Origin of the sequence: Cellvibrio sp. PSBB006 (assembly GCF_002162135.1) — a bacterium.
In the GTDB taxonomy this organism is placed as follows: Bacteria; Pseudomonadota; Gammaproteobacteria; order Pseudomonadales; family Cellvibrionaceae; genus Cellvibrio.
In genome coordinates this window covers 1,153,429-1,211,099 of the sequence record NZ_CP021382.1, presented here as the reverse complement: position 1 = coordinate 1,211,099, position 57,671 = coordinate 1,153,429, and the positions used below count along the sequence as shown (strand labels likewise).

The window sequence follows — 57,671 nt, the reverse complement described above, 5'->3', positions numbered from 1 at the left end:
GTTGTTATTAAAGGCATCGATTATTGAAAATCATGTCGCTGAACCAACGTGACACAACGACGTAAAGCGCAATAATCAATAAGTGCAGGAATCCCTGAACGCGTTGAAAATGTTTACGTTAACGCAAACTGTTTTTCAGAAGTGCTTTGAAACGACACAACTACGCGCCTGAACTTTCCCGTCCGTAGCATGGAAAAATCCCACGCAAAACTCCTGTCGTTTTGTGGAAAAGGTATTAATTGGGAAAGTTTTTTTAAGAAGATTTACCTGAACGCGCCATGTCAGATTTTCATTGTGACAGGCATCATATTTTTGCGGAGTAGCAGAATCTATTTTTAGCGGGATTGAATGTAAATCAGGTCATGTTGGCACATACGAGTTTGGCGTTAGGCCTTGTGTTTCGAAACCCTCAAGTCAGGGACGACTTGAGGGAGCTACAGGGATGTATGCATGCGTTTTCGAAACACAAGGCCTAATGACAAACGACCTACGAAGTACATCAGCACTTAAACAATAAATCGAGTAAAGCGCCATAGAAATTACTGCATCAACCGATCGCACATCTGCGCCTCATACAACGACTCCGGCACCAACCGCTGCCCACTACGAATATCCACATGCCCCGTCGCCCCAGGGAACGGATAATTAGTCGATAAACTCCCCATACCCGAAATCCCATAATTCTGCGCCGTCGGCGGCTTTTGAATAAAAAACGTAGCCTGACTATTCCACGCTGTCGAATGCGCCGCCGCCCAGCCATGCTGCGTACCCCAATCCCCACGATTGAACAACTTCAGATTAGAGCCAGTGCCAGTGATACTGTCGAACAACATACCGGTCGACCAATAACGATGGCCTTCACTGTCGTTAGTGCCGCTGGTCGTGCAGCGATGCCACACCACGCCCGACGCACTCATGGTGCCGTTGCTGATGAAGTTGTGACGGCCGTTTTCCGCATGGCAACCGGTAAATAAAATCAACTGACTGTAACCATCCACATCAAAATTATAAAAGCGGCTGCCAGTGCGAATGCCTACCGGATTTGTCGCGCTTGCGTCTTTGATCGTCACACGAATTGCACCGGCCGTTTTTACGCCCGCGTAACCGAAATAGCGGGTAGCGACATTGCTAACCCATGAATCTTCCGCGCCGATAACACCGATTGCACTCCATGCGTGGTTTTCATCTTCGCCACCAGCGGTTTCAATATCCACCCGCAGGTTTTCAATACCGGATTCGCGAATCAGGTTACGCCCGCTGACGGCGGCGACACGTGCTTGCGTTAGCGAACGATCCAGATGATTGTAAATCGGTGCATCAAGGGTAATTCGCGAACCGCTAATGCTGGTGATGCGGCGAATATACGGAATATCTTTGGTTCCGGCTGGCCAGGAACCGCTGGTGACGCCACCGCCACCGAGCGCATTGATCCAGGCTTGCGATGATGGATGGGTAATCACAACTTCCTGACCCACACTGAAAATCGCCGCGTTTTGCACATTGAACGATTGCGAGCCTACGGCCACAAAATTGTCGGTCACATTGGTGCTCGCACCGACATCCCAAGGCGAGGAATCATTGGTGCCGACGACCAGTGGCGTGCGTTGGTGCGGATTGTTACCGCGCGCATAAATAATCGTATCAACTGCCGTGTTAGTGCCGCGACCGGAACCGCGCAATACCACGCCACTTTTATTGATGCGCACAATGCCATACACCTCGTAGCGCCCCGGCAATAATTGCAGCGCGCCGCGATGACCATTCGCGTCCAGTGCGCGATTACCGATGGCATCAAGTGCTGCCTGAATACGCGCCGTGTTGTCACCGGATGCCGGGCCGAGCGTGGTGACCACCGGAATTGTGGGCAAGGGATCTTCACCATAGTGATAACCGGCGTAGCTGTAATCCGGGATACGGTTACCTTGCGCGTCGGACGCGTAAGTTAATTGACCGTTGCTGTACCACACGCGCGACGATTGCCAGCCATCGGTTTGAGGATAGCGAGCGCAAAACGCGGGCAGGGCATTAGTCGCGCGCGTGATGGCGTAAGACACCGTCAGGTCATTGAAGCTGACGCTGGCAAGATTCGCCGTGTCATTGTTGAGCGTTACACTGCTGCCGGTTTGATTTGCCTGCGAGCGCAGGGTTACCGAATAGCCGTTAATCACACGCACGGAAGAGATACGATTAGTCCAACCGCTCGGCACATTTTGCGCTTCTGCACTGCGACAAAAACTCGCGCCACCAAAGTTAGCATTTTCGTAAAAACACACCGGACCCGATTGCACCGTTACCTCGTCAAATTGTGCGGTGCCGGTCAGGTTGGCGTCATGGCTGGTGTGAGCTAAACCGGCAAACACATTATCAGCCATGCTGACATTGTCAGCACCGACCTGCACCCAGTCGCTGCCATTGCCTGAGCTGAAGCCAGTCAGTGTATTGCCATTGCGCGTGAGTTTAACCCAGTAAGGTGTAAACACACCGCCTTGGGAATTACTGGTGCTGGTAGCGTCTGCCAGTGTGCGGCGCTGGAAGAGAGAACCATTACTGCTGGTCATTGCCATCATCGCGTTTTTGGAACCACCGGTTAAATTCTCGCGAAACATCACACCGGCTTTGGCCCACGCATGCGTCGGGTCCAGCGAGGTGACTTGCGCGATGATCGCGCCGTCGCCATTAAAAGGCTGGTAAACAAAATGGAAATTATCGGCGGTATTCCAGATGTCATCGCCGCTGGCGCTGGTAATAAAACTGCTGCCGGAATAATTCACACTGCCGGGCAGCGGTGAACCGACATCTGTGTTGCTCCAGATACTGCCAGTCTGCAAATTAACATTACCGATTTGTGCAGTGCCGATCAGTGCCGCATCGTGACTGGTTTGCGCCAGGCCGACCAACACAGTGCTGGTCATAGCGACCGTATCACTGCCAAGCAAGGTCCAGTTGCTACCATCGGGAGAAATATAGCCCGTCAAAGTATTGCCGTTGCGTGCCAGACGCACCCAGTAAGGTGAAGTGATACTGGCTTGCTTGGTGCTCACGGTAATATCACCCGCTGCGTTGCGCCGCTGAAAAGTTGCGCCGTTAGCAACAGTGATCGCGGTATAGGCATTTTTTGCGCCGGCGGCAAGGCTTTCGCGAATCATCACCCCGGCTTTGGCCCAGGGATTAACCGGGCTCAACGCATTGATGCGCGCGGTGATAACACCATCACCATTTAAGGGTTGATAAACGAAGTGAAAATTATCAGCGGTGCTCCAGATATCATTACCGCTGGCGGTGGTATTGAATACGCCACTGTTGTAGCTGGCCGAGCCCGGCAAGGGTGAACCCACATCGCCATTATTCCAGGGTGCGGGCAGGTTACTGTTGGAGGAGCCGTAAACTTCCATCTCCCAAATCGAATAGCCCCAATCATTACCCACACTGCGCGCCGTGCCGTTCATGCGCACATAGCGATAACTGCCAGAGACGTTCACGGTGTCGGTACGCTCACCAAAGGTACCGTTAGTGAGCGTCGCCAGGGTTGTCCAATCACCGTTATTGTTGGAGCCCTCAATAGTGTAGTTAGCCGCGTTGGCCGCCTCCCAATCAATGACAATCTGCGACAAGTTGTAGGCCTGCCCCAAATCAATGGTCAGAAACGCCGGGTCCACCGCGTGGGTCGATTCCCAGCGTGTTGCCGGATCGCCATCCACTGCAAAAGATGCTGGCTGGAATTGTGAGCTGGCGAGGGTTGTTGCGCCGTCAGACAGTTTAATGGCTGTTTGTGCGAAGAGTGGAGCTGATACCAGAGATGTGACGAATAGCAGCTGTGCAATTAATGCGGCCAGTCGTACTTGGCCTCGCCGAGAGAATCGGCGCAATGTTGTTATGGTTTTCATTAAATACTCCGAATGGTTTGACCGTTGTTATAAGTAAAGCCGGAGCCTGCATACACGATAGCGCTTGAGTTACCAGACGCAGCGAATATCTATCGCAGACTGCGGCCTGATCATTCACGAGATGGTTCATGGCTTCCTACTAACTTGCTTGCCTAGACAAAAGTGGGAAGTTTCACCTTCGGTATTTTGTGGGAGTTGAGTGAGGCTCGGGATTTCGGCATCTTGATCACAGGCGGCTCTATGGATAAATGCTATGGTAATAGCGGCTGCCCCATCGCTTGCATCGAGGAAGAATAATAATGAAAGTGAGTTACCTGAATCTGCATGACCTGTTATGGGCGATTACCTGTGTCGAATGCCTCTTGCTGGTCGCTGTCCTGAAAGTCCTTCCGACACGACGTGCCCAGTCGCGCAATCTTTTGTCGCTATTTTTGATACAGGTGGCGGGTGTCCTGGGTACCAATATTTTTATCTGGAATCTGAACTTCCACGCAGCAGGTGTCAACGACTCAATCATCGCTCCGATGATCCTGGCTATTTGCATGTTGTTGCAGGGGCCAACCTTGTATTTCTATCTGCGATCATTAACCGAAGATGTGCAGCTCTTACAGATAAAACATGCCGTTCATTTGATTCCGGCCTTTTTTGTGTCCCTGGTGATTGTGGCTTTCGATATTGACAGCGAAGCCTGGCTGCCCTGGATTGAATTACCTTCTGCCAAAGCGGCGGCCGTCGGCTTTGTGTGGGCAGTGGTGAGATGTTTTCCTTTCTTGTATGTCCTGGCTTGTTTTGTGACGGAGTACCGGGTTCGCCGCAACATCAAGCAACGTTATTCGACGTTTTCACATCTGGATTTGAATTTGTCCTATCTGATTCTGGGCGGTTACTTTATCCATTGGTTCTGGTCGTTCGTCGGCTACTTTATCGGCGATTACATCAGTGGAAATGCAAACGACATGATGGGCATTATTGATAACTACTTGTCAGTATTATTGGTGAATGCGCTCTTTGTCTTCGGGTTGTTGAATTCCCGCCAGGTTATGGCATCGAGTACACCTGAGTCATCGTCCGAAGGCGAACGCCTGGCGGATATTGCTCAGCTCGGGCAAAAAATCCAGGCGGTGGAGCAGGGCATCGAGAAGCACAGGTTATATCTCGACAGCCACATCAACCTTGAACGTTTTGCCGAACAAATTGGTGTGCGTGCCCGCGAAGTATCGGAAATTCTGAATACCCATTATCAGCAGAATTTTTTCGAATTTATTAACTATTACCGCATAGAAGAGGCCAAGCGCTTATTGCGTAGACCTGAAGCGCAGGAATCTATTCTCGATATCGTTTTTCAATCCGGTTTCAACAGCCAGTCGGCATTTCATCGATTCTTCAAACGGCTGGAAGGTATGACGCCAACTGAATATCGCAAACGGGCCGCAGTGCAAAAACAAACGGCTAGACCCGCATGAGATTTCCAAAAACGGCTGCTCCATAAGGAGCAGCCAAAGCCATAAGGCTAACAAGAATTAATTCAGACGGGTGATGCGCAACCAGTTCAGGTTCCAGCCACCGTTGTTAACGTAAATACCAAAGCGATGCGTGCCGGCATTGAGGGTCACCTGATGCGAGATGGTGGTCCAGTTCTGCCAGCCACCGGTAGACGGAATGGTGAGGCTGCCATAAGACGGTGAGCCGCCCGCTTCTTCAAAGATTAATTGACCTCCACCGGTCGGACTGGCTACCCGATACTCAATACGATACAGGCCGGTTTGTGCGACATTGATGGTGTGATTGGTGTAAGACAACCAATCTCCCGCATCAAGCCAGCCTACATTGGCACCGCCGCCAGTATCGCTGGTCATTTCTGTCTGCACACCGCTCATGACCGCAAAGTCTTCGGCCTGAATGGTAGTTGCACCTGCGCTGCTGCTCGATGAGGAAGAGCTGCTGCTGGCGGCGCTTTCGATGCGAAGCCAATTGACGTTGAAACCGCCGCTTCTGGCGCTCAGTGCAATGCGCTGCGTTCCTGCCGACAGTTGCACCACATGTGAAATGGTTTGCCAGTTTTGCCAGCCTCCTGTCGAGGCAATCGCAATGTCACCAAATGTCGGTGTGCCGCCGGCCTGTTCGAGTCCTATCACACCACCCCCATTCAAACTGGCAACACGATAGCTCACCCGATAACTGCCAGTGGCCGGCACAGTAACGGCGTAGGTCATCCAATCACCATTATCGATGTAACCCACATTCTGCCCACCATTGGTATCACTGGTGTTTTCCAGCTGAATGCCCGACATCTCACAGAAGTTTTCCGCCTGGATCGTCGCTGGCACTGCCTGACTGTTACAGGTGGGCGGTGTGGGACCCTGCCAGTTCTGAATGATCGATTTGCTCAGAGCGCCGGAAGCGGTGAGTTGTGAGCTGACCCATCCGCCAGTACCGCTGGCGCCCGGCACCAACGCCGATGCGCCTTCCGCTTTGTCGTTGATCGACCAGTTCGCATGGCTGATATGGTTATTGCGCAAAAACTCCATCCAGGCATTGGTTTCGCTCAAGGCCACACCGCCGTCGCCATTGGCATTGACGGAGCCCCACTCGGTCACGAACAACGCAATACCGCTATTCAGGGCGGACTGCGCTTTGTCACGTAGGTATTGCCCATGAGTACCGGCGTAAAAGTGCAAGGTATAGGCGATGTTATTGCCGTTGATACGGTCGTTGGCCGCCTGGTCTACATCCTGCGACCAGGTGGGTGTACCGACGATAATCAGGTTGTCTGGGTCCACGGCGCGAATGGCATTGATCACGGCAGTGGCGTACGGCTTGATCACACCACTCCAGGAAACCTGCAACGGCTCGTTATAGACTTCATAGATCACGTGATTGTGATGGCCATAGGTTTGTGCCATCTCACGAAAAAAGGCGACGGCCTGATCGCGATACTGTTCCGCATGATGGGAATGCCAGTCGATGATGACGTACATATCATTGGCAATAGCCGCGTCTACCACTGCGCGAACCTTGGCTTTGTTACCCACCGGATCTTCGATATAACCACCGGGATCTTCCACACCCATGGCGGCCCGGACAAGTCGCGAATTCCAGTCATTCTTCAGCCAACTGACAGCACTGGCGTTGTAATACTTTTCGCCGCCCCAGCCGTTGTTACTCCAGAAGAGGCTATTACCAGCGAGACTGCCCGGCTGGCCGCCGATCAGGATGCGATTGCCCTCGACCGATAAGGGCTGCACATCGGCATAGGTTGGCGTTGCGATAAAAAACAGAACAGCGGTGAAGAGGGCAGAAACGAGCGTCAACGAACGGCAAAAAAGAGTTGGAACGCTGACCGATACGTTTGTGATGACGTTTTTATTCATATTGTGATTACCTGTTGTGATGACCTAAAAGGCTTGAGATAACACTCACACCGCCTTTGAATTATCAGAGGTTAGCGGCGCGGACCTGCACAGCCACCCTTCGGTTTTTTATAACAGCATCTGAGTGGGTGTGGCTGCTGGAACCAGTATTCCGACCCCCGCAATTGCCGCCACCTACTTTCAGCACAAGCAGAAAATGGGAATGTATTAATTCATGCATGACTGGATTTGGTCAGCTTTCCAAGCCCATATCGCCAATAATGCAGCGCATCGTTGACACAGGTAGAATGATCGTTCTACCATGCGACCCATGAATGCAGCTTCTACTAATCCGACTATCGAACACTTGCTGGCAGTGACTGAATCGCTCGTCTATAGCGGCGGTATTTGTGCCACCGGCATGGATTTAATTGTCACGACCTCAGGCGTATCACGAAAAACCATCTACAAACACTTCGGTAGCAAAGACGGGTTGATCGCCGAGGCCCTGCGGCGCCGGGATGAGCGATGGATGAAGTGGTTCAGTGAAAACACGCAGCAGGTTTCCGAACCCAAAGAGCGGTTGCTGCACATGTTCACAGTAATGAGCCAATGGTTTCTGACACCGGGCTTTCGCGGCTGTGCCTTTATCAATGCGGCGGGGGAGATTGGCGATCCAGACGACCCCATTCGCCAGGTTGCCCGTGAGCACAAGTTGAAACTGTTGCAGTTCGTCGAGCAACTGGTGCAGGGCTACACCCCAAAAAATGTCCGTGAGCTGGCGGAACAATTACTGATATTAATTGACGGCGCCATCACCCTGGCGCTGGTCGTGGGCGACACCCAGTCGGCGGTGCGTGCAAGCCAGATAGCTCGAACACTGCTTGAGAAATAATGGTTTTATAAATGCGTTGAGGAGAATGCTATGTCCGTTACCGAAACTCGCCCACCTTTGCCTCCCTTTACTCGCGAGAGTGCTATTGAAAAAATCCGCTTGGCGGAAGATGGTTGGAATAGTCGCGATGCAGAGCGAGTGGCCAAGGCATACAGCCTGGATACCCGCTGGCGCAATCGCGCGGAGTTTGTCAGCAATCGCGAAGAAGCACGTCAGTTTCTGGAGCGCAAATGGCGCAAGGAACTGGACTATCGTTTGATCAAAGAGTTGTGGGCATTTACCGATAATCGGATTGCGGTGCGTTATGCCTATGAATGGCATGATGATTCAGGTAACTGGTTTCGCTCTTATGGGAACGAGAATTGGGAGTTCAATGAGGAAGGGTTGATGACGAATCGTTTTTCATCGATCAATGATCTGCCGATTGCAGAGTCGGAGCGCAAGTTTCATTGGCCGCTGGGAAGGCGTCCTGATGAGCATCCAGGGTTGTCGGAATTGGGATTGTAGAATCAGTAGATGGATTGGCGCTTCGAAGACGTTTGCTTTCAGGGCCAGGTTTTGAAAACGCATGCTACGTCCTTGTAGCTCCCTGACCCCTTGGGAATGTTTGTGGGGGTCAGGTGACAGAAGTCTGCTGTTTACGGGGGTTACCAGTTAGTCAATGGGTGTGAGTTCAGTGAATAAATCCTTACCCAATCATATTGTGTCTTCATGGGGTATACATTACCCGCCTTATTACCACCAAATACATTCTGAATGCCGTCGTTAGGAATCCAGAAATTCATCATCAGTTCGGTTAAATCATTGGGGACGGGGGTGTACATGACTTGCGGCGCAACACACGAGGGGTTGCAGTCCAGCCAATCCTGATTGAGTGTTTTTACCAGCGTGCCATCGACAAACCACTTAATGCCAGTTGGCGTCCACTCGATGGCGTACACGCGCCATTGATCAGCAGGGGCGATGTCAATCTTATGCTCCCAAGCGCCCCATTGGCGGGTGCCATTCCAGTCGGCGACATTCACACCATAAATCAGGTTGGCCTGGAATTTATCGGGGCGGCCGCCCTCAAGCTCAACATCAATCTCTTCCCACTCGCGGGGTGAGCCTTCATGCTTGTAAGTAAAGAGTGAGGAGACATAACCCGTAGCAACCGTTCTGGAAGGCGCCTTCATGCGGGTTTCTATACGGCCGTATTTGATGCGCTTACTGGTCACGGTGCGTAATTCACCGCAAGAGTAGTTGTAAGGGGCTTTCTCTGCCTGGTGGTCGTAAGAATAGCTGCCAGGCACATACTCGTTACGCACAACCAGTTCCAGATTGCCGTTAACCACTTGCACGCCCTGAGGCTGGAAGCGGCATATGGATTCGTTACCAACGGCACCATCGCCTTTTTTCCAGATAGCGGCATTGAAATAATCAAAACGCTCATCCAATTTCAAGGTGTAGCCAGGGTAAACGCCGGTGTAACCACTGTATGCCGTGGGTAAATTAGAGTTGGCTGCCACTTCAATCCAGTTAAAGTTCCAATTCGATGATTTTGAAAAAACGCCAAGGTTGTAGGTGCCCGCATTGAGGGTCACAGTTTTGGTGACCGTCGTCCACTGAGTCCAATTGCCCGCAGCAGGTATCACCATATCGCCCAACTGAATGGCTCCGCCGTTCAGGTCAACTGATGCCGTTGCCCCAGTGGGGCTGACGACACGCATTTTGATGGTGTAGCTGCCATTAGAAGGAATCACTAGATTGGGATAAACCAACCATTCATTTGTATCAATCCAGCCAACGTTGTAAGTGCCACCGGCAGGGTCGTTGGTATATTCAATATCGACATTATCGGAGCGATATTGACCGCCCGCGTTGCCTGTCGTTGTGTCGTAGTAATAACTGTAATCTTCCGCTTGAAATACAACGGCGTAGGATTGCAAAGCAAATAGCCCTGCAAACCCTGAGACAAAAAGCTGATGCCAAAACCGTTTGGTAAAGGATGAGAATATGTTGAGCATAATTATTATCCTGTCTGATGTAGTAGTGATCTTCTCAGGCTCATGAACCGCAGCCCTCGAAACAGGCCACGTAACATCATCATAGGTTGATTTTGACGAACACATCGTCGCACTTTTCTTCCTTTTGGAAACTGGGACTAAGTGTTTTGGCTTGAAATGGCTAACTAGTGGTGAGATTCGTTATAAGAGGGCGGTTTCGGCTATAAAAATAGTGTTTTAGTGCGAGGGCTATTTCACTTTTCAACATCGGTACGCTTTTTGCGATAGAGCCCCCAAAGGCCCTTAACCGTCAAGAATCCGTACACTATGGCATTTCCTTCTCTCACTCAACTGCGTAACACCGACCGTAAAGCGGCATGGGGTCAATTGCGTGGGTTGGGGCGTGGCAGCTTGGGTGTTCCTATCCTGCTGCTGATGTTGCTGGCCATGATCATCCTGCCCATGCCGGCCTTCCTGCTGGATTCTTTCTTCACTTTCAACATCGCGCTGTCCATTGTCGTGTTGATGGTGACCATCTATGCCTTGCGCCCGCTGGATTTTGCGGCGTTTCCCACGATTTTGCTGGTGGCGACCTTGTTGCGTCTGTCATTGAACGTGGCATCTACCCGGGTGATTCTGTTGAAGGGGCAGGAGGGTGGTGATGCGGCGGGGAAGGTGATTCAGGCGTTTGGCGAGGTAGTGATCGGCGGTAATTACGCCGTGGGTATTGTGGTGTTCCTGATCCTGATGATCATCAACTTTGTGGTGGTGACCAAGGGCGCCGGGCGGATTTCCGAGGTGAGTGCACGGTTTACCCTGGATGCGATGCCCGGTAAGCAGATGGCGATTGACGCGGATTTGAATGCGGGCCTGATTGATCAGGATGAGGCGCGCACGCGCCGTAAGGACGTCGCGTCAGAGGCGGATTTTTATGGCGCAATGGACGGTGCGAGCAAGTTTGTGCGCGGTGATGCCATCGCGGGTATTTTGATCATGGTGATCACCATCATCGGTGGTTTGGCAATCGGCATGATTCAGCATGATCTGGAGTTCAGCCGGGCGATGGAGATTTATGTGCTGCTGACCATTGGTGATGGTCTGGTGGCTCAAATTCCGTCGCTGTTGTTATCGGTTGCGGCGGCAATTCTGGTTACCCGCGTTAACACCGCCGAAGACATGGGCGCACAGATTACCGGCCAGATGTTCGCGTCACCCAAGGCGTTGGCCATCGCCGCCGCGATCCTGTTTTTGATGGGGTCTATCCCCGGTATGCCGCACATTGCCTTTATGGGGTTAGGGTTGCTGGCGGGGGGCTTGGCGTATTTCATCCATTGGAAGCGCCAGCAACCGACACCGGTAGAAGATAACGCTTTTATTCCCTCCGGCGCCCGTTTGGCCGGGGATGCTGGTAAAGCGCCAGCGACTGGCGGTGCGGCTCCGGCATCGGCACCGCGTCCGGTGGCCTCTCTGCCATCCTCGGCAGAACCGGCAGAAGTAGGTTGGGACGATGTACAGCCGGTGGATGTAATCGGCCTCGAAGTCGGCTATCGCCTGATTCCCATGGTGGATAAAAACCAGGGTGGCGAGTTGCTGGGCCGTATTAAAGGTGTCCGCAAAAAGCTCTCCCAGGAGATGGGTTTCCTGATTCCTACCGTCCATATCCGCGACAACCTGGACCTCTTGCCCAATGGCTACCGCATCAGTTTGATGGGCGTGGCAGTGGCGGAATCCGAGGTCTATCCCGACCGCGATCTGGCGATCAATCCCGGCCAGGTATTTGGCACCCTCGACGGTATCAAAACCAAAGATCCGGCCTTTGGTCTGGAAGCGGTATGGATCAGCGCCGGCCAGAAAGAGCAGGCCCAGACGCTGGGTTACACCGTGGTGGATGCCAGCACGGTGGTGGCGACACACCTCAATCAAATCCTGCAACAACACACTCATGAATTGCTCGGCCACGAAGATGTTCAAAAATTGCTGGACATGCTGGCCAAATCGTCGCCCAAGTTGGTGGAGGAGCTGGTACCCAACACCATCAGCCTGAACGTGCTGCTCAAGGTTCTGCAAAACCTGCTGCGCGAGCGCGTACCGATTCGCGACATCCGTTCCATCGCCGAAGCCTTGGCGGCGGGTGCGGGCAAGAGTCAAGATCCCGCCGCTTTGACGGCCCTGGCGCGCGTGGCACTCGCCCGTCAAATTGTGCAAAACATCGTGGGAGCCGAGCAAAACATACCCGTTGTCACGCTGGAGCCCGCTTTGGAACAGTTATTGCTGAGTACCGTTCAGCAGGCACAAAAAGCCGGCGCCGATGACAGTGCGTTTATCGAGCCGGGGCTGGCAGATCGCTTACAACAGTCGCTGGTAAAAGCAGCGCAGAAGCAGGAAATGGCAGGCAAACCGCTGGTGTTACTGGTTGCTGCGCCCTTGCGGATGATGTTGTCGCGCTTTGTTCGCCATAGTGTGCCGGATATGCGGGTTCTGGCTTACACCGAGATTCCCGACAACAAGCAAATCACCATCGACGCCACCGTCGGTGCTGACAAAAGGTAAGTATTAACGCTCGTTGCGAGCGAGGAGAAGAGTTATGCAAGTCAAACGTTTCGTTGCTGCTGATATGCGCCGTGCGTTAGAGCTGGTCCGCCAGGCCATGGGCCCGGATGCCATTATTCTCTCCAGTAACCGCACCGCTGAGGGCGTGGAAATCCTGACGACCCTGGCCGACGATAGCGGATTGCAACAATTGCAGCAGCCGGCGGCACCCAGCCGCATGGCGCAACAAGAACCCTCACCGGCAATAGCCGAAGATGTCCTTGGTGCGTTTAAAAGTCTCAGCAGCACAGCGCGCGGCCCGGCGTCCGGCAAGACTGGCAAAGAGCTGGCCGATGAAATCGAGCGTGCGCGTCTGCGTATGCTGGCCAGCCGTAATGTCGAAGAATCTGCAAAAGAATTTCTGACCGCCAAACAACCCAAGGTGAATGCAGCCATTCCCCGGCGTGCGCCGGAGGCATCTGCTGTGAATGAAGCGCCTGTGCCAGGCAAACCACGCATGACGGCAGCTGAGCGTTATCCGCTGATTGATGACGAGCCTGTTTATAAAGAGTCTGTCTATAAAGAATCTGTCCATAAAGAGCCTGTGCCCGCCCGCGCACCGAAACTCCAGTCCAATGAGTTATTCACCAAACCTGAGCCGGCGATTAACCAGGAGCAGATCCAACTCTCTGAGTTACAGGCCGAACTGGCCGATATGCGGTTTTTATTGGAACAACAACTGGATCGCATCACTGGTGGAACGCCTGCGCCTCAGGGGTCGCCGGTGTTATCCAGCATTGGTCGTCGGCTGGAGCGCATTGGTTTACCTGCCGAAGCGATTGCCAAGGTGCTGAGTACCTGTAAGCCAACCCGTAAATTAGCTGATGCCTGGTCTGATGCCTTGGCCACTCTGGCTCATCAGATGCCGGTGCTCGGCAAAGACATTGTGGAGCAGGGCGGTGTATTTGCTTTTGTCGGCCCGACCGGGGTGGGCAAGACCACCACCATCGGCAAACTCGCTGCCCGTTATGTTTTGCAACACGGCGCGGATAAAGTCGCACTGGTTACTACCGATACCTACCGCATTGCTGCCCATGATCAACTGCGCTCATTCGGCCGTATCCTGCGGGTGCCCGTGAAAGTGGTGGACGAAAACAATACTCTGGAGCAAGTGCTTCATAGCCTGCGCCATTATTCGCTGGTGCTTATTGATACCGCTGGTTTCCGTCATGGTGACCCGCATTTGAAGGCGCAATTGAAATTATTGGCCGCACAGCCCCAGGTTAAAAGTTATCTGGTGTTGTCCACCAACAGTCAGCAGCAAATGCTCAAGGCGTCTATCCACGCTTACGGCGCGGTCGGTCTGAAAGGTTGCGTGCTGACCAAGCTGGATGAAACTGCAAGTATGGGCGAGGCCTTGGGTGTAATTATGCAGAGCCGCTTACCGGTGGCCTATACTACCGATGGTCAGGATATTCCTCGTGATATCCAGGTCGCTCGCGGGCATCAACTGGTGTCAAAAGCCGCGTCAATGCTGCGTCAGCAGGTGGGCCAAAGAGCGATCCGTCATTAAAAGCCAGTGGCTTTGTGAAAATAAGTAATTAATGCGCCAGATTGAATATTAGTAACTATACTGATGGTCACCTTTACTAATGGCCACCCGTCAAAACAGAGATAGAAGCCTGGAGTTAGTCGACCCATGAGTCAAATGCGACCCGTACAAGTCATCGCGGTATCCGGCGGAAAGGGCGGGGTTGGCAAGAGCAACATTTCTGTCAATCTGGGTATCGCCTTGGCTGAACTGCGTCGCCGGGTCGTCTTGCTAGACGCAGATTTGGGGTTGGCCAACGTCGATGTGCTACTCGGCTTGAAAGCCACCCATACATTGGCCGATGTACTGGCCGGTACTCACAGCCTGCGCGATGTCCTGGTCAGCGGCCCGCATGGGCTCAAGATCGTACCGGCATCATCGGGCGTGCAACATATGGCATCGCTCAGTCCGCGCGAGCACGCGGGATTAATCAACGCCTTTAACGAATTAAGTGATCAGGTGGATGTGTTGGTGATTGATACAGCCGCCGGTATTTCCGATACGGTGGTCAGTTTCGTGCGCGCCGCCAATGAAGTCATCATCGTTGTGTGCGACGAACCTTCCTCTATTACTGATGCCTACGCGCTGATCAAACTGCTGAACAAAGAATATGACATGCAACGCTTCCGGGTCGTCGCTAATATGACGCGCACACCCCAGGAAGGCCAACACATGTTTACCAAACTCAATACGGTGTGCGAAAAATTTCTCGATGTGACCTTGCAGTATCTCGGGAATGTTCCTTTTGATGAAAACGTACGCAAGGCGGTGCAGAAACAAAAAGCCCTGCTGGAATTTGCCCCGACCAGCAAAGCCGCGCTCGCCATTCGCAGCCTGGCCAAAGCGGTGGATCAATGGCCCTTGCCCAGTGCACCTACGGGCAGGCTTGAATTTTTTGTTGAACGTTTGCTGCTTGCTGCCAATGCCCGCAGTGCTTAATCCCGCGATGGGCAGTGATCGAAGGTAATCAGTATGGCCGCAGTCGATGGATTAGCCATGTACGATAAAACGAAGCAACACGCTAATCAGATTTGTGTTGAAGATTATGCGCCCCTGGTCAAGCGAATTGCCTATCACATGATGGTGCGCATGCCGGCCTGTGTGCAGGTTGATGATTTAATTCAGGCGGGCATGATCGGTTTGCTGGAAGCCGCACAAAAATATGATGCGTCGCGCGGTGCGAGTTTTGAAACCTATGCCGGCATCCGAATTCGCGGTGCCATCGTCGATGAGATGCGTCGCGGTGATTGGGCGCCGCGCTCGGTTCACCGCAATTCACGCCTTATTGCCCAAGCTATTCGCACGGTAGAAGCGCGTACCGGTCGCGATGCACGGGACACCGAAGTGGCGGGTGAACTGGGTATTCCTGTCGAAGAGTATTTCGCCATGCTGCAAGACTCCAGTTGCAGCCGCCTGTTCAGCTACGAAGAAACCTTTGGCGAAGAAGACAGCAACATTGATGCGAGTGAATCCAGTAGTGCTTTCGCCAGTCCCCTCGAAGGTATTCAGCGCGATGCGCTAAAGCGCTCGTTGGCGCAGGCGATAACGCAACTGCCTGAGCGCGAACGTCTGGTGTTGGCGCTGTATTACGATGAAGAATTGAATCTGAAAGAAATCGGGCAGGTGTTGGGCGTGAGTGAATCGCGTATCAGCCAGATCCACAGCCAAGCTGCTTTACGCCTGCGCGCGCGCATGGCGGAGTGGCGCAGCAGTGATTGACCGACCGGTGTTTTGCCGGTACTTTGGCGCGCCGTTGTAACGGGGTCGTTGGAGTCATCAATTCGGCTAACAGAAAACCTGTGAAAAACTGGCTACTGCAATAACAGCGACTAGACTAAAAGTAAATGAAATTCCCGCCATGGGTAGACGGAGGTTGCATTGGATAAGAACATGAAAATCCTGATAGTCGATGATTTTTCGACCATGCGACGGATTATCAAAAATCTGCTCAGAGATCTGGGGTTTTCCAACACCCATGAAGCTGATGATGGGGTGACTGCGCTGCCGATGTTGCGGAGTGGCGATTTCGATTTTCTGGTCACCGACTGGAATATGCCCGGTATGACCGGTATCGATTTGCTGCGTGCTGTGCGCGCGGATGAAAAACTGTCTGCGCTGCCGGTATTGATGGTGACGGCCGAGGCCAAACGCGACCAGATCATTGAAGCTGCCCAGGCGGGCGTCAATGGTTATGTGGTCAAACCATTCACTGCCCAGGCACTGAAAGAAAAAATAGAAAAGATCTTCGAGCGTGTCGGGTAATTGACACAACGCAACAGGATTCGAATGACAATGCGAAATAGACAATAAGGCGTTGTAATGGCATCAGAACTTCAGCTGCACCAAAACGAAGAATTCATTTCTGAGTTGAAAGAGTGCGCGAAATTATTGACCGAAAAATTGCAAGGTGATCAATTTGAAGATGCCTCGCAGTTAATCCACGCCATGCTTGAGTCCCGGGACCGACATATTTTTCAATCCGTCGGTCATTTAACCCGCGCATTGCACAATGCAATTGTGAATTTTCATGTGGACGCCGATCTGACGAAAGAGCCGCCGAAGGTGGAATCCTCAGAGATTCGCGATGCCTCTAATCGCCTGAATTACGTTATCGAACTGACCCAGAAAGCGGCCGAAAAAACCATGGATATGGTCGATGAAGCGGCGCCGATTGCGATGAACCTCGGTCAGGAAGCCAGCGTGTTACGCGATCAATGGGCGCGGCTCAAACGACGTGAAATGTCACCGGATGAGTTTCGCACGCTCTATGGCCGGATGGATGATTTCCTGGCGCAGATGGCTATTGGTACCGAGCAATTGGGGCGTAATCTGCAAGAAATTATTCTGGAACAGGGTTTTCAGGATCTTACCGGGCAAGTGCTAAAACGTGTGATCGGTTTGATCAATGAAGTAGAACAGGATCTGGTCAGCCTGGTGCGGATTGCCGGGCAAGTCGAAGAAATTACAGGTTTGGCCGCCGGTGCCGATAACACTGCCCAAGAAGCCTTGATTCAAAAACGTAAAACAGAAGCCGAGGGGCCGCAAATTAATCCGACGCGTGCGGATGTGGTTTCCGGGCAAGATGAAGTTGATGACTTGTTGTCGAGTCTGGGTTTTTAACTTGGGGTACGCAACTCAAGTTGCAGAGGGTTGATGAATGAGTTTTGGTGACGACGAGGACATTCTTCAGGACTTCCTGGTGGAAGCCGGCGAGATTTTAGAGCGCCTCTCGCAACAATTGGTCGACCTGGAACAACGCCCGGACGATAACAATCTATTGAACGCGATCTTTCGCGGTTTTCATACCGTCAAAGGCGGCGCGGGCTTTTTGCAATTAACGCCCATGGTGGATTGCTGCCATGTGACTGAAAATCTTTTCGATATTTTGCGCAACGGCAAACGCAGTGTTACGCCTGAATTGATGGACGTAGTATTGCAGGCGCTGGATGCCGTAAACCAGCAATTCGAATTGGTCTCCCAACGTGAACCCTTGCCCCCGGTCGATCCTGCTTTGATAGCGGCGTTGGAACGTCTGGTATCCTGCCGCGATCTCGCCGAAGCCGATGCACCTGCCGACACGCCTCCTGTTGAGCCCACTGAAACCGACGCGGCTGCACAGGGCGATATTACCGACGAAGAATTTGAAGAATTGCTTAATGCGATTGCCGATGATAACCCCACAGCTAAAACGACAGCGACAGGCACAACTGACGATATCAGTGAAGACGAATTTGAAGCGCTGCTCGACCAGTTACACGGTAAGGGTAAAGGACCGGCCGGTAACAATCAGCCGGCGGCGGTAACCAAACCCGCTACGGTATCATCAAACAATGATGATATTACCGATGATGAATTTGAGGCGTTGCTGGATCAATTGCACGGTAAAGGCAAAGGGCCGGCAGGTGGCAAAGCAGATGCTCCCGCGAACGCGGCACCGACAAACGGCAACACCGCCGCAAAAAAAACCACCGACACAGCACCGGTCGTTTCTGCCACGACAGACAATTCCGATCTGATTTCTGAAGATGAATTTGAGGCGCTGCTCGATCAGTTGCATGGCAAGGGCAAGGCACCCACAGCGCCGGTAGCCAAAACGCCCACGCCCCCCCCTGCGTCGACAAAAGCAACGCCGGCAAGCAACACCACCAAACCGGCAGCGGCACCAAAATCTGAACCGGCTAAAACAGCAAAACCAGCAGCTGTCGCACCAGTGGCAGAAAAAGAATTTGCCGGTACGCCGCCCGCAGTTGAGACCACCGTGCGGGTCGATACCCAGCGTTTGGACGACATCATGAATATGGTGGGTGAATTGGTGCTGGTGCGTAACCGTTTGGTACGCCTGGGTACCGGTTCACAAGATGAAGCCCTGGTCAAAGCCGTTGCCAACCTCGATGTGGTAACCGCCGATTTACAAACATCCGTGATGAAAACCCGGATGCAGCCGATCAAAAAAGTATTCGGCCGTTTTCCGCGTGTGGTACGCGACTTGGCGCGTAGTCTTAAAAAAGAAATCAATCTGGATTTGGTCGGTGAAGAAACCGATCTCGATAAAAACCTTGTGGAAGCGCTTGCTGATCCACTGGTGCATTTGGTGCGCAACTCAGTCGATCACGGTATTGAGTTGCCGGAGATCCGCGAAGCCAGCGGCAAACCGCGTGTGGGCAAGATTGTGTTATCGGCGGAACAGGAAGGCGATCATATCTTGCTGTCGATTACTGACGACGGCGCTGGTATGGACCCCGCGAAATTGCGCAGGATTGCCGTAGAACGAGGCATGTTTGATGAAGACACTGCAAATCGTTTATCGGATACCGAAGCGTTTAATCTGATCTTTGCGCCCGGCTTCTCCACCAAAAAAGAAATTTCTGATGTGTCCGGTCGCGGTGTGGGTATGGACGTGGTGAAAACCAAGATTGCCCAATTAAATGGCTCTGTCGAAATTCAGTCGACGATAGGCAAGGGCACACGTCTGATTATCAAGGTGCCACTGACCCTGGCGATTATGCCGACGTTGATGATTATGTTGGGCCAACAAACCTTTGCCTTGCCGCTGGCCAGTGTAAATGAAATCTTTCACATGGATTTGCGGAAAAGCCATGTGGTGGATGGGCAGGAGTGTATCGCCATTCGCGATCAGGCAATTCCCCTGTTCCACTTGAAACAGTGGTTGGTAAAAGGTACGGAAAGTGTTCGTGTTCAGGCCGAAGCCCATGTGGTGATCGTCAGCGTTGGTACGCGCCGTGTCGGCTTTGTGGTTGATCAACTCATCGGCCAGGAAGAAGTGGTTATCAAGCCGCTGGGTAAAATGTTGCAGGGTACGCCCGGCATGGCCGGCGCTACGATTACCGGCGACGGCACCATTGCCCTGATCCTCGATGTGCCCGGTTTGTTGCGCCGCTATGCACGCGGTACCCATTCCTGGGGACATAATTAAATCCACACATCATCAACTTTTATTGAATGCAACGGATGCTGTTACACAGTATGACGTTGCGGAGTATTGTTCATGCCATTGAGGGTGCTGATTGTCGACGATTCCAATTTCTTCCAACTTCGGTTGAAGGAGATTATTGGTCAGCACCCCGACTTGCAGGTTGTTGGTATTGCCAGCAATGGTCGCGAAGCGGTTGAAAAAGCCGCAGAGTTGCGTCCGGATATCATCACCATGGATTTTGAAATGCCGGTGATGGATGGTGTCACTGCCGTCAAACACATCATGGCTAATCGTCCTGTACCTATCCTGATGTTTTCCTCGTTAACCTATGAAGGTGCGCGCATTACTCTCGATGCGCTCGCGGCAGGGGCGATGGATTTTATTCCCAAGGATTTTGCCGAGGTGTCGCGCAACTCCAGCGCGTTGAAAGAAAAGCTGCACGAACGTTTATTGACATTGGGACGTTCCGCCCATCGCTCCGGAACAAGTTTGCCCAGTACGCCGACGCGTCCACAACCCATCGGGAGTGTTGCACCGGTTGCGCCGATTGCATCACCCAAACCGATAGCGCCGGTGCCGAAAGTTTCCAGCGCGACAGCCGATAATTATCGGTTGAAGAAACCCCCCAAGTTATTGGTGATTGGTGCCTCTACCGGTGGTCCGGTTGCGCTGAGTGAAGTATTGGTTGGCCTGCCGCAAAACTTTCCGTTACCCATCGTGCTGGTTCAGCATATGCCAGAAAATTTTACCAAAGCATTTGCCGAGCGATTAAATCGCCAATGCAAAATTCGCGTGCGCGAAGCGGTGGATGGTGATCTCTTGCAGCCCGGACTTGCCTTGCTTGCACCCGGTGGTAAACAACTGATGTTGGATAAACGCAATGGCGGCTGCGTCAAGATTTTACCCGACGATGATCGCGTTAATTACAAGCCCTCACTGGATATTACCTTCGGCTCTGCCGCCAACACGTATGGCGATAAAGTCCTGGGCGTTGTGTTGACGGGTATGGGGTCTGACGGTTGTAATGGTGCGCGTTTATTGAAACAGGCAGGCTCTTCCATATGGTCACAGGATGAAGCCAGTTGTGTCATTTATGGCATGCCAATGGCGGTGGCCAAAGCGCAGTTAACGGATAAGGTGTTGAGCTTGAAAGACATCGGTCCACGATTGGTACGCGAGGTGATGTAACGTGGACGTGCTCAGTATACTTGGTGTGATCATTGGTTTTGCGGCGTTGATCGGCGGCAATTTTATTGAAGGTGGTTCCATCCAGTCGCTCATCAACGGGCCGGCGGCATTTATTGTTATTGGCGGTACCTTTGGTGCAGCCATGTTGCAAACACCAAAAAACAGCTTGAAGCGTGCCTGGAGAATTTTGCCCTGGGTATTTCGCCCGCCGAATAATCCGTTTAAAGAGGGCATAAGCAAACTGGTACGCTGGGCCCATGCTGCGCGTAAAGAAGGTTTACTTGGATTAGAGCATATTGCCGATTCGGAAAAAGATCGTTTCGCGCGCAAGGGTTTACAGTTGCTGGTCGATGGCAGTGAGCCGGAAGTTATTCGGCGCATCATGGAAGCCGAATTAATTATCGATGAACAGCGCGATCTGGATGCCATCAAGTTTTTTGAAAGCATGGGCGGCTATGCGCCGACGATCGGTATTATCGGCGCGGTGATGGGACTGATTCATGTTATGCGCAACCTGGCAGATCCGGAACAATTGGGGCCGGGTATTGCGGTAGCTTTTGTGGCGACGATTTATGGTGTGGCATTGGCAAATCTTTTATTTATTCCCATCGCCAATAAGTTGCGCATGTGTATCAACGAGCGCTCGCAGTACCGGGAGTTGATGGTCGAAGGCATTATCTCGATTGCTGACGGCGAAAACCCGCGTTCAATTGAACTGAAACTTAATGGCTATTTACACTGAGCTGTCAGCACGGGGCAGGTAAACGGGGCAGGAAAAAATGGTACGCCGCAAACACGCCGAGGTACATGTTAATCAGGAGCGCTGGCTGGTTTCATACGCCGATTTCATTACGCTGTTGTTTGCGTTTTTTGTGGTGATGTATTCCATATCCCAAGTCAACCAGAGTAAATACCGCGTCCTGTCTGAAACCTTTGAACACGCGTTTAATTCGCGCCAGATTACGACCGATACCACATCCAGCAATCCCATCGAGAAAATTATCAATCCTATCCAGGTGGGCGAGCCGGCGTTGAGTCCCGACCCCAGTGCCATTGATGTTGAGCAGGAAAGCGCTGGTGACGCGGCGTCGACGTCATCCGGTCAACTCCAGGAAATATCCGCGTTGGTTAACGAACGCTTTGCCGATTTGATTAACGACGAATTGGTGTCGGTATCCAGCAATGAGTTATGGTTGCAAATCGAACTCAAGGACAGCATTTTATTTGCGTCCGGCGGTACCGATCTCAGTTTGCAAGCCCAGGCAATCTTCGACGAGATCGCCGGTATTCTTAAAGGTTATTCCAACCCGATTCAGGTAGAAGGCTACACCGACAACATTCCTATCAATAACCCGCGTTACCCGAGCAATTGGGAATTGTCCTCCGCCCGCGCCAGCGCCATCGTAAAATTATTAGCGGCGCGCGGTGTAGCGCCGCAACGGCTTTCGGCAGTCGGCTTCGGAGAATTTCAACCGGTAGCAAGCAATGAACACCCGGCTGGCCGCGCACAAAATCGCCGCGTAGCCCTGATGATTGCGCGGCGCAAGATTGAGCGACCGGGCGCGCCTGTTGACCAACAACTTGAACGTGCGCGGGAAATGTCGTCCCCGGCAATTGTCGAACCTTTACGCCGTGTTGTTGAAGAGAAAGACAATCAAGCGGCGCAACAGGGTCTCGATTAATGTTCAGCATTTTTACAAAAGTTGCCGTGATGACTGCATTTAACGGGCAACGGCATAGTCTTTGCTTTGCTGTATGATGAGACGGAAAACGAACAACGATTGACGTTGACGAGGATCATTCAGCTTGCGCGTGTTAACCATAGCCAATCAAAAAGGTGGTGTCGGTAAGACCACAACCACAGTGGCGCTCGGCGGTTTGGCTGCGGAGCAGGGCCATCGTGTGCTTTTGCTGGATCTGGACCCTCATGGCTCGTTAAGCAGTTATTTTCGTCAAGATCCTGACACTATTGAACGCAGTACATTTACGTTATTTCAGGAGCGCAACAATTTATCCTCTGCGCTGGTGAAATCCCTGATTCAATCTACCGAATTTTCCAATATCGATATCCTGCCGTCTGCCACCGCATTGGCTACACTGGAACGCCAGGCAATTGGCCACGATGGGATGGGGCTGGTGCTCTCCCGATCCCTGGCCCAAGTTTACGATGACTATGACTTGGCCGTGATTGATACCCCGCCATTGTTGGGCGTGTTGATGGTCAATGCCCTGGCTGCTTGTCAGCATCTGGTGATTCCGGTGCAAACCGAATTTCTTGCGCTCAAAGGGTTGGAGCGGATGGTGAACACCTTGAATATGATGGGCAAATCCCGCAAGAAAGCGCTCGATTATTCCATTGTTCCAGTGATGTACGACCGTCGTACCCAGGCGTCGGTCACCAGCTTGCGGACGATTCGCAATAACTATCCCGATCAGGTGTGGGCAGGTCACGTTCCCGTCGATACAAAATTCCGTGATGCCAGTAAAGCCGGTATGCCGCCGCATTTATTTGACCCGACGACCCGTGGCGTTGAAGCATATCGCTCGCTCTATAAATGGTTGCAGCAAAAATGGTTCACTGGCGACTCCACGCCCGTAAGTCCTGAGCTGGTACGGCGAGGTGCCTGATGAGCGATAAATATTCGCCTCAGGAGGCGCTGCAACACTATTTTGATGATCTGTTAGCCGGTGAAGAGAATCCGGTAACTCGCTATGCGGACCCGGATCTTGTTCAACAACAAAAACTGGAGAAACTGCTTCAGAGCGCGCGGCCACAGGTTGTCGCTCCTCCTGAACCTGTTCCGATTGCACCTGTTGCTGAAATTCAGGAGTGGGAGATAGAGCCTTCTCCCACGGAGCCCGCGATTTCTGCGGCCCTTGATATTGTGCCGGAACATACTGATCCCGATGTGAGCAGCGGCAGCCCGGAAGAAAGCCACTATACTGTAGAAGAATTGACGTGGGCGGAAAACGGCAGACCTCAGTGGGCGCAGAAAGATTTTGATGTCCTGTTGTTTCAGGTATCCGGATTAACACTGGCCGTACCTTTGATAGCTTTGGGACAAATCCAGCCGCTGACAGATGAATTAACGCCGCTGTTCGGTCAGGCTGACTGGTTTATGGGGTTATTGCCGACCCCGGCCGGCAAGATTCGTACGGTTAATACCGCCAAATTCGTCATGCCCGAACGGTACGATGAGAATTTTCTAAAAACAGCGAAGTATGTAATTTCCATTGATGGTGTGCCTTGGGGATTAGCGGTCGATTCGGTCAATCAACCCATCACCCTCAAGCCCACGGATGTCAAATGGCGCTCCGAGCGCACAAAGCGACCCTGGCTGGCGGGAACGGTTAAGGATCACATGTGCGCTTTGCTGGATATTCCGATGATCGGGCAGTTATTGATTGATGCTGACCGGAATTCAACCAAAGGCCGGCGTTCGATCCGCGCCCACTGACAGGGCTTTGACGAGATGGCTCATGTGAATGGATAGTGGCATAAAAATCTTCATTGGCTATAGTCTATGACAGGTAAGCGCGGCAAGGGGCCGCGATAAGAGGACAACACGATGGCAACCAATACCGTAATTAACAAAAGCACCGACGATCCGGTGCTGCAATGGGTCACCTTTCGGCTCGATGGTGAAACCTATGGCATCAACGTGATGCAAGTGCAGGAAGTCCTGCGTTACTCCGAGATAGCACCAGTGCCCGGCGCGCCTTCTTATGTGCTGGGCATCATCAACTTACGTGGCAATGTCGTGACCGTTATCGACACGCGTCATCGTTTTAATTTGCAAGGTGGTGAAATTACCGACAATACCCGGATCGTGATCATCGAAACCGATAAACACGTGATCGGCATATTGGTGGATAGCGTGGCGGAAGTGGTTTACCTGCGCCAATCAGAGATTGAGATGGCCCCGAATGTGGGTAATGAAGAAAGCGCCAAATTTATCCAGGGTGTATGCCATAAGAATGACGAACTCTTGATCCTGATTGATCTGAACAAGCTGCTCAGTGGCGAAGAATGGTCTGAACTGGAAGATCTGTAATCAGGATGTTCAGGCGTTGGGAGGCATGGGCCGAATGGTGATATCAATAGTCGAAGCAGGATTGATCCTGAGTCTGGTCTTAAGCCTTATTGCGCTCGCGCTGACTTTTTACAATCTTACCCGTTTGCGTAAGCAGGCCGAGGCAGCAGAAAAGCTCTATCAACGTATGTTGCGCGATATCTCCATTGCCAACACCGGTTCGGTCGGCATGGGTCAGCGCTTGCTGGCCATGGAAAAGCGCCTGCAGAGTGAAGCGCAAAAGCCTTCCCAAACGGATTACGTAAAAGACGAGGAGTTCCAACCCTACACAGACGCTGCACAACTCTTCAAGATGGGGTTGAGCAGCGAAGAAGTTGCTCGCCGCTGCGGCCTTTCCCGCGCCGAAGCCTCCCTTATGGAAATGATGCAAAAAGCCTCCCGCTAACCCCGACAAAACAATTCCTGACCACCCCACCAAACCATCCGTCCACAACCCCCGCCAAACCCGCGAGAAGCGGCCTTAAGCGCTTGATCTGCAAGGGTGGATCTGCTAGCCTGCGCCGCTTGCTGGAACATGTGTAAATCGTCAAACATTCACCCATTACTGGCAGTGACATTGAGCGGCTGGCGCCAGCTCTCAGGCCCTCAGTGTCTATCATCAACTGGCCCGTACATCTGGCAGTACGGTAATCGCAGGGTTTGGCCGTTTATAGCCATATAAATAGCGGACTCTGGGTCATTTAATAGGTACATCCATGAGCATGAGCGAAAGTTTTGCTGAGTTATTTGAAGAGAGTTTAAAGACCGTCGATATGGTGCCGGGCACCATCGTAACCGGTGTAGTGATTGACATCGACAAGGACTGGGTGACTGTTCACGCCGGCCTCAAGTCAGAAGGCGTTATCCCCGCCGAGCAGTTCCGCAACGAATTAGGCGAGCTTAACCTGCAAATCGGTGACGAAGTTCAGGTTGCTCTGGAAAGTGTAGAAGACGGTTTCGGTGAAACCCGTCTGTCCCGTGAAAAAGCCAAACGCGCTGAAGCCTGGAAAATCCTCGAAGCTGCACATACTGCTGACGAAGTTATCAAGGGCGTTATCAATGGCAAGGTCAAAGGTGGTTTCACCGTTGACGTGGCCAGCATCCGTGCCTTCCTTCCGGGTTCCTTGGTAGATGTTCGCCCAGTGCGCGAAACAACTCACCTCGAAGGTAAAGAACTGGAATTCAAAGTTATCAAGCTGGACCAAAAGCGTAACAACGTTGTTGTTTCTCGCCGTGCTGTTCTGGAACAAGCTAACTCTGCCGAGCGTGATGAGTTGCTGTCCACCCTGCAAGAAGGTCAAGCGGTTAAAGGTATCGTTAAAAACCTCACCGACTACGGTGCATTCGTGGATCTGGGTGGTGTAGACGGCCTGTTGCACATCACCGACATGGCGTGGAAGCGTATCAAGCATCCAGGCGAGATCGTGAACGTTGGTGACGAGATTGACGTTAAAGTATTGAAATTCGACCGCGAACGTAACCGTGTATCTTTGGGCCTCAAGCAATTGGGCGAAGATCCATGGATTCAAATCACCAAGCGTTACCCGGAAGGCGCACGCGTTAAAGCCAAGGTTACTAACCTGACCGATTACGGCTGTTTCGCTGAGCTGGAAGAGGGCGTTGAAGGTTTGATCCACGTTTCAGAAATGGATTGGACCAATAAGAACATCCACCCATCCAAAGTTGTTCAACTGGGTGATGAAATCGAAGTTATGGTTCTGGACATCGACGAAGAACGTCGTCGTATCTCCCTGGGCCTGAAGCAATGTCAGGAAAACCCATGGGATGCATTTGCCCGTACTTGCGCCAAAGGCGACAAGATCACCGGCAAAATCAAGTCCATCACTGACTTTGGTATCTTCATCGGTCTGGACGGCGGTATCGACGGTCTGGTTCACCTGTCTGACATCTCCTGGCACGAAGCTGGCGAAGAAGCTGTACGCAAGTACAAGAAAGGCGACGAGCTGGAAACTGTTGTGCTGGCCATCGACCCTGAGCGCGAGCGCATTTCCCTGGGTATCAAACAACTGGAAGCCGATCCGTTCTCTGAGTACGTAACCGAGAATGACAAAGGCGCTATCGTTAAAGGTATCGTGAAGGAAGTTGAAGCCAAGGCTGCTGTTATTACCCTGGCGCCGGACGTTGAAGCTGTGTTGAAGGCTTCAGAGCTGAGCCGCGAGAAAGTTGAAGACGCGCGCAATGCACTGAAAGTCGGCGACGAAGTTGAAGCCAAGATTATTGCGGTAGATCGCAAGAATCGCAGCATCAGCCTGTCAGTCAAGTCGAAAGATGTTGATGATGAAAAATCAGCGATCAAAGAGCACAGCAACAAGCAATCTGAACAAGCTTCACCGACCACACTGGGTGACTTGATCAAAGCGCAAATGCAAAGCAAAGAGTAATCTTTGATGACACAATGGCTGCCAAATGGCAGCCATTGTTGTTATATACCCCGCTTATGTAACACCCTATTAATAAAAAACCTTTAATTTTTATAGAGTTAGCGAGATTTTTACGCTATAAAGTAAGTGATTGACCACGCAGTAAGTTTTGCCTGATTTTATCTTCCATAGAGCACAGGCCATGACCAAATCTGAACTTATAGAATATATCACTGAAAAGCAGAACCAACTGCCTATGCGCGATGTTGAGCTGGCAGTCAAATTGTTACTCGAATACATGTCGGACATCCTGGCGTCTGGCGAACGAATTGAAATTCGGGGTTTTGGCAGCTTTTCGCTCCATTACCGCGCGCCGCGAATGGGTCGTAACCCCAAGACGGGCGAATCCGTGATGCTTGAAGGCAAGTATGTTCCGCACTTCAAGCCAGGCAAAGAAATGCGTGATCGTGTTAATGAAAGTATTCAACACTAGGTTTGAATCAGGTTTTCAAAAAACGGCATGCTCCAGGAGTATGCCGTTTTTTTATTTATGACCGTTTGTTATTAACCTCTCTGGCTGTAACTGTTGTGAATTCCACGGAGTAAAATGATGACGCAAGGGCTTGGTTTATCGCTCATATTGCTTCTCGCCGTGGCAGCAGGTTTTTTGCTTGGCTGGCGGTTTAATCAAAAACGCAGTAATGCCTTTAAACAAACCTTTGCCCATAGCTATTACCGCGGCATGAGTTATTTGCTCAATGAGCAAATGGACAACTCCGTTGATAAATTTATTGATTCCCTTGAAGTCACCGGAGAAACACTGGAGATCCATCTGGCACTTGGCAACATGATGCGCAGAAAAGGTGAGGCAGCCAAAGCAATTAAGATCCATCAAAATGTGTTGGAGCGTCGAGGACTTACCAGTAAACAGCACCACGAAGCACAACTGGAGCTTGCCAGGGATTATGTCAGTGCGGGGCTGCTTGATAGGGCGGAGAGCTTGTTTCAGGAATTAATTGAACTGGATTCCTTTTACAAATCGCAAGCGTTGGAACAACTCGTCGAGATCTATCAGGACGAAAAAGAATGGGATAAGGCTATTCAATCAGCCAATATGTTATCCCGCTTAAAAGGCGATAAAGAGCCGCGGGAATTGATCGTGGCGAAAGCCCATTTTTGTTGTGAGCTGGCGCTTCAGGATATCGAAAGAAACGATTTTGAATCGGCAACACAACACCTGCAACAAGCTGTGGCTTTCGATAAAAATTCAGTGCGTGCAAGTTTGATTAACGCCGAGTTGGCTTATCGCAATAGCGACTATGAAACTGCCTTGGCGTTGTTAAAAATGATTCCCCAGCAAGACCCGGAGCGCATTAATATTACACTTCCGTTATTGTGTGATGTGTACGAAAAGCTGGGTGATAGTGACGGACTGCAAGAAACCTTAAAAGAGTGGTTGGAACGTTACCCAACCAACCAACTCGTTATACGGCTTGCCGATAAGATACGCGCGACCCGAGATGACTATGCGGCAGCGGATTTTATTGCGGAGCAATTGAAAAGAAAGCCTTCAATCAAGGCGCTGAACCGTTTGGTGGAATTGCACCTGCTGCATTCCGAAGGTAAAGCGAAAGAAAACTTACAGCTATTGAAACAGTTGGTTGATAAGGTCATCGCCGAAAAACCGGCCTACCACTGTGTAAAATGCGGTTTTTCCGGAGCGCACCTGCATTGGCTTTGCCCTGGATGTAAAACCTGGGGCAGCGTCAAAATCATCAAGGGCGTCGCTGGCGAATAACAGACGAGTCCGGGTTTTGGGTTTTTGGCCCGTTTTTTGTTTGCCCAATGGTTGGCAATCCTTTTTATTATGCAGCGAAGGAGTTTATCCGCATGAAAGTAACAGTATTTGGTATTGGCTACGTAGGGCTTGTACAGGGGGCAGTGCTGGCGGAAGTAGGGCATCAGGTCATGTGTATCGATGTTGATGCCGACAAGGTGGAACGCCTCAAATTGGGTCAAATTCCTATCTTCGAACCCGGTCTGGAATCACTGGTTAAAGAAAACCATGCCGCCGGCCGTTTAAGCTTCACCACAGATGCTGCCGAAGGCGTCAAACACGGCGAAGTCCAATTCATTGCGGTAGGCACCCCCCCGGATGAAGACGGCTCTGCCGATCTTAAATATGTATTGTCGGTTGCTTCAACCATCGCCGAGCATATGGAATCCCATCAAGTCGTTATCGACAAGTCCACCGTGCCGGTCGGCACAGCAGACAAAGTCAAAGCCAGAATTACTGAAGTACTCACCCAGCGTGGCCGCAACGATCTGACCTTCGATGTTGTCTCCAATCCGGAGTTCTTGAAAGAGGGCTCAGCTGTTGCGGATTGTATGCGCCCGGAGCGCATTATTATTGGCACGAGCAGTGAGCACGCCGAAGAAATGATGCGTGAACTCTACGCGCCTTTCAGTCGCAACCATGACAAGGTCATCGTGATGGATGTGCGCAGCGCCGAGCTGACCAAATACGCCGCCAACTGCATGCTGGCCACCAAGATCAGCTTTATGAACGAAATGGCCAACCTCGCAGAAATACTCGGTGCGGATATTGAAGCGGTTCGCCAGGGCATTGGTAGTGATTCGCGCATCGGCTATCACTTTATCTACCCGGGCGTTGGTTACGGTGGCTCCTGCTTCCCCAAAGATGTTCAGGCGTTAATTAAAACCGCAGATCAAATCGACTTTGATGCGAAGGTTTTAAAAGCCGTTGAATCAAGAAACAACGAACAAAAAACGACGCTCTTCAAAAAAATCGACAAACACTTCAATGGCGACCTCAAAGGTAAAACCTTTGCGATCTGGGGCCTTTCCTTCAAGCCCAATACCGACGACATGCGTGAAGCCCCGTCGCGCGTATTGATGGAAGCTCTCTGGAAGGCCGGTGCAAACGTGCAGGCGTATGATCCTGAAGCCATGGAAGAGACTCAGCGCATTTACGGGAATCGTGAAGACTTAACCCTTTGCGGCACCAAAGAGGGCACGTTAAAAGGCGCGGATGCTTTGGTAATTGTGACGGAATGGCAAACTTTCCGTGCACCGGATTTTGATGCAATTAAAAAGATGCTATCAGAGCCGGTTGTGTTTGACGGGCGGAATATGTACGAGCCGAAGCGAATGATTAAAAAAGGTTTTACTTATTATTCGGTAGGCAGGAGTTAATGAAGCTGCTTGTTACGGGGGGAGCCGGCTTTATCGGCTCCGCTGTTGTGCGCCATATTATTACTAATACGCAAGACACCGTTGTTAACGTCGATAAGCTGACCTATGCGGGTAACCTGGAATCGCTGGCGGATGTATCCTCCAGCGATCGTTATTTTTTTGAGCAGGTAGATATCTGTAATAAGGCTGAGTTGGTGCGTGTTTTTAAACACTATCAGCCTGATCGAATTATGCACCTGGCCGCTGAAAGCCATGTTGATCGTTCAATTGACGGCCCGTCTGCATTTATTGAAACCAATATCATTGGTACCTATAACTTGTTGGAAATAGCCAAAGATTATTGGAAGTCTCTTGATGAGACACGCCAGAGCAATTTCCGTTTTCATCACATCTCCACCGATGAAGTGTATGGTGATCTCGAAGGTCCGGGTGACCTGTTTACCGAAGAAACGCCTTATGCACCCAGCTCACCTTATTCAGCAAGCAAAGCCAGTTCGGACCATCTTGTCCGCGCCTGGCGGCGGACTTATGGCTTACCGACACTTGTTACCAATTGTTCAAATAATTATGGCCCCTATCACTTTCCTGAAAAGTTGATTCCGCTGGTCATTCTGAACGCACTGGAAGGCAAGCCGTTACCGGTATATGGCAAAGGCAACCAGATCCGTGATTGGTTATTTGTAGAAGACCATGCACGAGCGCTTTACAAAGTAGTAACAGAAGGTCGGGTGGGTGAGACCTATAATATTGGCGGCCACAACGAAAAACAAAACATTGAAGTGGTTACGATTATTTGTGAACTGCTGAATGAGATGCGCGCCCCAGCTGACAATGGCCTATACATTGAGTCTTATAAAGAACTGATTACCTTTGTCGAGGATCGGCCTGGCCACGACATCCGTTACGCAATTGACGCAAGCAAAATTAAGCGCGAGCTTGGTTGGGTGCCGGAAGAGACATTTGAGTCCGGTATTCGCAAAACGGTTCTGTGGTATCTGGATAATCTCACATGGGCGCACAGGGTGCAGGATGGCAGCTATCAGCGTGGAGCGCCCCAGTATTCACCAACAGAGAAAGCTCAGGACGTTTATGAAGGGCATCATTCTCGCAGGGGGTAGCGGGACTCGGCTATACCCCATTACCAGAGTCATTTCAAAACAGCTGCTACCCATTTACGACAAGCCGATGATTTATTATCCGTTGTCGGTGCTCATGTTGGCTGGGATAAAAGACATACTCATTATCACCACCCTGGAAGACTCCGACTGCTTTCGCCGTTTGCTGGGCAACGGCGATCATTTTGGCATACAGCTCAGCTATGCCGTACAACCCAGCCCGGATGGTCTTGCCCAGGCGTTTATTATTGGGGAAGCGTTTATCGGTACAGACAATGTCTGCCTGGTGCTGGGTGACAATATCTATTACGGCCACGGCCTTACACAATGTTTGCAGGCAGCTGCTGCGCGTAAGAGTGGCGCCACTATTTTCGGTTATCACGTACACGATCCGGAACGTTTCGGTGTGGTGGAGTTCGATGCGCAAATGCGAGTGATTTCAATCGAAGAGAAACCCGCGCACCCGAAGTCCAGTTACGCCGTTACTGGTCTGTATTTTTACGATAATGACGTTATCGATATTGCCAAAGCTATCAAACCTTCCCAGCGCGGCGAACTGGAAATTACCTGTGTTAACAACGCTTATCTTGAGCGCGGCGACTTAAACGTGGAGCTTCTCGGTCGCGGTTATGCCTGGCTTGATACCGGCACGCATCAAAGCTTGCTTGAAGCAGGGCACTTCGTGCAAACCATCGAACATCGACAAGGGTTAAAAGTTGCCTGCCTGGAAGAAATCGCCTTTATGAATAAATGGATCAGTAAAGAACAATTGATCCGCACTGGCGAAGCACTTGCGAAAACCAGCTATGGAAGCTATTTGTTGAGAGTGGCAGAGCAAGCAAAACCATGAAGATTTTAGTCACTGGTGCTAATGGTCAGATAGGCCATTGCTTACAACAGCAGCTTGGTCAGAAAAACTGGGCATTCTCGGCGTTCACGCGCGCCGAGCTAGACATCACAGATCCGCAAGCAGTAAGCCAGATTGTGCAAAGGCTTCGTCCGGACATCATCATCAACGCCGCCGCTTACACGGCTGTAGATAAGGCAGAGCAGGAGCAAGCGCTGGCCTACGCCGTAAATCGCAATGGCCCTACCAACCTTGCCCACGCGGCAAAAGGCGTTAATGCCGCCATCTTCCACATATCCACGGATTATGTATTTTCAGGGGACGCTACAGGTGCGTACACAGAGGATGCGCCTACCAACCCTCAATGCGTGTATGGCCAAAGTAAGCTGGCAGGTGAGTTGGCTGTTACCGCTGTTAACGACAAGCATATTATCTTGCGTACCGCCTGGGTGTTCGGTGAGCACGGGAATAACTTTGTCAAAACCATGATCCGCCTGGGCAAGATAAAGGACGTTCTCAATATTGTGGCCGACCAGGAAGGCAGCCCTACATACGCTGATGATATTGCAAAAGTATTATTGGTCGTAGCGCAGCATTATTCCGAAGGAAAGCCAACACCTTGGGGTACTTACCACTACTCGGGCCAGCCCTATGTAAGTTGGTATGGTTTTGCCAGGGAAGTTTTTACAGAAGTAGAGCAGGCTGGGTTATACGTGAAGCCTGTTCCCCAGCTCAATGCGATTACCACTGCCGAATACCCGACGCCAGCAAAACGTCCTGCCAACTCCAAATTGGATTGCAAAAAAATTGAGCAAGCATTTGGTGTGGCACCCAGCGATTGGCGGTCGGCTTTAAAAAATATCAGCGCTTTTGTCGAGTGAAGGCATTCAATGAACGTTGTCTCTACAGCCATTCCTGATGTAAAAATCTTTGAACCCAAGGTGTTTGGCGACAGCCGTGGTTTCTTTTTAGAGAGTTTTAATCAAAAAGCGTTTGAAGAGGCTACCGGCCTTAAGCGTTACTTCGTGCAGGATAACCATTCAAAATCAAGCCGTGGTGTACTGCGCGGTCTGCACTACCAACTACCTCCCATGGAGCAGGGCAAGTTAGTGAGGGTAATACAGGGTGAGGTTTTTGATGTAGCTGTTGATATACGAAAATCATCGCCAACCTTTGGCCAATGGGTGGGGGTACACCTTTCTGCGGAGAATAAGCGCCAACTGTGGATACCTGAAGGTTTTGCCCACGGTTTTTTAACGCTCAGTGACACGGCTGAATTCTTATATAAAACCACGAATTATTATTCCCCCGAGCACGAAGAAGCGATTGTCTGGAATGATCCTGATTTGAACATTCAATGGCCTCAGGTGGGTGCCGTTATCCTTTCGGCGAAGGATGAAAAGGCAAAGCGATTCAGCGATATCTTGTAAAAGCTTTCTGGTTGAACATTTATCCATTACTTTCAATACACACTTACCCCTCTACAAACTTATTGAAACACCCTTTGCAAAAGGCTACCATGTGCGTTCATCGCATGAACGCACATGGTAGCTATGCTGACTGACGAATACCGTTACAAAATCCTTAAGCTTCTCTCCGAGAATCCGCACATCAGCCAGCGGGAGCTCTCCCGTGAACTGGGCATCAGCTTGGGAAAGGTTAATTACTGCATACACGCCCTGATAGAAAAGGGCATTGTAAAAGCAAGCAACTTTAAAAATAGCCAAAATAAGCAGGCGTATGCTTATTTGTTGACGCCTAAGGGTATAGAGGATAAAGCTAAAGTGACCGCCAGGTTTCTCAACCGCAAACTGGCAGAATATGAAACGCTGCAAACTGAGATTGAAGTTCTGCGACGTGAGGTGCTTATTGTTGATGCTTCTAATGCCGGTTAATTAACGGGCGTATTGCTGAAAAGAGAATCAGTATGAAAATTAATATATCTAGTACTGGTTGTGTTGGTTTGATGCACGGCTGTATCCGCTGTTATAGAGGCTGGCTGAAATAAATTAGTCAGTTCATTAAGCCATAAAAAAGAATATCTGGGCTCATACTTGTTCATGTGACTTGAGCAAAATTTTTTCTTGAAAGTATTGTTAATGCTGAATAATAAATTTTTGAATGAGTACTCAGCCAGAATTTTAAGTGCTGGCCTTAAGCTTGGTGGGTTGGCGGGGAAGCTCGTGTTGATTTTCTTTATGGCAAATTTTCTTGCTCCCGAAGCAGTGGGACTTTATGGGCTGGTTCTGGCTACTGTTACATTTATGACATATGTTGTTGGTTTTGACTACTATAAATATTCTACGAGAGAAGTAATAACCTGTGAAGTTTCTGAAAGATTTCCAGTTATTCGCGATAGTTATGTTTTATATGCCATGATGTTTGTCATTCTTTCTCCGTTAATTGCGTTTTTTTTTAAATATGGAACTCTTCCTTGGAATGTTTTTCCTTGGTTGATAGTTATTCTATTCGTAGAACATTTTAGCCAAGAAGCCAATCGTTTCTTGATAGCTCTTCGAATGCAATTGTTTGCAAGTTTGGTATTTTTTATTAGGTCAGGCTTTTGGGCTATCATAGCGATATTCTTGATGTTTATGTTCAAAGGTATTAGAACGGTTAATTTCGTTTTTTTTGCATGGGCAGTTGGTGGAGGCCTTTCCTGTATATTTTCACTGATTGTAATTTATTCTTTAAAAAAACATTCACATGTTCGACCTATCAATTGGGGTTGGATGAAAAAGGGGGTAATTGTTGCTGCTCCTTTTTTGTTGGCTACGGTTGCACTCAGAAGCACATTAGCTTTTGATAAGTATGCTGTTGATTATATGGGTGGGGCTGAGGTTCTTGCAGCGTATGTATTTTTCTTTGGTGTGTCGAGCACTATTATTTCTATAGTTGACTCTCTGGTTTTTATGTTTGTTTACCCGGATCTTGTTCGCCTTTACAAAGATCGAGAATTTAATCTTTTTAAGGCTGCATATAAAAAAATGTTGTTGCAATGTATTATGGCATCAATTTCTTTAGCGGTGTTTATAGGTATGGCTTTAACCTTTCTGGTGGAAGGTCTGAGTTATGAAAGCTACAGCAATCATATTATATTTTTATACCTTTCGCTTTTGGCGATGATATTGTTTTGCATAAGCATGGTCCCTCATTATGCTTTATATGCCATGAATAGAGACAGGGATATTATAATAAATCATATTTTCGGTTTCTTTGTCTTCTGTTTTTTTGTTGCGATAGTTATCGTATTTGGAAATTTTTATCAAATACCATTAGCGCTTGTTTTTTCGTTTTCTTATATGGCGGTATCGAAATTTCTTATATTAAAGAAAAAAGAATCGCTAGTATTCTAGATAAGAGGTGGGTATGAGGCTTAAGGTTTTTATATGGGGATGCTACTGGCAGGGAAATTTTGGCGATGACCTTATGGCGGTGATTATTGGAAGAAAAATAAAATCTATGGGGCATGACGTGGTTGTCTTCAGATTGCCAGCTGAGTTGGCAATTAAATACGAATTAACATCTGTATCTTCTGCGATAGAGGGGGTTTCGAGTGCTGATGTTGTTGTTTTGGGGGGTGGGGCTTTTCTCAAAGAATCAGTAGGGCTTCTTAGAAGGCTAATTTCAAAAGCTAGTGTAGAAATAGAAAATGAGATATCTGTTCTTGCTAATCTAATTGAGAGCAAAGGAACTCCTGTGATTTCAGTATCTATTGGATCTGATGGAGTTTCTTCTTTTTCTGATGTGGCCCCGAGCAGGAAAAAAATAATAACGAGTAAGAATTTTATAGGTGGTACATACCGACTTCCATCTGATGAGTTGTTTTTTAATCACACATCCGTTTCGGGGCGTATGAAGCACTATCCTGATGTGTTGTTCGGAACATATGAATCTGATGTTTTAAGCAAGCCCGTAGAGAGTAAGTTATCGAGTAAAAAGAGATGTATTGGTGTTAATGTTTCACATAGGCATTCTGACCTTGCAAAAGAGCTGGTTAGATGGTCTAAGAAGGAGGGTGTAGATATTGATTTTGTTCTTACTCATTCTGTCGAAAGCGGTATAAATTCTGAATATGGAAGTAGAGGGGCGTTGGAAGGGAATGTGTTTAGAAATTATGATCCTGTTAAATTTGCTCTCGAATTGGATAAGTACGATGCCATTATTTCGGTTAAGTTACATCTTGGGCTGGTTTCTTTAATGCGAGGCTGTAAATTTTTTACATATAATCCAAGAGGTAAAACACGTAACCAATTAAATGAGATTGGATTGTCCAAGTATTTGGATACGGCTAGCTCGCCAAAAGAGTATGTACAGCAACTGAGTTCTTGGCTTGAGGCTCCATATCAGCTCTCATCTGAAAAGAAAGATATCTTGGTGGAGGGGGCTCTTGCGCAATTTTCATACATTGAACATTTGCTTGGTCTTGTGGGAAAGTCGGGGTAAGTATGCATGCCCATAGAGCGATAATTTATGTTATATAGTGCCGTAGCGGTTATCATAAGCTTTGTCTTGGTTTTTTTTTCATTGCGGCGCAGGCTGATCGGTGCTTCGTTTTTACCGCTATTTTATGGGGCGGTATCCTTATATACGATCATCTCGACACTGATTTTTAGTTTTGGTCAAGATGTTCCTTTTGATTTCTTTAATCGAACTGACGTGATGTATATCAAAGAGTCGGTACGCATATTCTCTTACGCTGCTTTAGTATATTCTGTGGGGCTTTTTTTGGGGGGAGGGCTTTTTGCTCGATCTAATCGATATGTAAGTAGCTTTAAAGTTCCACAACTGGACGTGTTATCAAGGCATGTTGGTAGTACGGGTATGTTTCTATTTAGTCTTTTATCCCCGGTCATATTGATAATGTCATTCGGGTTAGGGGCTATATTCTATCGAAATGAATATGCTCCAGCAGATGTTATCGCTGTAGGAATGGTTATAGCGCGTATTAGCCTGCCGATATGCTCTTTTTCTATAGCGCTTATTGCCAATCCTTTCTTAAGGTCTGCTTCGTTCATAATAAACTATGCGGTGCTTCTAGGTATCACTTCTAGGGCTATCCTGTTTGTAATTTTCTTTCATGGATTAGCTATATTTCTCAAAAGAGGAAAGATTGGGTATGGCTATATTTTAATCGCTTTTGTTTTTGCGATTTTTTCATCTGCTGTAGTGCTCCAGTTTAGAATGTACCCAGAGTTGGGCCTTGTTCCTATGCTCTCATATATTTGGGATGGCGAGTTCGATGTAAGCTTTTTGTTATCAGGTATAAATTATGTGCTTACCTATTCATCGTCTTACCTGGGCTTTATGCTGCAGGAGGTGCATTACGACAGCCGCTTATTTTGGATTGCAGTAAACCCGCTTCCGAGTTCTATGATCGATATTGCAGCTGTAATCGAGTTTTCTAGAGTGAGAGCGAACATCCCATACTCAGCCATAGGGGAAGGGTATTTGATGAGTGGGATGGGATTCTACATTTTCTTTTTGATTTTAGGATTCTATTTCGCCTTTGTGGAACAGTTATCTAAGCCTCTACCATTGATATTTAGATTAGCTATAGTTCTGTTCATGGTTATGGTCGCTTTTATGTCGGCTCAATATAATCTCAGGGGCTCAAGCAGGCTTCTATATTATGTGACGATTATATTTATCATAGGATGGTTCGTTGAGTTGTGTCTTCGTTCTTTGAAAAGGAAGGCAAGGGCAGATTTTCACGCAATGCCAGACCATAGTTCCAGTTCTCGTTAAAATCCTCGTCTGAACAGGCTTTTTTATCATCAATTTAGTTTGCGTGAAACTAGATACTTTGAGGTTTAAACATAGGTGAAAAAAATACTAATGATCGGTCCGGTTCCTCCGCCCTACACAGGGCAGTCTGTTTCCTTTCAAAAATTGAAAGCCAGTTTCTGTGAGCAGTCAACTGATCCTATTCGGGTATATCATGTCAACACAGCTCCAAAGGGTAACGAACATGTTACTGGGCTGGTAAGTGCTTCCAGAATTTTGGAGACATTTAATCTGGTTGTTAGAGTAGTGATGATATTGCTTATGAACAATATCAATTCAATGTACTTAACTAAGGGGTCAACAAAGTTTGGTTTTCTTCGGGATCTAATGATTTTGCTTTGCCGGCAGATATTTTCGAGGAAAACTAGATTTGTTGTTCATTTAAAAGGCGGAAATTACGACACTTTCTACTATTCATGTGGGATGTTACTCAAAGTTTTGGTGAGATTCTTTTTGAGAAAAAGTAGCACAATAGTTGTTCTCGGAAACTCACTGGTTAAAATGTATGACTTCATGCCGTCGCTGAGCTCAAAAATAATGGTTGTAGAGAATGCATTAACATTTGATTGTGATTATGTCTCTTCAGGCTTAGAAAAGAACTCTGTAGTTCAAATTTTGTTTCTTTCAAACTTGATTTATTCCAAAGGTTGTTATCACCTTTTGGATGCTGTCAAGATCCTGTTGGATCGAGGTGTTGCTAACTTTAGATTAACATATGCAGGCCAATTTATGGGGAGCCCTGATGACCCTCCTGACTTTGATATAAAAGAAAATTCGCAGTCGTTCACTGAGAGCATTGCAGGGGAGAACTTGAAGGATTATGTGACTTATGTCGGAGTGGTTTCTGGTGATTTTAAAAAGAATCTGCTTCTCAATTCAAAAGTATTTGTGCTGCCTACACGGTATCACGTTGAAGGACAGCCCGTTTCAATAATCGAGGCGATGGCTTATGGTTGTGCAATAGTGACTACCAAGTATCGATCAATACCAGATATAACGGTTGAGAATGAAAATGCGCTTTATGTTGAGTATGGAAGTCCTGAGAGTATTGCAGACTCACTTGAGACTTTTTTAAAGAATAGTGATTTACTTGAGCAATACTCAAAAGCTTCAAGAAAAATTTACGAAACCAGGTTCAAGTGGGAAATTCACCTGGAAAAGATGAAAAAAGCTATTTTTGGTTTTTAAGGTGAATACTATGAAAAAAGCTCTTATTACCGGTATTACAGGGCAGGATGGCTCATATTTAGCCGAATTTCTTTTAGAAAAAGGCTACGAAGTGCATGGGATAAAGCGTCGCGCTTCACTCTTCAATACACAGCGCGTCGATCATATATATGAAGATCCTCACGTAGAGAACCAACATTTTATTCTGCACTATGGTGATCTGACTGATTCATCCAATCTCACACGCATTATTCAGCAAATTCAGCCAGATGAAATTTACAATCTCGGTGCTCAATCTCACGTAGCAGTAAGCTTTGAGTCACCAGAGTACACTGCAGATGTAGATGCCATGGGAGCGCTGCGAATTTTAGAAGCTATTCGTCTGTTGGGACTAGAGAAGAAAACCCGCTTTTATCAAGCGTCCACTTCTGAACTATATGGTTTAGTGCAAGAAGTTCCACAAAAAGAGACTACACCTTTTTATCCTCGATCACCTTATGCTGTGGCCAAACTGTACTCCTACTGGATTACTGTTAACTACCGTGAATCTTACGGAATGTACGCTTGTAACGGAATTTTGTTTAATCATGAATCTCCTCGTCGTGGTGAAACCTTTGTAACGCGTAAAATTACTCGCGGCTTGGCAAATATCGCCCAAGGTTTAGAGAGTTGTTTGTACATGGGTAATATAGATGCACTTCGTGATTGGGGGCACGCCAAGGATTATGTGCGTATGCAGTGGATGATGTTGCAGCAAGATCAAGCAGAAGACTTTGTTATTGCGACAGGCATGCAGTATTCCGTTCGTCAGTTTATTGAGTGGTCAGCGGCTGAGCTGGGCATTACTCTACGATTCGAAGGCAAGGGCGTTGATGAGGTAGCGGTTGTTGCAGCAGTAATGGGTGACGATGCGCCAGCTGTAAAAGTAGGCGATATTATCGTAAAAATTGATCCACGTTACTTCCGACCGGCAGAGGTAGAGACGCTCTTGGGTGACCCGTCTAAAGCCAAACAAAAATTGGGCTGGGAGCCGCATATTACTGCTCAGGAAATGTGTGCTGAAATGGTAGCGGAAGACCTTAAAACCGCCAAGCGTCACGCACTGCTGAAAAAGCATGGTTATGAGTTGCCTATATCGGTGGAGAGCCGGACATGAGTCAATTGAATCAACCCATTTTCGTTGCGGGCCATCGCGGGATGGTGGGCTCTGCGATTGTTCGCAGGTTAGAATCCTTGGGCTATACCAATATTCTTACTTGCTCGCGTACAGAGCTGGATTTGGTTAGCCAGGCTGACGTCAATACTTTCTTCGAAAGAGAAAAGCCCGCACAAGTATATTTAGCTGCGGCAAAAGTCGGAGGAATTCATGCGAATAATGAATACCCCGCTGACTTTATTTACGAAAATTTAATGATCGAAGCAAATATCATAGGTGCTGCGCATCGATCAGGGGTGCAGCAACTACTCTTTCTAGGATCATCTTGCATTTATCCGAAATTCGCAGATCAACCTATGCGAGAAGATGCGTTGCTTACCGGTGTGCTGGAGTCAACCAATGAACCCTATGCCGTAGCAAAGATCGCGGGAATAAAGCTTTGTGAAAGCTACAACCGCCAGTGTGGTCGCGATTATCGTAGCGTGATGCCCACCAATTTGTATGGGCCTAATGACAACTTTCACCCGGAAAACTCTCACGTAATTCCAGCGTTAATTCGTCGTTTTCACGAGGCAGTAATTACGAGTGCCAGCCAAATCGTGATTTGGGGTAGTGGTACTCCTATGCGTGAATTCTTGCACGTAGATGATATGGCTGCGGCAAGTGTTCATGTTATGAATTTGGATAAGGAAGTTTATCAGGCAAATACTCAACCCATGCTTTCCCATATTAATGTGGGCACAGGTGTAGATTGCACTATCCGTGAGCTTGCCGAAACGATTGCTAGCGTTACTGGTTTTAAAGGCGAACTGGTATTTGATAAGACTAAACCCGATGGTACTCCACGTAAACTGATGGACGTTTCACGATTGAAATCGTTGGGCTGGGAGGCAAGTGTGAATTTAAATGATGGCTTGCGTGGCGCTTATCAGTGGTTCCTCGATAATCAAGATAGCTTTAGGACTTAATTGTGGTCCTGATAGCTTTAATTAGGTAGGTATACCAGAACGGATATATCCATGAAAGTTAGCATCATTACTGTTTGCTTTAACAGTGCAAAGACGATACGAGATACTATTGAGTCTGTTTTGTCTCAAACTCATACAGACATTGAGTACATTATTGTAGATGGGAAATCAAAAGATAGAACATTGGATATTGTTGGTGAGTACGCATCAAGGATTGCCAAAATAATATCTGAGCCGGACAAGGGGATATATGATGCGATGAATAAAGGCATCGCTGCTGCTACCGGCGATATTATCGGGATACTAAATTCCGATGACTTCTACGAAAGCAATGACGCTATTGCTTATTTGGTTGATCAATTTATGCGCCTTCCAAAAACTGATTTAATTTATGGTGATGTTGTTTTCTGCAAGGCAGAAGATACAAAGGCCGTTACTCGTATATATAGGGCCAGCCATTTCAGGTCATGGAAGTTAAGATTTGGTTGGATGCCCCCTCACCCGGCAACTTTCATGAGACGAAGCGCTTATGAATTGGTTGGTGCGTACTCATTAGATTATAAAATATCTGCAGATTACGAAATGTTTGTGCGGATGCTTTATTCGAATAAATTGAATTACCGTTGGATGAACAAGGTCGTTGTAAGAATGCGGCAGGGAGGTGTTAGCACATCGGGAATTAAGAGCAGCTTATTGCTAAATCGTGAGATTGTTAAAGCTTGCAAAGACAATGGCCTATATACAAACTTGGTGTTTGTTCTAACTAAAATTCCCTTCAAGTTTTTGGAGTTTATCAGTCTATCAAGATGGCAAAAAAAATGAGCCAGATTGCAATTACAGGTGCGAATGGTTTTGTAGGAAGCGCCTTGGTAAAAAGATTAAGCGAATCACCAAATTGGTCTGTACTTGCTGTTACGAGGAAACCCTGTGAGATATGGGCTGATTTTTCCAGCATATATTCATTGGTCGTTCCCGATTTTTCAGAGACCAAGCAATTCGAAGAGCATTTCATTGGCGTGGATGTTGTAGTTCACACTGCGGCACGAGTTCATGTGATGAATGATGCTGTTGTGGACCCATTGACCGAATTTCGAAAAATAAATTATTCGAACACATTAACCTTGGCTGCAACAGCGGCTAAATGTGGTGTGAAGAGATTTATATTTATTAGTTCGGTTAAGGTAAACGGTGAAGTGAGTGTGCCTGGTCACCCGCTTACTGAGGCTGACATTGCTGCTCCTCTGGACCCTTATGGAATATCTAAGTATGAGGCTGAGCAAGCCTTGTTTAAGTTAGCAGCAGAGACAGGTATGGAGATTGTCGTTGTAAGGCCGCCTCTGGTATACGGCCCAGGGGTTAAAGCAAATTTTAAGAGTATGATGAACTGGTTGAATAAGAGGATACCATTACCGTTGGGCGCCATTGATAACCGGCGAAGTTTGGTTGGGCTGGATAATCTGGTTGATCTGGTAGTAACCTGCATTAAACATCCTGCGGCGGCAAATCAGGTTTTCTTTGTAAGTGATGGAGAAGATCTATCGACAACAAGTTTGCTTAGGCGTATGGGAGACGCTTTAGGTCGTCCCACGCGCCTGCTTCCAGTTCCTTCTCTCCTTCTTGATGTCTCGGCATTATTGATCGGTAAGAAGCATTTCTCTCAGCGTCTTTGTGGCTCACTTCAAGTCGATATTTCTAAAGCTAAAAAGCTTCTTGGTTGGATGCCGCCGGCATCTGTAGATGAGCAGTTGAAAAAAACTGCAATGGCATTCCTGCTGGATGCGAGGCAATGATGGTTTGGTTTTATTTACTACTTATAGGATTTCTAGCCTTTGCTTTGACGGGCCTACTACGTAAATATGCATTGGCGCGAAGCCTTGTGGATATCCCTAATGCTCGTAGTTCTCACTCTGTCCCCACTCCCCGCGGTGGTGGTGTGGCCATTGTTTTAAGTTTTCTATTTGGAATAGTGGCTTTATGGGCTTTTGATATTTTAGAAAGCGATATGTTTTTCGGGTTGGTTGGTGCTGGAATGATTGTCGCTGTCACAGGCTTCATTGATGACCATGGGCATGTGGCTGCGCGTTGGCGTTTGGTTGCTCACTTTTCTGCTGCATCATGGGGATTGTATTGGCTCGGTGGCTTTCCTGTAATTGAGGTATTTGGGGCGGACTTGGAGCTGGGCTGGTTCGGCCATATTCTTGCTGCAATTTATTTGGTTTGGCTGCTAAATCTTTATAATTTTATGGATGGTATTGATGGTATTGCAGGTATTGAAGCGAGCACGGTTTGTTTTGGAGGCATGGTTTTATTTCTTCTAACTAATAATAGAACTTTAGTCGATCAGTTGCCAATTCTCTCACTATTGGCCGCGACTATCGGTTTCTTGATTTGGAATTTTCCTCCTGCAAAAATATTTATGGGGGATGCAGGTAGCGGTTTCGTTGGAATGCTTCTGGGATTGTTTTCTATAATGGCTGCGCACATTGACCAGGACTTGTTTTGGGGCTGGATTATTCTGCTTGGTGCTTTTATTGTTGATGCTACCGTCACTCTTATTCGTCGGATATTTAAGGGAAAATCCTTTTATGAGGCGCACCGTAGTCACGCATACCAGTACCTGTCACGAAAACTTGGCGCGCATAAACCGGTTTCAATATTATTCGGTGCGATCAATTTATTGATATTGCTGCCTATAGCTGCAATGGTTGCTGTTGGCTTTATTGATGGAGTCCTGGGTGTGATCTTTACCTTCCTACCTCTTGCTTTGGTCGCAATTTGGTTAAAAGCCGGGGATGAGATAGGGCAGATTGCAGAGCTCTAAATTTTTAGATACAGCTTATCTCCCTTTTGTGTACATGAAAGCTCTTATTCTAATCGGATGCATCTGTGTTATTTAATTCATACGAATTCATATTATTCTTTCTGCCTATTACTTTCTTTGTATATTTTTTCTTAAACCAAAGAAGGCTGATCGTTGCAGGAAAAGTCTGGTTGGTTTTAGCTAGTTTGTTTTTCTACAGTTGGTGGAACCCGATCTACTTGCCTTTAATTTTGATCTCCATGGCAATCAACTATGTTGTTGGGACCAGGCTAAGCCTCAGTGTTGAAGGTATGGCTCATGGTCAGACCATGTTGGGCATGAATTGGCTTCTCAGCCGAAAGACAATGCTTGTTTTCGGTTTGGCTTTTAATGTGGGATTGCTCGCTTATTTTAAGTATTTAGATTTTTTTATTGCTAATTTCAACGGAGTATTTGGTGCGGATGTTCCGCTGCAAAATGTAGTATTGCCATTGGCGATTAGCTTTTTTACATTCCAGCAAATTGCTTATTTAGTGGATAGCTATAGGAAAGAGACACAAGAGTACAATGTTGTTAATTATATGCTTTTCATTACATTTTTTCCGCAATTGATCGCTGGCCCCATTGTTCACCACAAAGAAATGATGCCTCAGTTTGCATCTCGCTGGAATCTGATTAAAAGGTATAAGAATATTTCGCTGGGTGCTTTTATATTTTCCATGGGACTTTTTAAGAAGGTTGTGATCGCGGATACGTTTGCTAGGTGGGCCAATAGTGGTTTTGATTCCACGGTACCACTTGGCTTTGTTGAGGCATGGGTAACCAGTCTAAGCTATACGTTTCAGCTTTATTTCGACTTTAGCGGATATACGGATATGGCCATAGGGGCAGCCTTATTATTCAATATTAAGCTTCCTATTAATTTCAACTCCCCATACAAGGCTAAAAGCATTCAGGATTTTTGGCGCAGATGGCATATAACGTTAAGCCGTTTTTTGCGCGACTATGTATATATTCCCCTGGGGGGAAATCGGGGTGGTAGGTGTCGAACCTACTTGAACTTATTTGCCACTTTTCTCGTTGGCGGCCTTTGGCATGGTGCGAGCTGGATGTTTGTAATTTGGGGGGCGTTACATGGTGCGGCTTTAGTCCTTCATCGTTTATGGAATGAACTAGGGTGCAGAATGCATCCGCTGCTTGGCTGGTTTGTGACATTTATGTTCATAAACGTAACTTGGGTTTTCTTTAGGGCGGAAAGCCTTTCTGACGCAACCAAAGTCTTAGGCGGGATGGTTGGTGGCTTAAGTTATGTTGGGCTTTTAAATTTTAAGTTCGTGCTGCCCGTTTATAATTTTCTATTAGCTAATATCCAACTGATTTTTATTTTTGTTGCAATATTCTCCGTGCTTGCTCTTCGAAATTCATCGGAATACTTCCAAAGAGGTGGTGTGAGTTTCCGTCGTATGGTTTTTTCGGGTCTTATGTTTGCTTTTGTTTTTCTGCTCTATTTTCACGAATCGACTTCCGAATCTCAATTTCTTTATTTTAATTTCTAATTATGAAATATTTGGTGACCTTGTTTGTATCATTTGCGGGAGTATTTTTTTCTTGGTTTGCGCTATGGTATTTTTCACTTGGCGGCTATCAAAAAGCTGAGCATTGGCTGCGAGATGTTTATAAAGTTAAAATTCATTCGGCTGAAAAAATTGGTAGAAAAAAAATAATTGTTGCTAGCGGTTCAAATAGCCTGTTTGGAATAAGCTCTGAAGTGATAGCAAAAGAAACCGGGTATCCAATCATTAATATGTCTGGGCATGCTGGGCTGACATTTAATTTCCTGGCTGATCAAATCGAACAAGTGGCTTCGGAAGGAGATATAATAATTATGCCACTGGAATTTGTTTTTTACACAAGAACTGATGATCTGACAGATTGGCAACTTAACAATATGCAGAGTTGGGGTTATGAGCATTTAAAGACTTATGGTGTGTTTGAACTGTTTAAATACTTTAAGAGCACGGATCTTTCTTCTTACTTAGAACGCTCATTTGGCGAAGGGTCTATCGAATATTTGGGTGTGGAAAATGTGAAGAATTATTGTCTTACCGATGAATCAAAGAGTCCAAGGTGGCAGGGATATAACTACAAATCAATGAATTGCTTTGGTGACATACTGGTTGATCGTAAGGCAATACAAAAGATTTTGGATTTTCGAAACGAACGTACGCGAAATTATCTAACTTCTTCAGACATTTCTGATGAGTTTTATAAAGATGCTAAGAGATTTTCAAATAAATTGAATGCTATGGGTGCCAAACTTTATTTTACTTGGCCGGCAACTATTAGAAATGAAAGCTTCAACTTACATAAGTCGGGAAAATCTAGAGAAATGGTTTCCGCGTTGAATAGTAATCTGATAGATAGAGGCTTCGAGGTAATTTGCGACCCCGCAGAATCTAATCTCGAGGTTGAATATTTCTTTAACACGGATTATCACCTGAATAAAAAAGGGGCGGTCTTGCGTTCAATTAGGCTGTCTGATTGTATTAATCTGAATATTTTAGATAAACCTAAAGTAGAACAGAGTGCTGATTTAAGAGCTGAGCAATACTTGCTCACCGGCTCCCAATTGTTCGCCACTAGAGTCTCACACCTTAAAATGCTTAAAGACGCTTTGGGGAAATACAAGCTTAAGTACGGTCAATATCCCAAAAGCCATCTGTGGGATGGATTGCACACGAATTGGGGACAAAGTAAGGTCGATTGGATTGAAGGTTTGGTGCCTGATTTTATCGAAGCCCTTCCTAGGGACCCTCGAAATAATACAAATGGAAGCCAGCAATACATATACAGGTCAAATGGTCTCGACTTCAAGATTCTAGCTCATGGAGTTCGCGAAGATTGTCCAGTGATAAAGCTCAAATACTCGGAGTTAATTGATCCGGTTAGAAACTGCAATGCTTATGGTTTTTGGTCCGACGGCGCTGAAAAATGGTAAAAAATACAGAGGTAAGCTGTGCTTAAGAAAAAGCTGTTGATTTTTGGCGCTGGCGGTTATGGTCATTCTGTTGCTGAAGCGGTTCTTATCAATTCTTTGTTAAATACTGAAGTGCTGGGTTTTGTTGATGATTCATACTCGGAGTGTAAACAAGTTTGGGATCTTCCCGTTGTCGGTGATACGAAAGATTTATTCAGATATCATCGTTTAGGCGCAGATAAAGTCATTGTTGCCATTGGTAATAATACTGTTCGCGCAGAACTTCAGGCTCGACTAATCGATAATGGTTTTGAGCTGGAGACTGTTATTCATCCTCAGGCAATTGTGTCACCTAGTGCAGTTATTGGTGTTGGCTGTACGATTATGGCAGGAGCGATTGTAGGTACTGAATCTCGATTAGGTGAAGGGGTTATAGTAAACGCTGGGGCGGTAGTCGATCATCATTGTCAGGTCGGTGACTTTGGTCACCTCGGTGTGGGTACCACTATGGCTGGAGGCGCACGCCTCGGCGTCGGTGCTTGGCTGCATACAGGAAATTCGCTCGGTTATGGCACTGCGATTGGTGATTGGGTCGTTGTTAAGTAAATCTAGCCTTATACGTATATTCACCGTCTTTATTGTTTTGGAGTCGACGTTGAAAACTTTAATACTTGGCTTGTTGATCACTTTAGTCAGTACATTGGTCGTATCTTGTTCTGATGAAGAAAAGAGCGAAGATCTGCTAGTGGTCCCTAAAACGGCTCAACCTGTTGTTGGCGTGGATGAAACTCAGTTTGCTCGATTGATTGACTTTTACATGATTGTCTATGCATTGGAAAAATATAAACTAAAACACCAGGCCTACCCGATAAGTTCAGATCGAGGCCGGGGATGGGATGGTCTTTACTCTCGTTTCGGGGAGAGCAGAAGTGATTGGATTCCGGGGCTTGTACCAGAGTTTTTGCCTGAGTTGCCAAGAGATCCGAGAATGAATACATCGACGTCAGAGCAATACCTCTATAAATCTGACGGTGCTAATTATAAGCTGCTGGCTCATTCGCCGGACGACTGCCAAGAAGTTCTAAAGGCTTTCCCGAGTCTTATTGATCCAAGACGCAACTGTTGGGCATATGGATATTGGACTCCGAAAGGAGCTACTTGGTAAACAGCAAACACTTAGCCAAATTTCAAATTTCCCATCTGCCATCCCGTTTATTATGTGAATCGTTCTTGTGGTGTTATGACTAGCTCTAATTCGGCGTATTCACAGATACTTAAACCAGCTTTACAGGGCATTCCGGAGAATGGTTGATTCGTGCTACTTAACTGATACAAACCATTATGAATTAATCAATCTTAGCTTTGCCGTTTCCTGTTTTTGCAGCCAAACTGAATCTCCGAGGGCTTCGGTAGATTTGTAGCCTGTCGGAGCGTTGATTAACAATTCTTTTACCTCGTCACATTTATAGGTGTGGCAGGATTTATCCAGTTCATCCAAAAGCAACTTGGTTTCTTTCCAGTTCAAGCATTGTTCTTCGGCTCGCATAATACGCGGATGTCCGGTTCCACTAACGTTATCCCCGATCAATAACTCTTCATATAACTTTTCACCAGGGCGTAATCCGGTATATAAAATTTCAATATCACCATTAGGGTGTTTGTCATCCTTAACTTCCAGGCCTGACAAGTGAATCATCCGCGCGGCCAGATCAATAATTTTTACGGGCTCGCCCATGTCCAACACGAACACATCTCCACCAGTTCCCATTGCACCCGCCTGAATAACCAGCTCAGCCGCTTCAGGAATCGTCATAAAATAACGAATAATATCGGGATGGGTAACGGTAATCGGGCCGCCTTGTTTGATCTGTTGGCGGAAGAGGGGAACAACGGAGCCGGATGAACCAAGTACGTTACCAAAACGTACCATGGTAAAACGTGTTGTACTCTGACGCTGCGCCAAGCCTTGCAGTGCTAATTCGGCCATCCGCTTGGATGCGCCCATAATGTTTGTGGGGCGTACAGCTTTGTCCGTAGAGATCAGCACAAAAGATTCAACCCCGGCTTTAATGGCTGCTTCTGCGCAGTACCAGGTGCCGAATACATTGTTGCGTACGCCTTCTACAATGTTGTGCTCCACCAGTGGGACATGCTTATATGCCGCAGCGTGATATACCGTTTGGACGCCGAAGGCGCGCATGATCGTTTCGAGTCGATTTTCTTTTTGTACGGAGCCCAGCAGGCTGACGAGTTTTAATTCTAATCCTCGCGTAGCAATCTCCTGCTGTAACTCTTGTTCAACACTATACAGGCTATATTCATTCAGCTCGAACAGAACAAGGGTTTTGGGCGATTGCCGCAAAATCTGCCGACACAGCTCGCTACCAATGGAGCCGCCTGCGCCGGTGACCATAACGACTTTGCCGGTAATGCAGGCGTGCATTAAATCCGGGTTGGCTTGTACGGGGTCGCGGCCTAACAAGTCTTCAATCTCAACGTCGCGAATATGCTCAATGCGTGCCTTGCCGCTGAGGATATCGGGTATCGCCGGAACGGTTTGAACGGAGACAGGGAGGGCTTCCAGGCGTTTAATGACTTCGGCGCGTCGTGAGTTAGGTGTACTGCCTAACGCCAGAAGGATTTTGTTGGCGCTGTGGGTGTGCATCAGTGCTTCAATCATGGAGGGATCAAAGACTTTTTTGTTGGCCAATACGGTGCCGTGCAGGGCGGGGTTGTCATCCACAAAAGCCACCACTTTATACGGCGTGGCTTGCAGGGCCAGGGTTAATTGATGGCCGGTGTAACCGGCGCCGTAAACGATAACCGCTTCTTTATTGCCCCGGCTCTGGCGGTTGAGCAGAGCGATCAGGCTTCTCACCAGGAGTCGCGGCGTACCGATTAGTAACAAGGCTGTGGTGATATAGATGAAGGGGACTGAGCGCGGCACCTTGGAAAAGGTAAAGAAGCTGGCCATGGCGAGTACCAGCCCGGAGACGCACACACATCCGACGATGGTTAGCATCGCGGGGAGGGTCATGTAGCGTAGTATGGCCCGGTACATCCCCATCTTGGTAAACAATGCCAGGGTAATGACGATCGTGATGGCAACCGCGGTGAGTTCTTTTTGGGTAACCGGGATACTGAAGGTGCCGAGGCGCATGCAGGTGGCAATATAAAAAGCCAGGGCAATGGCGAAGGTGTCATAGCACAGTGAAATAATCCGTTTGGTAGTGCGAGACGACTCAAACAAAGCTTCCAGCATTGATTACCTCGAAGTATCTGGTGGTCTTGTCAGATCAAGCGCGCTGCTGATGACTTAACCTTGGAAAGACGTTAGCGATGTACAGATGAATAGTGCGGCAAAGTATAAATCAATTCTTGCGCTTTTTCCCGTTGTCGACTATTCATATGGTTTGGTTGAGCGGATTTTCTTTGATCAATAAGCTATAAAAAGATGAAATATTCTCGGTTTTTCCGTAGGCTTACACCCCTCTCGCGGGGCCGCCTGCCAGAGTCATCCAAATTGTCGATCTTATCGAAATACGTATATCTTGTTGCACGTTCAGCGTCTGCTTGAAGGAGACCCCACTTTGAATCATGTTGCCCCTTCCCCCTCGGCCAGCTCGGCTGATCGAATGGATGATGAAATCGACCTGTTAGGTTTAGTGAAAGCAGTGTTGGCAACCTGGAAAATGTGGTTGATAGCGTTGATTGTTGTCACCGCACTCTATGGTGCATTCCAGGCCAGTAAGATTGTGATCTTATCCAATGAGATTACCTACGCCAAACCTATACGTCTGACCTTTCCGGATGCCCATAAGCTGCAATTTCCCAATGGTTCCCCCTTCGCATTTGGTGACATCATCGCACCGGCCGTCGTCCAATTGGCCCACCAGCGCAATCGGTTGGATGAATACGATATGACTGTAGCGGATCTTCAGGGGAGCTTATCGGCCGAGCCCTATGCGCCGACATATCCGGCCATAGTGGAAAAGTATCGCAAGTTGCTGGCCGATAAAAAATTGAGTTTTGAACAGGTTGAAGAAATTCAGGGGCGTATGCAAGCAGAATTGGATCAGGCATCGCGGGGTAGTGTGCTGATCTCAATGCGGCTGGATAAAGCCCAACTGCCGGAAAGTGTTGCGTCCAAGGTGCTGAGTGATATCCCCGCGATTTGGGCTGAACGTGCCATTAAAGACAAAGGTGTGTTGGATCTTAATATCAATTTATCGTCATCGCGCTCGCTCAATATCGATTTAATCCAGAAAGTGGAATACATGATTGTGAGCGACCTGCTTGATGAAAAGTTGGGTTTACTGCGCGAGAACATTTCCAAGTTGTCAGCATTTGAAGGTGTATCTACCATTGCTGATCCCGAAACAGGAATGAAGCTCCCTGATTTAACTAACGCTATTGATGATATGAATCGTTATGTTATTGATGAGCTGATGTCACCAATCCGTTATTTGGGTTTAAGTCGCGATCCACAATTGTCCGTTTATTATTATGAAGACCGGTTAAAAAAACTGAGGATGGAGTTGTCGCTATTGCAAAATCAGGCCTCTCTGGCGAAAGAAGCGTTTGATACTTACCGCAGGGCGGAGCGCGTCACCAGCGGTGGTGGTGAGTCTTCTTCTATGGTGGTTTCCCAGTTGGGTGGTGATACGTTAGACAAATTGATGCAAATGTCCGGTGAGTCAGAGCGGGAGGCTTATAAGCAACGGTTAAACCAGCAATGGCTGGATTTTAATTTGCGGGCAGCGGATGTTAAAAGCCGGATTACCGATGTTGAACTTATTATCATCTCACTGACTGAGGCGGCGAAAAAGCGTAATGGCGGTGAGCGGCAGGAAGCACATCAATTGTACCTGGATCGTGTTAATGAGGCGTTGCCCGGTATTCTCGAACAGCTCACAAGTTACTTCGATGTAACTGAACGTATTTATAACCAGCTCAGCATCGAAGCTGTCGGTGTTCGTGATCGGCTCTACACGCCCATTACAAGTCGCGTGCTGACAGAAAAAGAAGGGCTGGATATCAAGAAAGTGATTCTGGTATGGATTGCGCTGATGTTTTTGACAACGGTAATTGTTGTACCTGTGGTCATGGTTCGCAATGCCATGAAAAAAGCTTCCGTTTAAAGCGGGTAAAAAGGCATAAAAGCCGGTTCACTGAGAGGTGAACCGGCTTTTATGCCTTTACTTTGATGATTGAAGGTGGGTGCGAATACTGTTTTTGATAATAACGATAACCACACCGACTATCCCGCCGATCATCATGCATGCCAACAATATCAGCAGTGTCTTGGGCTGGGAACGTGACAAGGGCTCGGTGGGCGCCTGGATGAACTTGTAGGCTTCAAAAGCGGGTGTGCCGGTTAGATCAATACTTTCTGCCGCGCTTAATTGATTTTGTACGTTGAGTATTGTCGGCTCAATTACCGCCAGGTTGTCCAGTGATTTTAGCTCCTGGATTTTTGCCTCTATCGCTCGGGTGCCGAGATTGATATCAAATTCGTCCTTGGTACCCGGATCAATAATAGGCGTATTGATATTGGCGGCTTTGGCAATAGCCAGGGAATGGGTCAAGCGTTCTATATCACGATTAACTCGATTCCTGGTGTTTGATTCAAGCGTTTTCAATGTTTGTTTAAGCTCAGCAACGCGTTGGTTAGTCATGCTAGTTATGTTGTGCTGGAAATCTTCTGCCACTTTGTTGTTGCTGAACTGGACATATTCCATCAGCAAGGATTGGCTTTCGGTGGCCGTTCCGCCCATAAATGATAGCTCGAACTCATCGGGTGTATTTTTATTGCTGGCCGCAGAGATGTTGGCTGTCCAATTGTTTAATAATGCAGTTTCGTTTTGCGGCTCTTTGACTTGTTGTTGGAATGCGGGGTGGTTCTTAAGAAATTCACGCTTGTTGTCGTTGGAGTTATACAGCGTGATAAAGTGCTTAAAAACCTCTTCGCTGTTGCTGAAGTTTAAATTTTTAATGCGCTCACCAAACTGGTTGCCAAAGGCTGGCTCCAGGCGTCGCGTATAGGCAAGAATTTCCTGATAGCGATTATAGTCCGGCTCGATTACGCGAGCGCTAGACTCCCATTGTTCATCCGAAAGCTTGGCATAACCGAACCCCACTAACATACATAGAAAGGTGACGCCGATAATCCAGTATTTTCCTTCCCACAGGGTAACTGCCAGCTGCCATAAGTCAATTTCGTCGTCATAGCTGGTATGGGGCGTGTGAGGAAAGGGGCGTTCAATATTTGTCATGTGTTTACCAGAGGTTCTTTTATCCATGGACTTCGCCGTCTCGATAAGGTTTAAATTGGCGAATTTTAATCGCGGGGTCTGTTATCAGCCCCACAGATTTATCTATATTCAACAGGATTGGTGCAAGAAGGGGGAATCCTTTTCGCACGCTATGCCGCCCTTGGCTTGGAGTTATGTGTCAGGAACAACGGCTGAGAATGTGTCATTTGGGTTACAGCCATGCAAGGTCGTGCATTCTACCGCCGCCGATAGTTGTATACAACTTTATGATCCATGACACATTTATAAAAAAGTTGTGATTATTGTCCGGCAGAGACTGGTTCGAACGGCACGCGAAAATTAGCAAAAACACTTGTCTGATTTCACCAGCCTTGTTAAAGTTCGCGCCCTGAATTCCTCAGGACTATAGCTCAGTTGGTTAGAGCGCTACCTTGACATGGTAGAGGTCCCCGGTTCGAGTCCGGGTAGTCCTACCACATTCCAGCCTAAAGGCTGATTCAAAACCCTGCCTCGGCGGGGTTTTTTGTTTTCAGTCGCTAGCAAACTCTATCCTCATGCGACATACCCTTGAATTCCCTCCCGCCAGCCCCATCTTCCGCACATGCTTTTATCTGCCAGTTTTGGCAGGTGTTCACTATTGATCGGAATGTTTTTAAGGAGCTTTTTATATGACCGTTGATGCACGCAAAGAAACCCGGGGTTTCCAGACCGAAGCAAAGCAATTACTGCATTTGATGATCCATTCACTTTATTCAAACCGCGAGATTTTCCTGCGGGAACTGGTTTCCAATGCCTCGGATGCGGCCGATAAACTGCGGTTTGAGGCGGTTTCCAACGGGGATCTTTACGAGGGCGATACTGACCTGAAGATCCGCATCAGCTTTGATAAGGAAGCCAAGACCCTGACCATCAGCGATAACGGTATCGGTATGTCGCGCGATGAGGTGGTCGATAACCTCGGGACTATCGCCAAGTCCGGTACCGCGCAGTTCATGCAGAAGCTGAGCGGCGACCAAAAGAAAGATGCGCAGTTGATAGGCCAGTTTGGTGTGGGTTTCTATTCAGCCTTTATCGTGGCTGATCGGGTGGTGGTAACCTCCCGCCGCGCTGGCTCTCCGGCTGGTGAAGGAGTTCGCTGGGAATGTTCCGGTGACGCGGAGTTCAGCGTCGAGACAGTCGAGAAAGCGACCCGTGGTACGACCATTGAGCTGCATCTGAAAAGTGATGCGCTGGAGTTTGCCGATAACTGGCGTTTGCGTTCCATCATTAAAAAGTACTCCGATCACATTGCGATCCCGGTGGTTATGCAGAAACCGGTAGCCATCGATGAGGAAAACAAGGATAAAGAGCCGGAAGATGAGGTGATCAATACGGCGACTGCGCTCTGGACCCGTTCGCGCAGTGATGTTACCGACGAAGAATATAAAGAGTTCTACAAGCATGTCAGCCACGATTTTACCGATCCGCTGACCTGGAGCCACAACCGTGTGGAAGGTAACCTGGATTACACCAGCCTGCTGTATGTTCCGGCCCGTGCATCTTTTGATCTCTATAACCGCGATGCGTCCCGTGGTCTGAAGCTGTATGTTCAGCGCACCTTTATCATGGACGACGCCGAGCAGTTCCTGCCGTTGTATCTGCGCTTTATCAAAGGCGTGGTGGATTCCAATGACCTTTCTCTGAACGTATCGCGCGAGATTCTGCAAAAAGACCCGAATATCGACACCATGCGTTCGGCGCTGACCAAGCGCGTGCTGGATATGCTGGCCAAAATCGCGAAAGAGCCGGAACAGTACACCGGTTTCTGGAAAGAATTTGGGCAGGTGCTTAAAGAAGGTCCGGCGGAAGACTTTGCCAACCGGGAAAAAATCGCCAAGCTGTTGCGCTTCTCCTCTACCCATACGGATAAGCCGGAGCAGGATCAGTCCCTTGAGGATTATGTTGCGCGCATGAAGGAAGGGCAGGAGAAGATCTTCTATATCGCGGCGGAAAACTTCAATACCGCGAAGAGCAGCCCGCACCTGGAGGTATTCCGCAAAAAAGGCATTGAAGTATTGCTGCTGAGTGACCGCATAGACGAGTGGCTGATGAGCCATTTGTCCGAGTTTGACGGCAAGTCCTTCCAGGACGTCGGTAAAGGCGAGCTGGATTTGGGCAAGCTGGATAGCGAAGAAGAAAAGCAGGCCCAGGAAAAAGTAGCCGAGCAATTGAAACCTTTGTTGGAGCGCGTAAAAACTGCGCTTGATGATGAGGTCGCGGAGGTGCGTATCACTCACCGCCTGACTGAATCACCAGCTTGTGTCGTAGTAGCCGAACACGATATGGGTGCGCAGATGCGCCGTATCCTGGAAGCCGCTGGGCAACAATTGCCGGAAACCAAGCCGATTTTTGAACTCAATCCGGAACATCCGTTGGTTAAAAAATTGGAGCAGGAGTCCAACGACACCCGTTTCGCGGATCTGGCCCATGTGCTGTTTGATCAGGCGAATCTGGCTGAAGGTGCGCAGTTGCAGGACCCTGCGGCTTATGTGCAACGCTTGAACAAACTCTTGCTTGAACTAAGTCATTAATCGTTAAATAACGGTCATGCACCCGCGAACTCCGGCCTGACATCTGTCGGCCGGAGATTTGTTTTTTAATGACCTGGAGTCGGCCATGGAATACAAAAAAATTATTTTGCCTGCAGCAAAAAGTATCGCCTTGGTGGCTCACGATAATAAGAAGCAAGATATCGTGGCCTGGTGTAAAAAACATCGGGCTGACTTGGCCGCCCACAAACTCTACGCAACTGGCACGACGGGTTTGATTATTGAAAAAGAAACCGGTTTGCCAATCAATAAACTCATCAGTGGCCCTTTGGGCGGTGACCAGCAGGTGGGTTCGCTGATCACCGAGGGCAAGATAGATTTTCTGGTTTTTTTATGGGACCCCTTCGAGCCCATGCCCCATGATCCCGATGTAAAAGCCTTGTTGCGTATCGCAGCTGTCTGGAATATTCCGATTGCCTGCAACCAGATTTCCGCTGATTTTCTGGTGGCTTCGCCGTTATTTAACAGTGAATGCGAGCGAGGCGTGCCGGATTACGAAAGTTATATGGCCAAACGAGCGGTGTTGCCAACATCTGTTTAAGTCGTATCGGGATTCTAAAAATATGAGCAATAAGCAAGTAGCGTTAGAGCAGGTATATGCGCAGGCGGACTGCCTGTACACCTTGGCAGAAGTAGAGCAGGCGCTGGATAAAATGGCGGTGCAGATCAATCAGGATCTGGCTGACAAATATCCGCTGGTGTTGGGTGTGATGAACGGTGCGTTATCAACCTTGGGCTATCTGCTGCAGCGTTTGCCATTTTTATTGGAGGTGGATTATCTCCATGCTACACGTTACACCGGTCAGCTTGAGGGAAGTGACGTGGTGTGGAAGCGCTACCCTGAAGTCTCCATGAAGGGGCGTCATATTCTCCTGGTTGACGATATCCTTGATCGCGGGATTACCTTGGCTGCTATTGTGCAACACTGTAAGGCCGCCGGCGCAGAGGATGTTCGAATTGCAGTGCTGACAGAAAAGTTACTGACAAATTACACCCCGGCCATCTCGGCTGATTATGTTGCCTTACAAGTCCCTGATCGTTATGTCTTTGGTTATGGGATGGATTACGAAGATCACTGGCGCAACGCTCCCGGAATTTTTGCCTGCGAGTAACCCAGAGCGTTATTTTTTTCAAGAGTTTTGTGTTTATTCTCAATCCTTAAGTGCATTTTTGTCTAAATATCACTTCGTTACTTTTCTTTACTTATAACGAAATAGGCTAAAAACTCTCATTTTTGTCGTTTTACTCTGGACAATAGCTACCAATTCCCGTACAAATACGACCCACGGATGCTGTATTTATGCTCCATAGAAAAACTTTGCTGTTCGATGGCATAGATGCCTTGTTCGAATAGTAAATTGTGGAGACAAAAATATTAAATGGATAGGGACAAGCGAATCGCGAACATAAAAATAAGAGGTCTCAGTATGGCTGGTCGTGAATCAGGCACAGTAAAGTGGTTTAA

The 57,671-nt window shown here is 48.3% G+C and carries 49 protein-coding genes and 1 tRNA gene (1 of these 50 running past the window's edge); 45 read left to right on the top strand and 5 right to left on the bottom strand.

All coding sequences use genetic code 11. The features are described 5' to 3' along the window. Positions 1-539 precede the first annotated feature (539 nt). Positions 540-3,884: a discoidin domain-containing protein gene (locus tag CBR65_RS05000; RefSeq protein WP_087465836.1), complete on the bottom strand. Its 3,345-nt coding sequence runs from the start codon at positions 3,882-3,884 to the stop codon at positions 540-542. Between the two features lie 299 nt (positions 3,885-4,183). On the opposite strand from CBR65_RS05000, the gene CBR65_RS04995 reads away from it, so the two are divergent. After that, on the top strand, positions 4,184-5,347 hold the full coding sequence (locus tag CBR65_RS04995) for an AraC family transcriptional regulator (RefSeq protein WP_087465835.1): 1,164 nt from the start codon (positions 4,184-4,186) through the stop codon (positions 5,345-5,347). 57 nt (positions 5,348-5,404) lie between these two features. Here CBR65_RS04995 and CBR65_RS04990 read toward each other — a convergent pair whose 3' ends face one another. After that, positions 5,405-7,255: a cellulase family glycosylhydrolase gene (locus tag CBR65_RS04990; protein ID WP_087465834.1), complete on the bottom strand. Its 1,851-nt coding sequence runs from the start codon at positions 7,253-7,255 to the stop codon at positions 5,405-5,407. A 301-nt stretch (positions 7,256-7,556) separates the two neighbouring features. Here CBR65_RS04990 and CBR65_RS04985 point away from each other — a divergent pair, with 301 nt between their 5' ends. Both CBR65_RS04985 and CBR65_RS04980 read left to right on the top strand, forming a co-directional pair. Then, positions 7,557-8,129 (top strand): TetR/AcrR family transcriptional regulator, encoded by a 573-nt coding sequence (locus CBR65_RS04985; protein WP_198300876.1) that lies wholly within the window; start codon positions 7,557-7,559, stop codon positions 8,127-8,129. A 30-nt stretch (positions 8,130-8,159) separates the two neighbouring features. Next, positions 8,160-8,636 (top strand): nuclear transport factor 2 family protein, encoded by a 477-nt coding sequence (locus CBR65_RS04980; protein ID WP_087465832.1) that lies wholly within the window; start codon positions 8,160-8,162, stop codon positions 8,634-8,636. 140 nt (positions 8,637-8,776) lie between these two features. Here CBR65_RS04980 and CBR65_RS04975 read toward each other — a convergent pair whose 3' ends face one another. Then, the gene (locus tag CBR65_RS04975; RefSeq protein ID WP_087465831.1) at positions 8,777-10,135 is read right to left on the bottom strand and encodes a family 16 glycosylhydrolase; all 1,359 of its coding nucleotides are present in this window, start codon (positions 10,133-10,135) and stop codon (positions 8,777-8,779) included. A 306-nt stretch (positions 10,136-10,441) separates the two neighbouring features. Here CBR65_RS04975 and flhA point away from each other — a divergent pair, with 306 nt between their 5' ends. From flhA to CBR65_RS04795, 36 genes are all read left to right on the top strand, one after another. Then, a complete protein-coding gene (gene flhA, locus CBR65_RS04970) occupies positions 10,442-12,664 on the top strand; it encodes a flagellar biosynthesis protein FlhA (protein WP_087465830.1) in 2,223 nt (740 codons plus the stop codon). Positions 12,665-12,698: 34 nt separating this feature from the next. Then, positions 12,699-14,216, top strand: coding sequence for a flagellar biosynthesis protein FlhF (gene flhF / locus CBR65_RS04965; RefSeq protein ID WP_087465829.1), 1,518 nt, complete (start codon positions 12,699-12,701; stop codon positions 14,214-14,216). Between the two features lie 126 nt (positions 14,217-14,342). Continuing rightward, positions 14,343-15,173 carry a MinD/ParA family protein gene (locus tag CBR65_RS04960; protein WP_087465828.1) on the top strand — a complete coding sequence of 277 codons (831 nt, stop codon included), beginning with the start codon at positions 14,343-14,345 and terminating at the stop codon, positions 15,171-15,173. A 57-nt stretch (positions 15,174-15,230) separates the two neighbouring features. Then, complete coding sequence (locus CBR65_RS04955) at positions 15,231-15,953, top strand: RNA polymerase sigma factor FliA (protein WP_304441695.1); 723 nt, start codon at positions 15,231-15,233, stop codon at positions 15,951-15,953. A gap of 159 nt (positions 15,954-16,112) precedes the next feature. Next, positions 16,113-16,496, top strand: a complete 384-nt coding sequence (gene cheY / locus CBR65_RS04950; RefSeq protein WP_087465826.1) for a chemotaxis response regulator CheY — start codon at positions 16,113-16,115, stop codon at positions 16,494-16,496. A 57-nt stretch (positions 16,497-16,553) separates the two neighbouring features. Then, positions 16,554-17,354, top strand: a complete 801-nt coding sequence (locus CBR65_RS04945; RefSeq protein WP_087465825.1) for a protein phosphatase CheZ — start codon at positions 16,554-16,556, stop codon at positions 17,352-17,354. A 37-nt stretch (positions 17,355-17,391) separates the two neighbouring features. Further along, the gene (locus CBR65_RS04940; protein ID WP_087465824.1) at positions 17,392-19,668 is read left to right on the top strand and encodes a chemotaxis protein CheA; all 2,277 of its coding nucleotides are present in this window, start codon (positions 17,392-17,394) and stop codon (positions 19,666-19,668) included. Between the two features lie 72 nt (positions 19,669-19,740). After that, positions 19,741-20,856, top strand: a complete 1,116-nt coding sequence (locus tag CBR65_RS04935) for a chemotaxis response regulator protein-glutamate methylesterase (RefSeq protein ID WP_087465823.1) — start codon at positions 19,741-19,743, stop codon at positions 20,854-20,856. Position 20,857: 1 nt separating this feature from the next. Beyond that, positions 20,858-21,598 carry a flagellar motor protein gene (locus tag CBR65_RS04930; protein ID WP_087465822.1) on the top strand — a complete coding sequence of 247 codons (741 nt, stop codon included), beginning with the start codon at positions 20,858-20,860 and terminating at the stop codon, positions 21,596-21,598. Between the two features lie 37 nt (positions 21,599-21,635). Next, on the top strand, positions 21,636-22,538 hold the full coding sequence (motD, locus tag CBR65_RS04925) for a flagellar motor protein MotD (RefSeq protein WP_087465821.1): 903 nt from the start codon (positions 21,636-21,638) through the stop codon (positions 22,536-22,538). Between the two features lie 124 nt (positions 22,539-22,662). Next, positions 22,663-23,484, top strand: coding sequence for a ParA family protein (locus CBR65_RS04920; RefSeq protein WP_087465820.1), 822 nt, complete (start codon positions 22,663-22,665; stop codon positions 23,482-23,484). Next, complete coding sequence (locus tag CBR65_RS04915; protein WP_087465819.1) at positions 23,484-24,314, top strand: chemotaxis protein CheW; 831 nt, start codon at positions 23,484-23,486, stop codon at positions 24,312-24,314. Before CBR65_RS04920 ends, CBR65_RS04915 begins: the two co-directional genes overlap by 1 nt. Positions 24,315-24,425: 111 nt before the next feature. Continuing rightward, complete coding sequence (locus CBR65_RS04910; RefSeq protein WP_087465818.1) at positions 24,426-24,911, top strand: chemotaxis protein CheW; 486 nt, start codon at positions 24,426-24,428, stop codon at positions 24,909-24,911. Between the two features lie 34 nt (positions 24,912-24,945). After that, entirely contained in the window at positions 24,946-25,335 is a 390-nt protein-coding gene (locus tag CBR65_RS04905) for a DUF2802 domain-containing protein (RefSeq protein ID WP_232461356.1), read from the top strand. Between the two features lie 316 nt (positions 25,336-25,651). Further along, on the top strand, positions 25,652-27,331 hold the full coding sequence (gene rpsA / locus CBR65_RS04900) for a 30S ribosomal protein S1 (RefSeq protein WP_087468927.1): 1,680 nt from the start codon (positions 25,652-25,654) through the stop codon (positions 27,329-27,331). Positions 27,332-27,512: 181 nt separating this feature from the next. Continuing rightward, entirely contained in the window at positions 27,513-27,803 is a 291-nt protein-coding gene (gene ihfB / locus CBR65_RS04895) for an integration host factor subunit beta (RefSeq protein ID WP_087465817.1), read from the top strand. 114 nt (positions 27,804-27,917) lie between these two features. Next, entirely contained in the window at positions 27,918-29,108 is a 1,191-nt protein-coding gene (lapB, locus tag CBR65_RS04890; protein ID WP_087465816.1) for a lipopolysaccharide assembly protein LapB, read from the top strand. Between the two features lie 92 nt (positions 29,109-29,200). Further along, entirely contained in the window at positions 29,201-30,526 is a 1,326-nt protein-coding gene (locus CBR65_RS04885; protein WP_087465815.1) for a UDP-glucose/GDP-mannose dehydrogenase family protein, read from the top strand. Beyond that, positions 30,526-31,644, top strand: coding sequence for a dTDP-glucose 4,6-dehydratase (gene rfbB / locus CBR65_RS04880; RefSeq protein ID WP_087465814.1), 1,119 nt, complete (start codon positions 30,526-30,528; stop codon positions 31,642-31,644). Before CBR65_RS04885 ends, rfbB begins: the two co-directional genes overlap by 1 nt. Continuing rightward, positions 31,616-32,491, top strand: a complete 876-nt coding sequence (gene rfbA, locus CBR65_RS04875; protein ID WP_087465813.1) for a glucose-1-phosphate thymidylyltransferase RfbA — start codon at positions 31,616-31,618, stop codon at positions 32,489-32,491. The genes rfbB and rfbA overlap by 29 nt, the downstream gene beginning before the upstream one ends. Further along, positions 32,488-33,369 (top strand): dTDP-4-dehydrorhamnose reductase, encoded by an 882-nt coding sequence (gene rfbD, locus CBR65_RS04870; RefSeq protein WP_087465812.1) that lies wholly within the window; start codon positions 32,488-32,490, stop codon positions 33,367-33,369. The genes rfbA and rfbD overlap by 4 nt, the downstream gene beginning before the upstream one ends. Positions 33,370-33,378: 9 nt before the next feature. Then, positions 33,379-33,918, top strand: a complete 540-nt coding sequence (gene rfbC, locus CBR65_RS04865) for a dTDP-4-dehydrorhamnose 3,5-epimerase (protein ID WP_087465811.1) — start codon at positions 33,379-33,381, stop codon at positions 33,916-33,918. A gap of 114 nt (positions 33,919-34,032) precedes the next feature. Then, positions 34,033-34,383: a MarR family EPS-associated transcriptional regulator gene (locus tag CBR65_RS04860; RefSeq protein WP_232461355.1), complete on the top strand. Its 351-nt coding sequence runs from the start codon at positions 34,033-34,035 to the stop codon at positions 34,381-34,383. 204 nt (positions 34,384-34,587) lie between these two features. Then, positions 34,588-35,844 carry a hypothetical protein gene (locus tag CBR65_RS04855; RefSeq protein ID WP_087465810.1) on the top strand — a complete coding sequence of 419 codons (1,257 nt, stop codon included), beginning with the start codon at positions 34,588-34,590 and terminating at the stop codon, positions 35,842-35,844. A gap of 13 nt (positions 35,845-35,857) precedes the next feature. Then, on the top strand, positions 35,858-36,934 hold the full coding sequence (locus tag CBR65_RS04850; protein ID WP_087465809.1) for a polysaccharide pyruvyl transferase family protein: 1,077 nt from the start codon (positions 35,858-35,860) through the stop codon (positions 36,932-36,934). Between the two features lie 27 nt (positions 36,935-36,961). Then, entirely contained in the window at positions 36,962-38,236 is a 1,275-nt protein-coding gene (locus CBR65_RS04845) for a hypothetical protein (protein WP_087465808.1), read from the top strand. A 75-nt stretch (positions 38,237-38,311) separates the two neighbouring features. Beyond that, positions 38,312-39,463, top strand: coding sequence for a glycosyltransferase family 4 protein (locus CBR65_RS04840; protein ID WP_087465807.1), 1,152 nt, complete (start codon positions 38,312-38,314; stop codon positions 39,461-39,463). A gap of 10 nt (positions 39,464-39,473) precedes the next feature. Further along, the gene (gmd, locus tag CBR65_RS04835; protein WP_087465806.1) at positions 39,474-40,598 is read left to right on the top strand and encodes a GDP-mannose 4,6-dehydratase; all 1,125 of its coding nucleotides are present in this window, start codon (positions 39,474-39,476) and stop codon (positions 40,596-40,598) included. Next, entirely contained in the window at positions 40,595-41,566 is a 972-nt protein-coding gene (locus CBR65_RS04830) for a GDP-L-fucose synthase (RefSeq protein ID WP_087465805.1), read from the top strand. Before gmd ends, CBR65_RS04830 begins: the two co-directional genes overlap by 4 nt. A 51-nt stretch (positions 41,567-41,617) precedes the next feature. Beyond that, entirely contained in the window at positions 41,618-42,388 is a 771-nt protein-coding gene (locus CBR65_RS04825) for a glycosyltransferase family 2 protein (RefSeq protein WP_087465804.1), read from the top strand. Then, the gene (locus CBR65_RS04820; RefSeq protein WP_087465803.1) at positions 42,385-43,356 is read left to right on the top strand and encodes an SDR family oxidoreductase; all 972 of its coding nucleotides are present in this window, start codon (positions 42,385-42,387) and stop codon (positions 43,354-43,356) included. Before CBR65_RS04825 ends, CBR65_RS04820 begins: the two co-directional genes overlap by 4 nt. Then, on the top strand, positions 43,353-44,387 hold the full coding sequence (locus tag CBR65_RS04815) for a glycosyltransferase family 4 protein (RefSeq protein WP_087465802.1): 1,035 nt from the start codon (positions 43,353-43,355) through the stop codon (positions 44,385-44,387). The genes CBR65_RS04820 and CBR65_RS04815 overlap by 4 nt, the downstream gene beginning before the upstream one ends. Positions 44,388-44,452: 65 nt before the next feature. Then, a complete protein-coding gene (locus CBR65_RS04810) occupies positions 44,453-45,922 on the top strand; it encodes an MBOAT family protein (protein WP_087465801.1) in 1,470 nt (489 codons plus the stop codon). Positions 45,923-45,936: 14 nt separating this feature from the next. Beyond that, complete coding sequence (locus CBR65_RS04805; RefSeq protein ID WP_157671980.1) at positions 45,937-47,364, top strand: hypothetical protein; 1,428 nt, start codon at positions 45,937-45,939, stop codon at positions 47,362-47,364. 18 nt (positions 47,365-47,382) lie between these two features. Further along, positions 47,383-47,949 carry an acetyltransferase gene (locus CBR65_RS04800; protein WP_087465799.1) on the top strand — a complete coding sequence of 189 codons (567 nt, stop codon included), beginning with the start codon at positions 47,383-47,385 and terminating at the stop codon, positions 47,947-47,949. Between the two features lie 49 nt (positions 47,950-47,998). Next, on the top strand, positions 47,999-48,508 hold the full coding sequence (locus tag CBR65_RS04795) for a hypothetical protein (protein WP_157671979.1): 510 nt from the start codon (positions 47,999-48,001) through the stop codon (positions 48,506-48,508). A gap of 174 nt (positions 48,509-48,682) precedes the next feature. On the opposite strand, the gene CBR65_RS04790 is transcribed toward CBR65_RS04795, so the two are convergent. Next, a complete protein-coding gene (locus CBR65_RS04790) occupies positions 48,683-50,605 on the bottom strand; it encodes a nucleoside-diphosphate sugar epimerase/dehydratase (RefSeq protein WP_087465797.1) in 1,923 nt (640 codons plus the stop codon). A gap of 328 nt (positions 50,606-50,933) precedes the next feature. Here CBR65_RS04790 and CBR65_RS04785 point away from each other — a divergent pair, with 328 nt between their 5' ends. Beyond that, a complete protein-coding gene (locus CBR65_RS04785; RefSeq protein ID WP_087465796.1) occupies positions 50,934-52,484 on the top strand; it encodes a hypothetical protein in 1,551 nt (516 codons plus the stop codon). 57 nt (positions 52,485-52,541) lie between these two features. Here CBR65_RS04785 and CBR65_RS04780 read toward each other — a convergent pair whose 3' ends face one another. After that, on the bottom strand, positions 52,542-53,618 hold the full coding sequence (locus CBR65_RS04780) for an LPS O-antigen chain length determinant protein WzzB (RefSeq protein ID WP_157671978.1): 1,077 nt from the start codon (positions 53,616-53,618) through the stop codon (positions 52,542-52,544). Positions 53,619-54,017: 399 nt separating this feature from the next. Here CBR65_RS04780 and CBR65_RS04775 point away from each other — a divergent pair. The 5 genes from CBR65_RS04775 to CBR65_RS04755 all read left to right on the top strand — a co-directional run. Further along, a tRNA-Val gene (locus CBR65_RS04775) sits at positions 54,018-54,094 on the top strand. 192 nt (positions 54,095-54,286) lie between these two features. Further along, positions 54,287-56,188 carry a molecular chaperone HtpG gene (htpG, locus tag CBR65_RS04770; protein WP_087465794.1) on the top strand — a complete coding sequence of 634 codons (1,902 nt, stop codon included), beginning with the start codon at positions 54,287-54,289 and terminating at the stop codon, positions 56,186-56,188. Between the two features lie 85 nt (positions 56,189-56,273). Next, positions 56,274-56,747 carry a methylglyoxal synthase gene (locus CBR65_RS04765; RefSeq protein ID WP_087465793.1) on the top strand — a complete coding sequence of 158 codons (474 nt, stop codon included), beginning with the start codon at positions 56,274-56,276 and terminating at the stop codon, positions 56,745-56,747. A 22-nt stretch (positions 56,748-56,769) separates the two neighbouring features. Beyond that, positions 56,770-57,318, top strand: a complete 549-nt coding sequence (locus tag CBR65_RS04760) for a hypoxanthine-guanine phosphoribosyltransferase (RefSeq protein ID WP_087465792.1) — start codon at positions 56,770-56,772, stop codon at positions 57,316-57,318. 315 nt (positions 57,319-57,633) lie between these two features. Next, positions 57,634-57,671, top strand: the start of a protein-coding gene (locus CBR65_RS04755) for a cold-shock protein (protein WP_087465791.1). Its footprint extends 178 nt past the window's final position; the window shows 38 of its 216 coding nt (coding positions 1-38); the start codon lies at positions 57,634-57,636; the stop codon falls past the right edge of the window.

Excerpts from the sequence above, each read along its gene's own strand:
- CBR65_RS04960 (WP_087465828.1), top strand. The coding sequence starts at position 14,343 with ATGAGTCAAATGCGACCCGTACAAGTCATCGCGGTATCCGGCGGAAAG.
- CBR65_RS04765 (WP_087465793.1), top strand. The coding sequence starts at position 56,274 with ATGGAATACAAAAAAATTATTTTGCCTGCAGCAAAAAGTATCGCCTTG.
- CBR65_RS04780 (WP_157671978.1), bottom strand. The coding sequence starts at position 53,618 with ATGACAAATATTGAACGCCCCTTTCCTCACACGCCCCATACCAGCTAT.
- CBR65_RS04860 (WP_232461355.1), top strand. The coding sequence starts at position 34,033 with ATGGTAGCTATGCTGACTGACGAATACCGTTACAAAATCCTTAAGCTT.
- CBR65_RS04815 (WP_087465802.1), top strand. The coding sequence starts at position 43,353 with ATGATGGTTTGGTTTTATTTACTACTTATAGGATTTCTAGCCTTTGCT.
- CBR65_RS04945 (WP_087465825.1), top strand. The coding sequence starts at position 16,554 with ATGGCATCAGAACTTCAGCTGCACCAAAACGAAGAATTCATTTCTGAG.
- rfbB (WP_087465814.1), top strand. The coding sequence starts at position 30,526 with ATGAAGCTGCTTGTTACGGGGGGAGCCGGCTTTATCGGCTCCGCTGTT.
- CBR65_RS04820 (WP_087465803.1), top strand. The coding sequence starts at position 42,385 with ATGAGCCAGATTGCAATTACAGGTGCGAATGGTTTTGTAGGAAGCGCC.
- CBR65_RS04935 (WP_087465823.1), top strand. The coding sequence starts at position 19,741 with ATGCCATTGAGGGTGCTGATTGTCGACGATTCCAATTTCTTCCAACTT.
- CBR65_RS04845 (WP_087465808.1), top strand. The coding sequence starts at position 36,962 with ATGTTATATAGTGCCGTAGCGGTTATCATAAGCTTTGTCTTGGTTTTT.
- lapB (WP_087465816.1), top strand. The coding sequence starts at position 27,918 with ATGATGACGCAAGGGCTTGGTTTATCGCTCATATTGCTTCTCGCCGTG.
- CBR65_RS04985 (WP_198300876.1), top strand. The coding sequence starts at position 7,557 with ATGCGACCCATGAATGCAGCTTCTACTAATCCGACTATCGAACACTTG.
- CBR65_RS04760 (WP_087465792.1), top strand. The coding sequence starts at position 56,770 with ATGAGCAATAAGCAAGTAGCGTTAGAGCAGGTATATGCGCAGGCGGAC.
- flhA (WP_087465830.1), top strand. The coding sequence starts at position 10,442 with ATGGCATTTCCTTCTCTCACTCAACTGCGTAACACCGACCGTAAAGCG.
- motD (WP_087465821.1), top strand. The coding sequence starts at position 21,636 with ATGGTACGCCGCAAACACGCCGAGGTACATGTTAATCAGGAGCGCTGG.
- CBR65_RS04825 (WP_087465804.1), top strand. The coding sequence starts at position 41,618 with ATGAAAGTTAGCATCATTACTGTTTGCTTTAACAGTGCAAAGACGATA.
- rfbA (WP_087465813.1), top strand. The coding sequence starts at position 31,616 with ATGAAGGGCATCATTCTCGCAGGGGGTAGCGGGACTCGGCTATACCCC.
- CBR65_RS04790 (WP_087465797.1), bottom strand. The coding sequence starts at position 50,605 with ATGCTGGAAGCTTTGTTTGAGTCGTCTCGCACTACCAAACGGATTATT.
- CBR65_RS04975 (WP_087465831.1), bottom strand. The coding sequence starts at position 10,135 with ATGCTCAACATATTCTCATCCTTTACCAAACGGTTTTGGCATCAGCTT.
- CBR65_RS04955 (WP_304441695.1), top strand. The coding sequence starts at position 15,231 with ATGTACGATAAAACGAAGCAACACGCTAATCAGATTTGTGTTGAAGAT.
- CBR65_RS04980 (WP_087465832.1), top strand. The coding sequence starts at position 8,160 with ATGTCCGTTACCGAAACTCGCCCACCTTTGCCTCCCTTTACTCGCGAG.
- CBR65_RS04990 (WP_087465834.1), bottom strand. The coding sequence starts at position 7,255 with ATGAATAAAAACGTCATCACAAACGTATCGGTCAGCGTTCCAACTCTT.
- CBR65_RS04850 (WP_087465809.1), top strand. The coding sequence starts at position 35,858 with ATGAGGCTTAAGGTTTTTATATGGGGATGCTACTGGCAGGGAAATTTT.
- CBR65_RS04915 (WP_087465819.1), top strand. The coding sequence starts at position 23,484 with ATGAGCGATAAATATTCGCCTCAGGAGGCGCTGCAACACTATTTTGAT.
- CBR65_RS04885 (WP_087465815.1), top strand. The coding sequence starts at position 29,201 with ATGAAAGTAACAGTATTTGGTATTGGCTACGTAGGGCTTGTACAGGGG.
- gmd (WP_087465806.1), top strand. The coding sequence starts at position 39,474 with ATGAAAAAAGCTCTTATTACCGGTATTACAGGGCAGGATGGCTCATAT.
- CBR65_RS05000 (WP_087465836.1), bottom strand. The coding sequence starts at position 3,884 with ATGAAAACCATAACAACATTGCGCCGATTCTCTCGGCGAGGCCAAGTA.
- CBR65_RS04995 (WP_087465835.1), top strand. The coding sequence starts at position 4,184 with ATGAAAGTGAGTTACCTGAATCTGCATGACCTGTTATGGGCGATTACC.
- flhF (WP_087465829.1), top strand. The coding sequence starts at position 12,699 with ATGCAAGTCAAACGTTTCGTTGCTGCTGATATGCGCCGTGCGTTAGAG.
- CBR65_RS04855 (WP_087465810.1), top strand. The coding sequence starts at position 34,588 with ATGCTGAATAATAAATTTTTGAATGAGTACTCAGCCAGAATTTTAAGT.
- rpsA (WP_087468927.1), top strand. The coding sequence starts at position 25,652 with ATGAGCGAAAGTTTTGCTGAGTTATTTGAAGAGAGTTTAAAGACCGTC.
- rfbD (WP_087465812.1), top strand. The coding sequence starts at position 32,488 with ATGAAGATTTTAGTCACTGGTGCTAATGGTCAGATAGGCCATTGCTTA.
- CBR65_RS04905 (WP_232461356.1), top strand. The coding sequence starts at position 24,946 with ATGGTGATATCAATAGTCGAAGCAGGATTGATCCTGAGTCTGGTCTTA.
- rfbC (WP_087465811.1), top strand. The coding sequence starts at position 33,379 with ATGAACGTTGTCTCTACAGCCATTCCTGATGTAAAAATCTTTGAACCC.
- CBR65_RS04910 (WP_087465818.1), top strand. The coding sequence starts at position 24,426 with ATGGCAACCAATACCGTAATTAACAAAAGCACCGACGATCCGGTGCTG.
- CBR65_RS04940 (WP_087465824.1), top strand. The coding sequence starts at position 17,392 with ATGAGTTTTGGTGACGACGAGGACATTCTTCAGGACTTCCTGGTGGAA.
- CBR65_RS04830 (WP_087465805.1), top strand. The coding sequence starts at position 40,595 with ATGAGTCAATTGAATCAACCCATTTTCGTTGCGGGCCATCGCGGGATG.
- htpG (WP_087465794.1), top strand. The coding sequence starts at position 54,287 with ATGACCGTTGATGCACGCAAAGAAACCCGGGGTTTCCAGACCGAAGCA.
- ihfB (WP_087465817.1), top strand. The coding sequence starts at position 27,513 with ATGACCAAATCTGAACTTATAGAATATATCACTGAAAAGCAGAACCAA.